The organism is Halobaculum sp. EA56 (assembly GCF_051195075.1).
Lineage (GTDB): Archaea > Halobacteriota > Halobacteria > Halobacteriales > Haloferacaceae > Halobaculum.
Map to the genome: position 1 here is coordinate 1 of NZ_JBNTJX010000013.1, position 57,671 is coordinate 57,671.

The 57,671-nt window shown below is 58.5% G+C and carries 32 protein-coding genes and 1 pseudogene; 18 read left to right on the forward strand and 15 right to left on the reverse strand.

Features of this window, described 5'->3' with window-relative positions; genetic code table 11:
* Positions 1-194 precede the first annotated feature (194 nt).
* The 3 genes from ACQUQ1_RS17020 to ACQUQ1_RS17030 all read right to left on the reverse strand — a co-directional run bounded on the left by ACQUQ1_RS17020 (position 195) and on the right by ACQUQ1_RS17030 (position 3,240).
* Positions 195-1,115, reverse strand: coding sequence for a hypothetical protein (locus ACQUQ1_RS17020; RefSeq protein ID WP_435065499.1), 921 nt, complete (start codon positions 1,113-1,115; stop codon positions 195-197).
* Positions 1,112-1,594 carry a hypothetical protein gene (locus ACQUQ1_RS17025; protein ID WP_435065500.1) on the reverse strand — a complete coding sequence of 161 codons (483 nt, stop codon included), beginning with the start codon at positions 1,592-1,594 and terminating at the stop codon, positions 1,112-1,114. Before ACQUQ1_RS17025 ends, ACQUQ1_RS17020 begins: the two co-directional genes overlap by 4 nt.
* Positions 1,595-1,731: 137 nt before the next feature.
* Positions 1,732-3,240 carry a DUF58 domain-containing protein gene (locus tag ACQUQ1_RS17030; RefSeq protein ID WP_435065501.1) on the reverse strand — a complete coding sequence of 503 codons (1,509 nt, stop codon included), beginning with the start codon at positions 3,238-3,240 and terminating at the stop codon, positions 1,732-1,734.
* A gap of 124 nt (positions 3,241-3,364) precedes the next feature.
* Between ACQUQ1_RS17030 and ACQUQ1_RS17035 the strand changes: the two genes are divergently transcribed.
* From ACQUQ1_RS17035 to ACQUQ1_RS17055, 5 genes are all read left to right on the forward strand, one after another.
* Positions 3,365-4,372, forward strand: a complete 1,008-nt coding sequence (locus tag ACQUQ1_RS17035; protein WP_435065502.1) for a sensor histidine kinase — start codon at positions 3,365-3,367, stop codon at positions 4,370-4,372.
* 162 nt (positions 4,373-4,534) lie between these two features.
* Positions 4,535-6,649, forward strand: coding sequence for a hypothetical protein (locus tag ACQUQ1_RS17040; RefSeq protein WP_435065503.1), 2,115 nt, complete (start codon positions 4,535-4,537; stop codon positions 6,647-6,649).
* A 221-nt stretch (positions 6,650-6,870) separates the two neighbouring features.
* On the forward strand, positions 6,871-7,497 hold the full coding sequence (locus ACQUQ1_RS17045) for a DUF7504 family protein (protein WP_435065504.1): 627 nt from the start codon (positions 6,871-6,873) through the stop codon (positions 7,495-7,497).
* Between the two features lie 144 nt (positions 7,498-7,641).
* Complete coding sequence (locus ACQUQ1_RS17050; protein ID WP_435065505.1) at positions 7,642-8,727, forward strand: DUF1616 domain-containing protein; 1,086 nt, start codon at positions 7,642-7,644, stop codon at positions 8,725-8,727.
* A 212-nt stretch (positions 8,728-8,939) separates the two neighbouring features.
* On the forward strand, positions 8,940-9,464 hold the full coding sequence (locus tag ACQUQ1_RS17055) for a hypothetical protein (RefSeq protein ID WP_435065506.1): 525 nt from the start codon (positions 8,940-8,942) through the stop codon (positions 9,462-9,464).
* Positions 9,465-9,687: 223 nt separating this feature from the next.
* Here the strand turns inward: ACQUQ1_RS17055 and ACQUQ1_RS17060 are convergent, their stop codons facing one another.
* Positions 9,688-10,737, reverse strand: a complete 1,050-nt coding sequence (locus tag ACQUQ1_RS17060) for an RNA-guided endonuclease InsQ/TnpB family protein (protein ID WP_435065507.1) — start codon at positions 10,735-10,737, stop codon at positions 9,688-9,690.
* Between the two features lie 224 nt (positions 10,738-10,961).
* Between ACQUQ1_RS17060 and ACQUQ1_RS17065 the strand changes: the two genes are divergently transcribed.
* Positions 10,962-15,626, forward strand: a complete 4,665-nt coding sequence (locus ACQUQ1_RS17065; RefSeq protein WP_435065508.1) for a dockerin type I domain-containing protein — start codon at positions 10,962-10,964, stop codon at positions 15,624-15,626.
* Between the two features lie 176 nt (positions 15,627-15,802).
* Here the strand turns inward: ACQUQ1_RS17065 and ACQUQ1_RS17070 are convergent, their stop codons facing one another.
* Entirely contained in the window at positions 15,803-22,174 is a 6,372-nt protein-coding gene (locus ACQUQ1_RS17070; protein WP_435065509.1) for a CARDB domain-containing protein, read from the reverse strand.
* A 474-nt stretch (positions 22,175-22,648) separates the two neighbouring features.
* On the opposite strand from ACQUQ1_RS17070, the pseudogene ACQUQ1_RS17075 reads away from it, so the two are divergent.
* Positions 22,649-23,902, forward strand: a pseudogene (locus tag ACQUQ1_RS17075) (RNA-guided endonuclease InsQ/TnpB family protein).
* A gap of 10 nt (positions 23,903-23,912) precedes the next feature.
* On the forward strand, positions 23,913-24,917 hold the full coding sequence (locus ACQUQ1_RS17080) for a sensor histidine kinase (protein ID WP_435065510.1): 1,005 nt from the start codon (positions 23,913-23,915) through the stop codon (positions 24,915-24,917).
* On the opposite strand, the gene ACQUQ1_RS17085 is transcribed toward ACQUQ1_RS17080, so the two are convergent.
* Together ACQUQ1_RS17085 and ACQUQ1_RS17090 are read right to left on the reverse strand one after the other, a co-directional pair.
* Positions 24,881-30,058 carry a right-handed parallel beta-helix repeat-containing protein gene (locus ACQUQ1_RS17085; protein ID WP_435065511.1) on the reverse strand — a complete coding sequence of 1,726 codons (5,178 nt, stop codon included), beginning with the start codon at positions 30,056-30,058 and terminating at the stop codon, positions 24,881-24,883. The two genes, ACQUQ1_RS17080 and ACQUQ1_RS17085, sit on opposite strands and share 37 nt — an antisense overlap.
* A 642-nt stretch (positions 30,059-30,700) precedes the next feature.
* Positions 30,701-31,273, reverse strand: coding sequence for a metal-dependent hydrolase (locus tag ACQUQ1_RS17090; protein WP_435065512.1), 573 nt, complete (start codon positions 31,271-31,273; stop codon positions 30,701-30,703).
* Between the two features lie 778 nt (positions 31,274-32,051).
* Between ACQUQ1_RS17090 and ACQUQ1_RS17095 the strand changes: the two genes are divergently transcribed.
* From ACQUQ1_RS17095 to ACQUQ1_RS17130, 8 genes are all read left to right on the forward strand, one after another.
* Positions 32,052-33,425, forward strand: a complete 1,374-nt coding sequence (locus tag ACQUQ1_RS17095) for a glycosyltransferase family 2 protein (RefSeq protein WP_435065513.1) — start codon at positions 32,052-32,054, stop codon at positions 33,423-33,425.
* 4 nt (positions 33,426-33,429) lie between these two features.
* A complete protein-coding gene (wecB, locus tag ACQUQ1_RS17100; protein ID WP_435065514.1) occupies positions 33,430-34,530 on the forward strand; it encodes a non-hydrolyzing UDP-N-acetylglucosamine 2-epimerase in 1,101 nt (366 codons plus the stop codon).
* Positions 34,527-35,819 (forward strand): nucleotide sugar dehydrogenase, encoded by a 1,293-nt coding sequence (locus tag ACQUQ1_RS17105; protein ID WP_435065515.1) that lies wholly within the window; start codon positions 34,527-34,529, stop codon positions 35,817-35,819. Before wecB ends, ACQUQ1_RS17105 begins: the two co-directional genes overlap by 4 nt.
* A 49-nt stretch (positions 35,820-35,868) precedes the next feature.
* Complete coding sequence (locus tag ACQUQ1_RS17110) at positions 35,869-37,110, forward strand: glycosyltransferase family 4 protein (protein ID WP_435065516.1); 1,242 nt, start codon at positions 35,869-35,871, stop codon at positions 37,108-37,110.
* 2 nt (positions 37,111-37,112) lie between these two features.
* Entirely contained in the window at positions 37,113-39,014 is a 1,902-nt protein-coding gene (locus ACQUQ1_RS17115; protein WP_435065517.1) for a heparinase II/III domain-containing protein, read from the forward strand.
* Positions 39,015-39,041: 27 nt separating this feature from the next.
* Positions 39,042-39,884, forward strand: coding sequence for a polysaccharide deacetylase family protein (locus tag ACQUQ1_RS17120; RefSeq protein ID WP_435065518.1), 843 nt, complete (start codon positions 39,042-39,044; stop codon positions 39,882-39,884).
* Positions 39,877-40,680 carry a methionyl-tRNA formyltransferase gene (locus ACQUQ1_RS17125; RefSeq protein WP_435065519.1) on the forward strand — a complete coding sequence of 268 codons (804 nt, stop codon included), beginning with the start codon at positions 39,877-39,879 and terminating at the stop codon, positions 40,678-40,680. The genes ACQUQ1_RS17120 and ACQUQ1_RS17125 overlap by 8 nt, the downstream gene beginning before the upstream one ends.
* Before the next feature lie 123 nt (positions 40,681-40,803).
* Positions 40,804-42,951, forward strand: a complete 2,148-nt coding sequence (locus ACQUQ1_RS17130; RefSeq protein ID WP_435065520.1) for a bi-domain-containing oxidoreductase — start codon at positions 40,804-40,806, stop codon at positions 42,949-42,951.
* A 13-nt stretch (positions 42,952-42,964) separates the two neighbouring features.
* Here the strand turns inward: ACQUQ1_RS17130 and hisC are convergent, their stop codons facing one another.
* From hisC to ACQUQ1_RS17145, 3 genes are read right to left on the reverse strand one after another with little or no spacing between them, the layout of a single operon-like run.
* Positions 42,965-44,056: a histidinol-phosphate transaminase gene (gene hisC / locus ACQUQ1_RS17135; protein WP_435065521.1), complete on the reverse strand. Its 1,092-nt coding sequence runs from the start codon at positions 44,054-44,056 to the stop codon at positions 42,965-42,967.
* On the reverse strand, positions 44,057-44,956 hold the full coding sequence (locus ACQUQ1_RS17140; RefSeq protein ID WP_435065522.1) for a PHP domain-containing protein: 900 nt from the start codon (positions 44,954-44,956) through the stop codon (positions 44,057-44,059). It lies immediately after the preceding gene.
* Between the two features lies 1 nt (position 44,957).
* A complete protein-coding gene (locus ACQUQ1_RS17145) occupies positions 44,958-46,091 on the reverse strand; it encodes a phenylacetate--CoA ligase family protein (RefSeq protein WP_435065523.1) in 1,134 nt (377 codons plus the stop codon).
* 923 nt (positions 46,092-47,014) lie between these two features.
* On the opposite strand from ACQUQ1_RS17145, the gene ACQUQ1_RS17150 reads away from it, so the two are divergent.
* Positions 47,015-48,157 (forward strand): glycosyltransferase family 4 protein, encoded by a 1,143-nt coding sequence (locus ACQUQ1_RS17150; RefSeq protein ID WP_435065524.1) that lies wholly within the window; start codon positions 47,015-47,017, stop codon positions 48,155-48,157.
* Positions 48,158-48,417: 260 nt separating this feature from the next.
* On the opposite strand, the gene ACQUQ1_RS17155 is transcribed toward ACQUQ1_RS17150, so the two are convergent.
* Together ACQUQ1_RS17155 and ACQUQ1_RS17160 are read right to left on the reverse strand one after the other, a co-directional pair.
* On the reverse strand, positions 48,418-49,041 hold the full coding sequence (locus ACQUQ1_RS17155) for a sulfatase-like hydrolase/transferase (RefSeq protein WP_435065554.1): 624 nt from the start codon (positions 49,039-49,041) through the stop codon (positions 48,418-48,420).
* Between the two features lie 6 nt (positions 49,042-49,047).
* Positions 49,048-49,590, reverse strand: a complete 543-nt coding sequence (locus tag ACQUQ1_RS17160) for a hypothetical protein (RefSeq protein ID WP_435065525.1) — start codon at positions 49,588-49,590, stop codon at positions 49,048-49,050.
* Positions 49,591-51,074: 1,484 nt separating this feature from the next.
* Here ACQUQ1_RS17160 and ACQUQ1_RS17165 point away from each other — a divergent pair.
* On the forward strand, positions 51,075-52,160 hold the full coding sequence (locus tag ACQUQ1_RS17165) for a glycosyltransferase family 4 protein (RefSeq protein ID WP_435065526.1): 1,086 nt from the start codon (positions 51,075-51,077) through the stop codon (positions 52,158-52,160).
* Positions 52,161-53,062: 902 nt separating this feature from the next.
* Here ACQUQ1_RS17165 and ACQUQ1_RS17170 read toward each other — a convergent pair.
* From ACQUQ1_RS17170 to ACQUQ1_RS17180, 3 genes are all read right to left on the reverse strand, one after another.
* Positions 53,063-54,853, reverse strand: a complete 1,791-nt coding sequence (locus ACQUQ1_RS17170) for a hypothetical protein (RefSeq protein WP_435065527.1) — start codon at positions 54,851-54,853, stop codon at positions 53,063-53,065.
* Positions 54,854-55,029: 176 nt separating this feature from the next.
* Positions 55,030-55,941, reverse strand: coding sequence for a hypothetical protein (locus tag ACQUQ1_RS17175; protein WP_435065528.1), 912 nt, complete (start codon positions 55,939-55,941; stop codon positions 55,030-55,032).
* A 52-nt stretch (positions 55,942-55,993) separates the two neighbouring features.
* Positions 55,994-57,535: a flippase gene (locus ACQUQ1_RS17180; protein ID WP_435065529.1), complete on the reverse strand. Its 1,542-nt coding sequence runs from the start codon at positions 57,533-57,535 to the stop codon at positions 55,994-55,996.
* Positions 57,536-57,671 lie beyond the last annotated feature (136 nt).

Consider the following 57,671-nt stretch of genomic DNA (forward strand, 5'->3'; position numbering starts at 1 on the left):
AAACCCGTGGTTAGCGTCTCTGTTGTCGGATTCATCCCCGCGCTAAAGCACGGAGCTTTCTCCTCGATTCTCCGTAAACGGTGAGACAGGGCAACCCCACGGTCTGTGAGGTGCACGAGGAGAGCACGCCCCCGCTGGAGTCCTAACGCATTACACGACTGAACGACTGGTTCGTTCTCTGAGGTGAGGAGACATCACCCGTGACCGGGAAGCGGTTCCACATCCGAGGACCCATCCGATCCCGTCGTCTCGGGGTCCCACCGACAGGTCACGGCGTAGTGGTCGTCGATCGGGGTCGTCTCTGCAGTGACGGCCGTTTCGAGGCCGGCGGCCAGGCCGACCGCGAGCGTCGAGGGAACCGGTTCGTCGAAGTTCGTACCGTCGCCGAAGGCGTCCCCGAACACCTCGACCGTCGCCCGTCCGTCGGACGGGCGCACGTCCGTCTCGACCGCGTCGACGAGTTCGAACGTCTCGACGAACGCCTCGCCGAGCGTCTCGACGAGCGTCGTCGGGTTGTCCAGCGCCGGTTCCGTCGCGCTCCGGACCACTTCTCGGTACAGGGATGCGCCGGTCGGCGTCAGCGCCAGCCCCCGTGCGTCCTCGTCGGCCGGGACGACCAGCGTCGACGTGAGATCGTCGCCGGTCGGCAGGTCGTAGTCCCGTCGTTCGGGGACGAACAGCCGAGCGGGCTCGGGACCGTCGACCGGAACGTACACACGGTCGTCCTGCAAGCCGAGTTCGGCCGCGAGTGCGGCTTCGTTGCCGGAGAGGGCCGAGAACACGCGCTCGCCGACGTCGGCCGAGACGAGGCGCTCGGGTGTCAGATAGCGCGTGAGCACGGCGCCGAAGATCCCGATCGCGCCGACGACGATCAGGACGTTCCTGACCGCGGGAAGCGCCGCCCCTGCCGCGACGGCAAGCACGCCGATCGCCCCGAGCGCGAGCGCCGCGCGCCGGTACTCGTTCCGGCGTCGTCTGGCGTACTCATCACGGAGCCGGCGGTTCTCCTCTTCGAGGCGCTCGATCCGTGTCCGCAGTTCGGCTTCCGATTCCTCGCTCGAGACCGTTCGACCCTGGCCGTTCTGTCGGCGGCTCTCCGCGATGTCGCTGCTCATCGACCCCCTCCGGGCGACTCCTCGGCGACGAGACGGAGCACGACGAGCTCGACTCGATGGACCCCGTACACGCCGAGCGCACCGACCGTGATCACCGCGAGCGCGATTACCCACAGGTCGTCCGTTCCCGTCGCGACGAGCGTGACGACGCCCCCGGCCCCGATCGCGGTGAGCCACGCGATCACGGCGTCCCGGCCGTGGGCTCGTCCGGCCAGCGGCGCGGCCAGCAGCGGAGCGAGCCCGACTTCCAGCCAGACGAGATCGAGCGCCGAAAGCTCAGAAACGACAGCCGCCGCCAGCACGTGCGTCACGAGGATACCGACCGCGGGGCCGAACACGACCGCCGTGACGACGGCGAAGAGGCCGACAACCGCCGCCAGCGGTGTCGCGAGGCGGCCGAACGCGAGTGGGACCGTCACGGCGGCGGCTACCGTCGGAAGGGTGGTTCGGGTAGCGATCCCCCTCAGGACAGCGTGCATACCGTGTGATCGCGTTCCGTCGTGTTTAGAGTGTCTCTTCACGAACCGGTCGAGCAACCGACCCGATCGGCAGCCATCGACATCGTCGCCGGGGGCGCCCGGTCCGCTCGGAACACCTGTGAGGCTGAGGTCGGGTCCTACCGCCGGCGAGCCGAGAGGAGACGGTCCAATCGATCGCCGGGGCCGACCTCGAAGGCGGTCGTCCGAGGCAGACCGTCGAGAGCACGCCTGAAGCTCTCGAAGCCGACGTACCGTTCGTATCGCCGTTCGAAATCCGATGTGTCGCCCGTGTCGAACAGCACGCGGGGAGCGAGGAAGACGAACGCGTATCCGCCGTCGCGGGTCGCGAGCCGGACTGTTTCCCGGAGCTGTTCGCGCTCGCCGTCGTCGGTCACGATGACGGTCAGCGTCGTTCCCCCGGCGGTCGCGCGAAGCCGCTGGACGGCGCCGAACAGAGGATCGCCCTTCAGCCGCTGGACGTACGTGACGCGGGCGTCGAAGAACGGCCGCAGTCGCGTCGCGAACGGTGAGTCGGCGCCCTCCAGCCGGTCCCGTTTGACGGCCGCCACCGCCGGCCTGACCAGTGCCCGGTGACCCGGGTTGCTCTCGGCGTCGCCGTTCGACGGGGCACCGGCTACCGCCGGAGGCGTGAGCGCCTCCCTGCCGCTCTCTATCGTTTTCCGGGCTCCTCGTGACCGGTCAGTCGGCGTGAGATCGCGGAGATGTGTTCGGATCCGGTCGTATCCCGTGGCGGTACTGGCGGCCGAAAACCGCCCGGTGACCCCCTCGTCACCGACCGTCCAACAGCCCAGCGGGTCCGAGAGGGCCTCGGCCCCGTCGGCGAATCCGAGGGCGATCTCCCGGAGATACGCGAACAGCGTTGCCCCAGCCGGCCCACGATCCGTTCGGGATCGATGATCGACCACCAGCATCGTTCGGCGGTCAGTTTCGGCCTCGAACTCCCGCACGTACAGTTCCTTGTGTCGGGCGGTTGCCTTCCAGTCGATCCGATCCGCGGCATCGCCGGGTCGATACTGTCGCAACTCCTCCGGGGTGAGCCCCCCTTGCCCTCGACTCGTCGGGTGTTCCCCGTACGAGAGCGCGAGGGGCTCTCCGCCCTGGCCGACGTGGAGGTCGGACGGCGTCCGCGGTTCGGCCCGAATCGTCGGCGTGGTGCCTCGGGGGAGCGTCTCCGTGAACAGGCCGTCCGCCGGGTCCACCTCGACGTCCGGCGAGGGAAACGCGAACTCGCCGGCCGTGGGAAACGAGACACTGAACGTCGTCGCAGCCTCCTGTTCTCCCTCGGCGACGCGGACGGTCCGGTCGGAGAGGTCTGCCCCGGTCGCCCCCGTCGGGAGTCGGACCGTCACCATACACGGTGCGGGTGCCGGGGCCGAAAGCCGAACGGAGACGGTGAGACGGGAATCCTCGTCAACGGTCACCACACGCCGCGCCGTCGTCACATCGACGGTGAGCGTCTCGTCGACGGCGCGAAATATCCGAAGCGCGGCCGCCTGCCGGCCGACGAACCAGGCGGTCAACGATATGCCGGCGGCGAGAAGCACAGGCCGCTCGGCGAGTACGCCGAGCGTCACGACGGCACCGCCCATCGCGAGGACGCCCCATGCACGCCGCCGGAAGTCCATATCTCACGCGAGCGTCGGTTGACATATGAGTGTTCCCTTCACCGATGATTGCGGTCAGTTCTCTCGCGTCACGGTGAGAATACAACGACAGCATATATTTTACATGAATTATATATGGTGGTTGATGGGTGAATCCCTCGACTCACGGTTCTTCGAAGAGATGGTGGAAGCGGTCGGCGTCGGAATCGCGATATACGGTGATGACGGTCGATTCATCTACGTGAACGACGCGTACGCCAACCTGTTCGATGTCACGGTGGAAACGCTGACGGGTGTGTCCGTGTGGGACGTGGCAACCGAGTTCGAGGCCGAGCGGTTCGACGAGTACTGGGCGTCGTTCGCCGAATCGGAAACGAGAACGGCCGAGACGACACAGGAGTTCAATGGCGTCCGTGTCCCAGTAGCGACAGTCACGACGCGGCGACGGATCGACGGAACTCCCTACCACTTCGGGACGATCACCGACATTTCCGAGCGCAAACAGCGTGAACGCGACCTGCAGCGACAGAACGAACGGCTCGACTCGTTCGCCGGCGTCGTGTCACACGACCTCCGGAATCCACTTAACGTGGCTCAGGGATATCTCGATATCATCAAGGAGGACGTCGACGGCGACGAGGTCGCGCTCATCGAGAGCGCCCTCGATCGGATGGAGATCCTCATCACGGACCTGTTGACGCTCGCGAGAGGTGGCGATGATATCGATGACCTTGCGCCTGTCGACCTCGGAGCGGCCGCGACCGACGCATGGGATAGCGTAGAGACGGGGTCGGCCACGCTGGACTCGGAGGAATCGACCGACGCGACCGTGACGGCCGACCGGCGTCGACTGCAACAACTCCTCGAGAACCTCTTTCGAAACGCTATCGAACACGGCGGTGAGGACGTGACCGTGACGGTCGGAGTATGCGCCGACCGGTCGGGGTTCTTCGTCGCCGACACCGGCCCCGGGATCGATCCGGATATGACCGAGGAGCTGTTCGAACCCGGGCGGACGACAAAGTCGGACGGGACCGGATTCGGCCTCGCTATCGCCTCCGAGATCGCACAGGCACACGGCTGGGAGATCTCCGCCACCGAAAGCGAATCGGGAGGCGCTCGTTTCGAGTTCAGCGGAGTTTCGTTTTCGTAGTCGGTGGTAGATACATTACCATGTTCCGAGATGTTTTGGTATTTCTTGCCGTAGACGGCGAGACGTCCACGAATGGAAGCTTGTGGTTTGGCGGCCTACACCGCTCGATATAAATGCAGCGGGCGGTTGCTAACGGCCGTGCGCTGGTCCCCGACCTGTCGCGTGGTCTTGGCGTGCCTGCTCGTCATCGGGGCCGCCAGCGGCGTCGGACTCGCGGACGGTCGCGACCGTTCGCTCGGCTCCGAGATTGAGGGGGAGACAGTTCTAGAGCAGGATAGCGCGCAGGCACAGCAGAACAATTCGACGACGCAACACGAGGACCCGGAAACGGTCGACGAGGCGGGGGACACACAGCGGGTCCGGTCGTATCTGATCGCCTCGATGGCCCGCCAGTTGCAAGGGAGCACGGTCAACCTGAGCCAGGGCGAGTACGAACGGGCCCGAACGCTGGTGGGCGAGCAGTACCGCGAGGATCTCGGGAAGTACGTCGATGTCGCGGGCGACACGGAGGAAAGCGCGACGACACGGACGCTCAGCCGGACGCAAGAGCGGCAACGTCGGTACATCAACCGGACGCAGTCGTATCGCGAAACTAAAGCGGAGTATCAGGAGGCCGTCGAGGAGGGCAACGAGACGCGTGCACGCGAACTCGCACGGGAACTAGCCCGGACAGCCCAGCGCGTCAACGAGTCCGGCTCCGAACTCGTCGCCTCGTACAACGCGCTCGAAAACCGAACCGGGGTGGATCTGTCGGAGGAGGAAGCGATCATCGAAGCGACTACGCGCAACATCACCGCGGATGCGGCCACGATCACGCGGATGCGATTCACGCGGACACGGCTGTCGCTGTCGATCTCAAACCGCTCGGTGTCGTTTCTGGACCCCGCGATCCTGTCGGGGCAGATCGTGACCGAGAACGGAACGCCGTTGGCGAACCGGCAACTGACGGTGTCGATCGACGGGACGACGACGAGGGTCGACACGAACGCCTCGGGCGTGTTCACGACGCAGTATCGGCCGACACGGACTCCGATCGACCGCGACCGGCTCGCCGTCAGCTATGAGCCGGCGAACGGTACGGTGTACCTCGGAAGCAACGCGTCGGTTCCGGTCGACATTCAACAGGTGACCGCCCGGACGACGCTCTCCGGGCCGGATACGGTCGCCTACGGCGATACCGTGACCGTCAGCGGCCGTATCGCGGCCGAAGGCGTCCCGGTCGCGGGCGTCCCGGTTCGGGTCGTCCTCGGTGATGTCGTGCTCGGGACCGTTCGGACGAACGCGTCGGGCGGTTACACTGTGGTGACAAGCCTCCCTGCGAGCGTTCTCCCGGGATCACGCTCGCTCACCGCGGCTCTCGCGCTGTCCGAGCGAGCGGTGACGAGTCCGCCGGTCTCCGGGTCGACAACAGTCGTGTCCACGCCGACGCGCCTGCGGGTGAACACGTCGTCGACAGGGTCCGGAGCGGGACGGGTCTCCGGTCGCCTCGAAACGGTCGAGGGCGTTGCCGTCCCCGAGCAGTCGGTCGAGCTTCGGGTGAACGGGAGTATCGTCGCGACCGTCGAGACCGATGAGGCCGGACGATTCGCCGCGACGCTCGACCGTGCGTCGGTCCCCGCCGCCTCGACGGTGACTGTCGCCGCCGTGTTCGACGGCACAGGGACCAATCTAGAGTCGGCGACGGCGGAGTCGACGCTCTCGTTTGCAGCCGGGACCGGTTCGGACGGACCGGGGTCGAACGGTAACGCGGAAGCATCCGAAGGGAGCATAGGTGGAACCGGCCCAACCGGTGTCGTCGGACTCCCGGGAATGGTCCTCGGCGTTTCACCGGCGGTGCTCCTGGTCGGTCTCGGGTTGCTCACCGTCGCGAGTCTCGGCGCCGCCGTCGTCCTCCTTCGAAACGGGGGCGCGTCGACCGACTCCACAGCCGCATCGACCGAGGAGCCCGTCTCCGAGGCCTCGTCCGACGACGACCCGACGGCGGAGGAGTCACCGTTGGCCGACGCCGAGCGCCATCTCGAGAACGACCCATCGGTCGCCGTCGAACTTGCGTTCGCGACTATCAGAGACGAGCTCGAGGATCGGTTCGAGGTCCCCGCCGCCGCCACCCATCGGGAGTTCGCCCGCGGGTGCCGCTCGGGTGGACTCCCCGAGTCCGCGGCGGATACACTCGACGACCTCACCGACGTCTACGAGCGAGCGGCGTTCAGTCCGGTCGATATCGCCTCGGAAGACGCACGGGCTGCACTCGAGAACGCACGGTCGCTCTTGAAGTGATCTGGTTGTGAAATATAATATATTAAATACTTTCAGTAGGCGGTTTCTAACCGCAGTCGAGAATCCCCAGCCTCAGGGTGGAGAGAGTGTCAATCTCAACAGAAGTCTCGCTCGCACCGTTGTCAACTGGAGGTTAACAACACGCCTTTTCCCGATGAGTTGTATCTTCGATAATCATTCAATCCGGAAATCATTTGTGTGCTGATGTGAATGATGGCATGATGGAACTCCCCCCTCCAGGCGAGCTTTCGAGTCCCATCGCCGAGGTCCGCAACAGGGCGACAGCGGTCCTAGTGTGTGCGCCGGTGCTCGATCGCGGCGAGCGGTGTGTGTGTCGATCGCTCCTCGTCGACGAGGGCGAGGAAGCGTGGTACGCACGGCTCTCGTTTCGTCGGTCGGTGAGCGATCAGCTCTCGGAATTCCGTCGGTACGGCCACGTCCTTCCGGAGGGGGCGATCTTCGTGCAGGTCCGTGGCGGGATCGAGCGGGTCCGCGACCCGGCCGACCGCGTCCCCGACGACCTGTCCGTCGTCGTGCGGACCGTCACCGACCCCGGCAGTATCTCTCGGCTCGGCGTCGCGTTGACCGACCTGGAGCGGACCCATACGAACGAGGGAGACCGGCTGCACGTGTGTGTCGACTCGCTCACCGCGTTGCTCCAGTACGCGGAGCTCGAACAAGTGGTCCAGTTCGTTCAGGTCGCGAACGAGTTCACGCGGGCGACCGGCGGGGACATACACTACCACCTCGACCCGAACGCACACGACACGGAAACCGTCGCGACGATCCGGCATCTCGTCGATACGGTCGTTCACGTCGACGAGTCGGGACACGTCGACATCCAGTAAGTGCGGGTCGTCTCCAGCATCGCACTGTATACATAACCCCAGTCAGGCCGCTCCCGGTGGATGGTGATCCGTCGGAGGAATTCTCGGTCGCTTCCGGCCCGACGAGACCGACCCGCTTTTTGGCGGCGATGCCGGTGGTAGAGTATGGGTACCGACTTCGGGTGGTGGCGCCTGCTCCCGCGCCCGCTGCGTCGCCTGCCCGTGGACCTCGCCGCGATCGTCTTTGCGGTCGCGTTAACGATCGTTAGCGTGTTTACACCGGTCGTTAACGAGACGCCCCTCCGCGTGATCGTCGGACTCCCGTTCGTGTTGTTCGTCCCCGGCTACGCGTTGATCGCCGCGCTGTTTCCCGAAGCCGGCGAGCGACCGGCTGACGCGGAGGCCGACGGACCCGACGTCGATACCGACGAAGCGGTCGCTGACGGCGACCGCTCCGGGATCGACGGGATCGAACGGGTCGCGCTGTCGTTCGGTACCAGCATCGCGGTCGTTCCGCTCATTGGGCTGGTGTTGAATTTCACACCGTTCGGGATCCGGCTAACACCGATCGTCGTCTGCGTCAGCGGGTTTACGATCGCGTTAACCGCGGTCGCGGCACAACGCCGGTGGGCACTCCCGACTGAGGAACGGTTCCGGGTTCCGTACCGCCAGTGGCTCGCGGACGCCCGCACGGAACTGTTCGAGCCTGACACGCGCACCGATGCGGCATTGAACGTGCTACTCGCGATCAGCGTGATCATCGCGGTGTCAAGCGTGGGATACGCAGTCGCCGTCCCCAAGCAGGGGGAGTCGTTCACGGAGTTCTACATCCTGACCGAGGGTGAGGACGGCGAGCTGGTCGCAGACGACTACCCGACCGAGTTCACGCGGGGTGAGCCTCGGTCTCTTGTGCTCGGCATCTCGAATCACGAACACAAGCCGGTAAACTACACGGCGGTGGTCGCGATCCAGCGGGTGGAGATACGAAACAACTCGACGACGGTCCTCGAGTCCACCAGACTTCGGGAGTGGTCGGTCCGACTCGCGGACAACGAGACGTGGCACCGCCCCCACACGGTGGCGCCGCGGATGACCGGAACGGACCTCCGGCTCACATACTTCCTGTACAAGGGAGACCCGCCCGCGACACCGACCACAGAAAACGCCTATCGCGAGCTTCACCTCTGGGTCAACGTCACCGCTCCCGACCAGCGGATGGCGTCCCCGACAGACCTCGGCGCGCACTCGTGAGTCGTTGGTCAGGTAGCCTGATCAGGTGTCGAGGTGTCGGTACGCCGGCGGCTCGCTCCGCCAGCCCGTGATCGACCGATCCTGATCGACTAGTTTCAACTCTGCGTATGATGCTAACAAAACAACATATAAATTAGGGGCATGTCATGTGGTTTCATACCATGTGAGAGCAGGGATGGGCGACGATCGTTGCGGTACTCGTCGTCGTCTCAGTGATACCGGGCGGCGCGGTCGGGGGTGCAGAGACATCGACAACGGACGCTGCATCGAGTGTCACCGGCGAGGTGACGTACGCGGACGGATCGGCCGCGAGCGGATGGAAGGTGCTCGCGGGCACCGACGGCGACTTCGTCACGACGAGGACGAACGCCAGCGGTGCGTTCGCGCTGAACACGAGCGAGGACGCTGTCTACGACGTCTGGTACCACAATACAACGCGTCGAAGCGTACGGCGGAATAACTTCCCGCGTGACGGCCGGCCGGACGTGTTCGCGCTCGGCGAGGTGAACACGAGCGCCGGCGAGGACGTGGGAGCGATACAGGTGCCGAACGCGTCCCTATTACACGTTCAGGTACTGGACGAGAGCGGCACACCGGTATCGAACGCCCATGTGCGGTTCTATCACGTTCGGAACGGGGCCCGGGCGCCCATCGAGGCGAGCACTGACGGCGACGGATACGCCGTCCTCGACGCGAACGATGTCCGCGGCATCGAGTTGACATCCTCCCCGCGCTAAAGCGCGAGGATTCCCCGAAGGGGATATTCAGGTTGCGCGTTTCCTCGGGCCTCAAGGACGCTTTCGCGTGGGCCGTCAACGGTCGCCGTCCAGTTGTGACCAAGGACGTGCGTTCCAGCGCGTGTAGCCCTGTCAATGGGGCCTTCCTCCCCGCATACAGCGGGCGTCAACGACGACTGGCTATTCAACCAGCGAGGTAGCACGGTTCGCGTCAGCCGAACTGCTACGCCGTGCATGGTTCACCCTCTCGTTGTGCGATATTTTCCGAAGCGTTCAGGTCGGCGTGGCGTCCACGGTCACACTCCGGACACGAGAAGTGGTCGCCATCACGGATCCCGATCGAACCACACGCCGAACACTCCTGACTCGTACGGTACGCATCGACCGTCTCGACGCGAATACCAGCGCGCTCGGCTTTGTACGTGATGAACTGTTGGAGTTGGTGGAAATGCCACGAGTGAACGCCTGACCACGAACTGTTCTCGCGGATGCCTTCGAGGTCTTCCATCCGAATGACAGGGTTCTCGAATTGTTCCGCGAACGTGATGAGACGACGGGAGAGTTTGTGATTCAGGTCTTTGATTCGCCGTCGTTCTTTGTCACCCACGCGGTTACGTGCGCGAAGCGCACCCGCTTCCGATAGCGAATCGCGTAGGGAACGATATTTGCGCCGAACGTACTTCGCCTCACCACCAGACACCAGCATCGACTCACCCTCACCGTAGGCCGTCGCAGCGAGGATATGTCGTTCACCAATATCGACGCCGATGGGCGTTTCACCCGACGTGTCGGTGTCGTATTCGACGTTGAACGTACAGTACCAGTCGTCTCCGCGACGGTAGACCTGTAGGCGAGTCTTGTCGGCGTCACCTTCGACCAATTGGTCTACGGGGTCGGCAATGTCGTCGTACACTTCGATAGGAGTGTACCACCATTGGGAGACGCACGGAAAGCCAACGACGACCGTGCCATTCTCGGTCGTGTCGAGTTCCCAATTCTGGTTGTTGACGGCGAACGGTTGACTCTCTCGGTAGCGAACCTCTCCGTCCGTGCTGTGGTCGGATTTGGCCTCTCGAATGGCTTGGTTCTGGATAGCAGAGTAGAGGTCGTTGTCAATGCTGGCTGTGGTCACGGATTTGTCGAAGTCGCCGTTTTCCCATCCGTCGATACAGAATTGCTTGGTGTCACGGTAGAGGCGAGAGGCGCGTTGCCACTCTTTGCGCCGTGAGAGGGATGGGGTGTGGAACTTCGCGGTGACAGTCACCGTGACCATTACATTTGTAATTTAGCGCATCTATTTAAATATCTATTGGAATATCAGGCAGTGCTATCGTCGGTGGAATGTGTCGTCGTTTGTCGGATTCATCCCCGCCCTGAAGGGCGGGGCTTTCTCCTCACACTTCCGTAACCGGCGAGGTTCGGGTCGAGGTTCGCGGACCCGACGGCTACGGGAAGAACTTCTCGACGATCACCGTCTCTGCCGACCGGAACTACACGGTGACTGTCGAAGAGACGGCCGACGTGACCGGCCGGGTCGTCGACGCCACCGGCGACGGACTGTCCAACGACGGCGTCGCGCTCCAGCGCGAGGCCGGCGGTGATCGGAACGTCACCGACTCGCACGGAAACTTCACGCTCACGGTCGCGAACGATGCGACCTACCAGTGGGTGTATTTCCAGGGTGAAGACCGCGATACGGCTCCGGCAGATGGAGTTCCCGACTTCTATCCGATCGGGTCGGTTTCGGTATCCGGCGACACGTCGCTCGGGACAGAACAGCTTCCGCGAGGGCACAACCTCACGATCCGGACGGTCAGACCCGACGGGACAGCAGTCGCGAACGCGACGGTACACGTCTATCAGGAGCGTAACGGAGCCGACTTCGGGACCGACCGCATCACCGACGGCTCCGGCGAGACGACGCTCGAAGTGAACGGCGATCTCCATATCGCGGTCGAGCCGCCGGCCGGGGCCGATCTCGCGCGGAACGATACCGACGTGACCGTGACGGCCGATGAGACCGTGGAGGTCGTTCTCAACCCGGCTGTCACTGTCAACGGCACCGTCACTGACTCGACAGGTGCTGGAGCCGAGAACGTGCGCGTGTTTTACGACACCGAGGGGAGCCACAACACGGCGCTCACTGATTCGGCCGGCGCCTACGGGACGGCCGTCGCGGCCAACCGGACATACCGCGTCGATCTCACCCAGGAGGACCTGCCCGACAGGCCGGACTTCCCCGACGACGGCGTGCCGGGCGTGTACGCGTACGGCGAGCGGGCGGTCGGCGGGTCGAACGTCACACACGATTACACACTCCCCTACGGTCACGACGTGAACGTGACCGTCATCGGTCCCGACGGGTCGCCCGTCTCGGGTGCCGACGTCCACGTCGCGCACATCGCCGGCGACACGGGTGCCGGCATCGGGGGCGAGACGGACGCGAACGGCATGTTCGTTCCCTCCGGTGCCGACGACGTCGGAATCGAGGCGAACGGGACCGTCCGCGTCCACGTCGAAGCACCCGACGGGACACGCTTGGGTGAACGCTTCCGTGAGATCGACGTCTCATCGAGCCGGAACGTGACCGTCCAACTCGAACGGGTGGTCTCGGTCTCGGGTCGCGTAGAGACCGCTGACGGCGCCGCAGCGGCCGATTGGGAGGTCGGAGCCGACCCGGACGAGGAAGGTCTCACTGGATTCGGCGAGCGGACCGCGAGCGACGGTTCCTTCACCGGTCAGGTGAGTCAGAACGGCACCTACGAGCTGTTCTTCAGACAGCGCAACTACGACGACGGGGCCGTCCAATACCCGAAGGACGGCGTTCCGGACGTCCATCCGCTGACGGCGTTCCGGACCGACACAGCCAACGAGAGTCTGGGGACGTTCACGCTCCCGCGCGGACATCTACTGAACGTCACCGTCGTGAACGAAAGCGGTGCTCCCGTCGACGGTGTCGACGTATACGTCGAGACGGTCGGCCCCGAGGCGGAGGCGTATGCCCACGGGGTCACGACCGCGAACGGGAGTCTCCTGCTCGATGGCGCCGCGGCGACCGGCGTCGAGGTCAACGGCACCGTCCGTATCGACGTCGAGCCCTCCGGGGGTCCGTACGCGGAGTCGGAGGTCCGCCTCGATGTCGAATCCAACCGGTCGGTCACCGTGACGCTAGAGCGGTCCGCAAACCTCTCCGCTCGGATCGTCGGTCCGAACGGGACCGCTGTCGCCGAAGAGCGGGTTTTCGCGTACCCGACGACCGAAACACGACTCGGGGACAGCGACTGGACGGACGCCGACGGGAACGTCACGCTCGCTGTCGCAGAGAGCGGCACCTACGAGGTCGGGTTCCAGCAGGTGGCCGGCGTCGACGCCTTCGAACCGACGTTCGAGCAGGACGGCATCCCCGACCTGTACGCCCTGGGAGTCGTGAACGGAACCGACGGCGACTTCGGGACGGTCCAGCTTCCCGACCCGCATACCCTGACCGTCATCGTCGAGAACGAGTCCGGTCACCGGCTCGCTGATCAGCGTGTGGACCTCGGACACGTCCGGAACGACGCGTCCGTGTTCGGGCGGACTCGAACGGGCGCGAACGGGACCGTCACGGCCGAGTTGGCGGGGGAGGTCACGATATACGTCCCCGGAACGGATCGATATACGGAGAACTTCACCCGGATCGAACTCACCGAAGACCGCACCGTCCGTATCGTACTCACCGAGGGGGTTCCGGTGACTGGACGGGTACGGTACGCGGACGGGACGAACGCCTCTGACGTGACCGTGGACGCGTTCGGCGAGGACGGCGCTTCGGGACAGACTACCGCGAACGGCACCTACTCGTTCCTGGTAGGGCCGAACGACGGGTACGACCTCGCGTACAAGCAGACGGACTTCGACGACGCGACGCCGGCGTTCCCGAAGGACGGCCGAGCCGACCTGTACGCGTTCCAGCGTATCCAAGTCGGCGAGACCGGAGTCGACACCGGGACCCAGACAGTGCCGCCCGGACACCTCGTGAACGTCACCGTTGTGAACGCGAGCGGCGTTCCCGTTACCGACGTCGAGGTCGATGTCGTCCCGGTCAACGGCGACGTCACCGGCCACCATCCGGGATACACGAACGGCGACGGCGAGGTCGTCCTCCAGGGTGCAAGATCGCCCGGCATCGAGGCAAACGGGACGCTGCGGATCCACGTGCCCTCGGTCGGCCCGTACATAGAGACGGTCGAGGAGTTCGACGTCGACTCCCGACGGAACGTCACCGTCGTGCTGGAGCGACCGGCCACAGTGACCGGTCGGGTCGTCTACCCCGACAACTCGACGAACGCGGACGACGCGGTCGTCACGTTCGGCAGCGAAACCGGCGACGCATACCTCGAAGTCGTCGGAACTGACGCCGACGGAAGCTTCGCGATCGAGACGCCGCGTGCCTCGGACGTCGACCTGCAGTTCTACCAAGGGGAGTACTGGGTCAACTTGAACGAGAGTAAGCCCGTCGCCCCACGCGACGGCGTCATCGACATGTACGCACTGACGCAGGTGAACACGACCGACGGTGACGTCAATGTCGGTAACCGGACGCTCCCCGAAGGCCATGTGGTGAACGTGACGGTCGTCGACGAGAGCGGCGCTCCCGTCCCGAACGCGACGGTCAGTGTGAGTCACTATCAGGGTGCGATCACGCCCGCTCCGGAGGAAGGTGGCGCCGACGCCGGTCTCAGCGCGCTCCCCACGAACGCCGACGGAATGCTCCAGTTCAGTGCGTGGAACCCTGATCGTCCCAGTCCGCCGCCCGGCATCGAACTGAGCGGGAACGTCAGTATCGAGGTCACGCCCCCCGAGAACGCCACCCGATTCGAGGACCGCACCTACACCCGGAACCTCACGGTCACCGGCGAGCACAACCTCACCGTCACGCTTGAGGAACAGACGACCGTGAGCGGACGTGTCGTCTATCCGGACAACTCGACGAACGCGAACGACGCCGTTGTCACGTTCGCCGGCGGTCTCGAAACCGACGCGACGGACAGCGACGGTCGGTTCGAGTTGATGACGCCGAATTCCGATCGCGTGGATGTGACGTTCTATCAGGGCGAGTTCTGGGTTCCCGAAAGTAACTCCTCGGAGATCGCCCCGCGTGACGGCGTCGTCGACCTCTACTCTATCGCCCGAGTGAACACCACCGACGGCGATGTCCACCTGGGGAACGTCTCGCTCCCCGACGGACACGTCGTGAACGTCACCGTCGTTGACGAGAGCGGGAATCCGGTCCAGAATGCGACCATCGACGTGTCACATATCTCGCCTGACGGTGCCAACGGCGGGATCGGTGAAATACCGAGCGACGCTGAGGGACAACTCCACTTCGGTGATCAAGAGGGTGAGAACTTCACTACACCGCCCGGGATCGAGTTGAGCGGGAACGTGAGTGTCGAGGTCGCGCCCCCCGCGAACGCAACCCGGTTCGAGAACCGGACATACACCCGGAACCTCACCGTCACCGGCGAGCGCAACCTCACGGTCGTGTTGAATGAGACCACGCTCGAACCGACGCTGCGCGCAGGCTCGGCTACGGTTCCGCCGAACGGGACCACGTCCGTTGACCTGACACTCTCGTCGGCACCCGACGGGCTCGCCGGCTACAACGTCACAGTCACGGTCGCGAACTCCAGCGTTGCGACGGTCACGAACGCCAGTGCGGCGGCCGGCTTCGACCTGGAGAACGTCTCGGTCGGACCCGACGGAACCACGGTGACGATCAAGGCGGCCGATACGGATCGCGTGGTCGAACCCGGCGCGGAGAATGCTACCATCGCGACGGTGGAACTCCGCGGGGACGCACGCGGCGAGACGGCCGTCTCGGTCCAGGTGAACCAGATGGACGCTGACGACGGGAGCGTCATCACGCCGACGGTTCGCGCCGGGACAGTAACGGTCGGCGCTCCGCCGGCTGTCGTCGACGATGCCCGCCCGACTGATCCCGACGGCGACGGACGGTTCGAGGACCTCAACGGCAACGGCCGCGTCGACTTCAACGACGTGGTCGTGATGTTCCAGCGGTTCGACGACCCCGACGTCTCGGAATACCCGGCCGCCTACGACTTCAACGGGAACGGCCGCGTCGACTTCGACGACGTGGTCACGCTGTTCGAACAACTCTGAGCCGCTCCGGGAGCGCTCTTCCCGGCGGCCTCGCTCCGGTGCAATCCGTTGCCCCGGACAAGCAATTTTTTATCGCCCCGGTTGCGGTTCCCGCGGTGTCGGTCGTACGCGCTCGATCTGCCGGCAAAGGCGACCTGTCCCCCGGAGGCTGACTGCCCGGTCGTTCGACAGACAGTTCACACGTCGCGGAACAGCGTAACCACGTCGTCGTAGTCGAGTCGCCCGTTCCCGTTGAAATCGAACGCCGCGGGATGCTCGGTCACAGCCGGGTCGTTCAGGTTCTCCAGCAGCTCAACCACGTCGTCGAACTCCACCCGGCCGTTCCCGTTGACGTCTTCGAGCCGGCCGTCCAGGTCGGGATCGGTCGGCGCGGCGGTGTCGGAGTCGATCGCGGAGACGTTCGGCGCCCGGCCGATCGGTCGCTCGATCCGGGTGAGCAGGCCGTCGTCGTCGACGAGCACGACGGCCACACGGGTCCGACCCTGCTCCGGCAGCGAGACGCGAACGGACGACTGGTTCCGCGCGGTCACACTCCCGTTCACCGTCCACCGGATCGCCGTCACCGTCCCGTCGAGGTCGTCGACGCGGGTCAGCTCGACCGTGACGTTCCCCGACGATCCCCCGTCGGTCGAGACCGCAACCGAGCCGCGCGGCGCCAGCAGCGTCCCGCCGGAGACGACCCGGTCGCTGACGACGTTGTTGCCGGCGACCGCGTCGTGCGGCGCGGAGACGGAGACCTCGACCGTGTCGTTCGCCACGACGGCGGAGTCGTTCCCGAGCGGGAGCAGGACGCGGGCCCGCCCCCGGCGATCGGTCGCATCGGCACCGGGAACAGTCACCCCGCGACTCGCGACAACCTCGGTGCTGCCGTTCCGTTCGGCGACGACGGTGACAGTCGCCTCGGCCGGAAGGAGTCCCCGGTTCGAGACGAGGACCGACGCGGTGAGCGCGCCCGTCTCGGGATCCCGCGCGTAGTTGACCCGCCCCGGCGAGATACCGACCTCCGGGATCGGGAACGTCGCCGTCAGTACGTTGTTTCGCGTGGAGCGCTCGGAAACCGCCGCGTCGGGGTCGACAGCGACACGAACGGGCTGGTCCGGCGAGAGGGCGTCCCGCGGGAGGACGACGGTCACGTTTCGTCTCGCGCCGGGCGCGAGCGGGCCGACACTCGAGCGCTCGCTTGCGTTTGGTCCCGACGCGATCTGAAGGGTCGTCGCCGGGGCGGTGACTGCCGTCGGATTCGCCACCGTGACCGTGACTTCGACCTTTCCGTTGGCGGTCGACGCCGAGACCGACCGTACCGCGAGGTCGGGCAGCGCGAGCCGGACCGCGTCGCTGTTGTTCCGCTCGTCGTGTTCGCTCACCCGGTTGTCCGGGTCGGCGACGACCGCGACCGTCCCGTCCGGTCCGAGGGTGGTCGTGACTGAGGCCCTCCGCGTCTCGCCGGGCTCCAGCGTCGCGATCGTCCGCGTCGCCACGGTCTCGCTTCCGTTCCGCACCGCGACCGTGACGTCCCGGGCGGCGGCACCCCCGAGATTGCGTACCGTATAGTTCAGCGTGACCGCCTCCCCCACGGAGACGTTCGCGTCCGCGACGGTCGCATTGACCGCGATGTCGGGCTGGAACCGCTGCTCGAAGACATAAATATCGTGACGCTGATCACTTCGCAGGTCCTTGCCGGCGAACGCCGACAGGAACCCGCCGTCGACCGGTACGGAGTCGCCCTGCCAGAACGTGAGGTTGCTCGCAGTGCCGTTGGCGTACGTGCGAACGGGGAGCCACTCGCCGTCGACTCGGGCGGTGTAGAACACCCTGGCCGGCCCAGCCGTCCCCGCGTGCGCACGGACGTGCGCCAGGACGCTCCCGTCAGCGCGTCCGGTCAGATGGACCGCTTGTGGGACGCCCACGTCGGCGGGGAGCGGGAGCGACGACACGGACCCGTTCGAGGCGGTGTAGAGGTGTCCACCGTCCGCGCCGAGGTCGATCCAGCCCGTGGTCTCGCCGGCGACGGCGAGGCCGCCGAACCGGCGCACTTCGTGCGTGGCGACCGTCTCCGTCGCGCCCGTCCCGGGGTTGATCGAACGGATGACGACGGAGCCGTTGTGCGAGGCGTTCCCCATCGCGAGGTACGCGAGCCTGATAACGCCGGCCGGAGTCGAGGTGACTGTGACCGCTCGGGCGTCCGCGATCGTCCGGACCGGGCCGACGGTCCCATCGGAGTCGTACCGAACGTACTTGACGCGCTGGTCCGTTCGCGTGGAGAGGTTCGCGTCCGCGTCGCTGACCCAGGCGACGACCCACTCGCCGTCGGCCGCGGCGACCGTCGGACGGTAGTCGAAGGCGTCGTCGTCGGTCAACTGGGTCGGGGCGCTCCAGTTCCCGCCCGCGTTCGTCGCGACGCGGATCTCGCCGTGCCGATAGAGGTCGGCCGGCGAGGAGACGTTGTCGCGGGAGAACCGCCGGTCGAAGGTCAGAAACGCCGCGAGCGAGTCGTTGCCGGCGGTCGTCGCGACCGCGGGCGAGACGTCGCTGACGCGGTCGTCCGTCAGTGCGACCGGCTCGGAGAACGACGTGGCCGGCGCGTCGCTCGACCCGTTCGCCCGGCTGAGGAACACGTCTCGGCCGTTCAGCGCAGACTTCTCGCGGGACTGCCGACTCCAGAGCACGGTCACGCCGCCGTCGCTACGGGTCACCGTCGGGGACTCGTCCGTGACCGTATCGTTCGTGACGGCGCCGACGGAGGCGACACTCGGGGCGGCAGCCTCGGAGGACGCCGTCCGGAACGGTCCGTCAGTCTCAGTCTCGCCCGGCTTCGGCGGTCGGTCTCCGGTGACGGAGCGGGCAGTCCACCCGGACCGCTCGGCTGTCGACCCCCACCCGATATCGTCGACGCCCCGCCCCTCGTCGGGGAGGCGAGGCGTGGAGAACTTGAACGAGAACTTCCGGTCTCCAGGGGGGATCGACACCTCGAGTTTGATCATGTAGGCGATCGCCTTCGCGTAGATCTCCGCACTGATCCGACCGTCGATGGTGTCGAACCCCGGCAGCGGGGTGGTCGCACGGACCGACTCCGACATGCCGAGGACGAGCCGCACCGACTTCCAGCGCTTGCCGATCTCTTGTTTGGCGCCCACCTCCGCGGTCAGCTTGCCCTTCCTGAACTCGAAGGCGACACGTTCGTCGGGACCGATCTCGTCGCGTTCGTCGAACACCGCGGAGGTGTTGACGCCCGCCGAGAAGATCGGATAGATGCTCACGACGCCCGGCGGGACGGGTCCGACCGGCGGGCTCGGGATCCCGGTCGGCGGCGGCGGGTACTTCGCCTTCGCGCTCGCAGAGGCGTTGAGATACGCCCGCTCGATGTCCCCCGCAGCGAGATCGACCACCGCGGTGCCGCTGACTTTCCCGTTCGCCTTGAGGGCGACGAGTTTGTACGTGATCTTCCCGCCGAGGGTGGCGGTTCCCTGGGCGGTGGCGAAGTCGACCGTGACAATCATGACGACTTTGACCGTGCTCGATTGGGCCTTGCCGGCGATCGGGATCGAGGCGCCGCTGGAGGTCCTATCAGGGATGGGGAGCGTCGAGGAGCGCCCGCCGCCCGGGATGACCCGTTTGTAGACGAACTTGCCCTCGCTGGTGGCGACGTTCTGCAGCTGGAACGCCTCGAACCACTCGGGCGTCTCCAGCACACGCACGCGCCGCGATCGCGTCGCGTTCGGTCCGCGCTCGTTGACGGCGCGGACCCGGAGCGTCCGGTCGCGGTTCAACTGCGTCGGGTCTACCGGGAACGTCCAGCCGTCGCTGCCGTCCGTGTCGGTATGCGTAATGTTGCCAAGCGTGAATTCGACTCGGCTCGCGTTCTCGGGTTGCGTGAGCAACACCGTGTACCGGAGGGGAAACTCCGTCCCCTCGACGAGCGTGAGCGCCTGCACCTCGGTTCCGCGGACCACAGGTGTGATCGATGTGATCCGGAAGGACTGCGACGCCGACTGGATCGTGACGGCCTTGCTCGCCGTATAGGTCTCCCCTGCCTCCGTCGTCACGCTGTAGGTGACGGTGAAGGTCCCGCCCGAATCGTACCGGTGGGTGACCCGACGTCCGGTCGCGGTCTCGCCGTCGCCGAAGCGCCACGAGCGGTTCGCCACGGTGACACCGGCGGGGATCGCCGCGACGCCCTGAAGCAGGAGCGCCTCCTCGGCCTCGATGTCGCTCGCCCGCGCGTTCGTGACGATCCGCGGGTCGATATCGGCCCGCGGACTGTCGTCCGACCCCTCACCTCCGCCCGCGTCGGATTCGCCGGGCGGCGAGTCGAGCGCCGGCGTGCAGGTGACGTTCCCGACGCACTGGCTCTCGGTCGGTCCCGACGACTGGCCCCACCAGTTGTCCGTCGCGTCCCCTATCGAACTGGCGTCCTCGGCGTCGATCCCGTGTTCGGCGTTGTCGGTGATCGTGGCCCGATGAACGCTCCAGTTCGCCGTCGTTCCGATATCGGCGACGTCGATCCCGACAGTGTATCCGGTGATCGAGCCACCCGTGATCGCCCACGAGCCGCCGGAGTCCTGTGCGAGGACGCCCCACTCGGCGCTCCCGCTCCCGCGGAGGTGTACATCGGTTAGTCGCCACGCGCCGGTGGTCCCCATCGCGTAGACGGCGTACTGCCCGCTGTTTCGAACCGTGACGTTTCTGACGTGCCACGCGCCGCTCGTCCGCCTCGCGTCGATCCCGGCTGTGAACCCGGTGATCGTGAAACCCGCGATCGTTGGCTCGACCGCCGAACCAGCCGGGAGGAGTATGCCGACGGTGAAGTAGTCGTCAAGCGACGCGCCGTCGAGCGTGGCGCCGTTGGGCGCGATGACCGACACGTTTCGGTCGACACGCACCGACTCCGGGTACGTTCCGTTTCGGACGACGACCCGGTCGCCGTCGCTGGCGTTATCGATAGCCGTCTGGATCGTGGCGTACTCGTCGTCGCCGTCGGCCTGGCCGTCAACGATCAGGGTCGTGGTTTCCTCGGGCGGACTCGTCAACGGGTTCGCGCAGGTGACGTTCCCGGAACACTGACCGTCCGTCGCGCCGGAAGACTGTCCCCACCAGTTCAGCGTAGCGTTGCCGCGGGTCGCCGCGCCGTCCGCGAGAACGCCCGTTCCCCCGGAATAGGACCCACCGTTGCCCGTGATCGTGTTGTAGTGGACCTGCCAGCGGCCGGTCGTGTCCCGCGCGAGCACCCCAAGGTAGTTGTCGACGATCGTGTTGTGGAGGACGCGCCAGTTGCCCGCCGATTCGTCCGCGCCGACCGCCCACCATTCCAGGTTCCGGAACGTCGAATCGCGAACGGTCCACGTCCCCTCGGACCTGACGGCGTCGACCCCGGTCCCGCTCCGGTTGACGGTCACGTCGACCGCGCTCCAGTTTCCTTTCGACTCGCGCGCAGCGATCGCGATGTTCGTGTTCCGAACGGTCAGGTTTCGGACGGTCCAAGCGCCCACGGTCCGCTGGGCGGCGATCCCCTCGCTGTACCCGACAATCGTGAACCCAGCGATGGTCGGTTCCGCAGAGTAGCCGATCGTGAAGGCATCGGTCGACCCGTTGAGCGTGGCGCCGTTCGGCGCGACGATCGTTACGTCCTTCGAGACGCTGACCGCCGCCTGATACGTCCCGTTGCGAACGACGACCGTCTCGCCGTCGCTGGCGTTGTCGACAGCCGCCTGAATCGTGGCGTACTCGTCGTCACCGTCGGCCTCGCCGTCGACGACGGTTTCTGAGGAGTCGGTCACACTCGGGGGATTCTTCAACCAGTTCGAGCAGTTCACGTTCCCGCCACACTGCCGGTCCGTCGGTCCGCTGGCGTTCCCCCACCAGTTTCGCGTCGCGTTCACCGTCAACCGTGCATCCGCGGCGTCGATTCCGCTCCCGACCGGTTCCGCGTCCCTGTTTCTGTCGATAACGTTTCGATTGACCGACCAGTCGCCACTCGCGCTTCTGGCGATGATCCCCTTCGAGTTGTTCCGGATGACACTGTCGCGGATAGTCCAGTCGCCGTTCGAGTAGCCACCGTGGATACCCCGGCGGGAGTTGTTCGCGATCCTCGACCCGGTGATGACCCACGTACCGCTGGTATCTCGTGCGTAGATCGCGTCGCCGCTTCGTCGGATCGTGACGTTTCGAACTGTAACGTCCGCCTCCTGGGCCCACGCACCGATCCCGCTCGATACATTTCGGATCCGGAGATCCCGAAGCACGATATCACCAGTCTCCGAGTTCACGCTGACGGCAGCGTTCGCCCCCGAAACGGAGAACCCAGCGACCGTGACCGATCCCAGACTCGAGATCGTGAGTGCGTCCCGCTCGCTCGACACGTCGAGCGTCGCACCGTTCGGTGCGACGAGCGAGATGTTCGACCTGAGGTCGATGCCTCCCGGGTACGTACCCGGACGGACCTCGACCGTCTCGCCGTCGCTGGCGTTGTCGACGGCCGCCTGGATCGTAGCATACTGGTCGTCGCCGTCGGCCTCGCCGTCGACCACCAGCGTCGTCGCGGTTGCGTTCACGGCCGCCGTCGCGACAGACTGTCCGGATCCGGCCGACTCCTCCACTGACACGGCTTCACTCGACGCTGTCCCGCCCGCATCCGTCCGTGTGGTGTCGATATCCGTCGGCCCCCAAGCCGCCGGAGTGGCGACACCGCCGATCGGAGCCAGAACCAGGAGAACGACGGTCACGACGACCGGAACCGGAGAGTTCCGAATCATTTCCGTTCGGAAACGTGATTGTCAGCAGCCATGTTCACCTCAATTAGTTCCCGGATCAAATATGTTAGGGTGTAACACGGTTGTGAACGTGGCTGAACGAACCTCCCAGACAATTCTCGACAGAACAGCGAGACGCCACCATTTTCAACTGAAGCGGTAGCGCAGAGTCCCCTTCCTCAAGGAGCGACCGGAGGGAGTGAGTAGGGAAGGGAGGAGCGCGTTCGCATAGGGACAACACTACCCTATAAATAATCACACGCCTACATTGAAACTGTGGCAGACGACTACGTGCGTCGGACGGCAATCACTCGTCTTGAAGTTACGGACGAGCAACGCAACCTCCTCGAAGATACTATCTCCGAGTGGAAGCGTGGTTGCCAACTCGCCACGGATATGGCGTGGGGGAAGTGTAACGCCAAGAGCGACGTACAACCCCTCGCCTACGACACCGTGCGCGAGGAAACCGACCTCGGGAGTCAGCACGCGATTCTCGCCACCCACCAAGCCGCATAAGCCATCACCGGCTGTCTCGAACGCCGCTCGAACGGCAAGCAGGTCAGCAAACCAACCTTCACCGCTCCGACGGTACTGTACGACACTCGAACCATGACGCTGTTCGATGACGATACGGTGTCGCTCTCCACGACGGAGAGTCGCGTCCGGTGTCCGCTTGCCCTCCCCGACGCCGACGATGGCTACCAACGGCAGTACCTCGACTCGGACACGTGGAGCGTCACGGAAAGCACACTCACCGCCCGTGACGGCGACTACTTCTTGCACATTGGCTTCCGCCGACCCAAGACCGACACCGAGCGAAACACCGCCGAGGACGGAACGGTCCTCGGGGTCGACCTCGGTATCGAACACCTCGCCGTCACCAGCACCGCCTCCTTCTTCAGCGGGCGGGAGCTAACCCACGACCTCCGCGAGTTCGAGAACGTCCGTACAGGGCTCCAACAGACCGGCACGCGAAGTGCCCACCGGACGCTCGAACAATCAAGTGGTCGGGAACTTCGTTACGTCCGTGACGTACTCCACCGGGCGTCGAACGCCATCGTAGACGAAGCACTCCGGTACGAGTGCGACGTGATTGCGTTTGAGGACCTAACCCACATCCGCGACCGAACCGGGGCGTCGTGGGGGCATAAGTGGGCGTTCCGAACCCTGTACGAGCAGGTAGAATACAAAGCCGAAGCGGTCGGCGTCTCAGTGAAGCAAGTCGGGTCGGCGTACACGTCACAGCGGTGTGCCGAGTGTGGCTTCACGGCAGACGAGAACCGACCGACTCGCACCGATTTCCGGTGTCAGAAGTGCGAGTCGGAAGCGAACGCGGACTACAACGCGGCGAAGAACATCGGGATGCGGTACGTCCGTCGGGGCCAACAGTCGTCTCGGCGGACGGGCAACAGTCAGCTTGCCCTCAAGTCTGGAACGGTGACGCCGAGTGGCGGATTCACCGCCTACCCGGATGGGTTCGAGGCCGAGTTCATGGACAAGCCCCACCCTCAAAGCGCCGAAGGCGCTTAGGGTGGGGTAGTTGACGGCTGGCAACAGGCAGTTGGGGACGCTCGAAACCGAACTGAAAACGGCGACCGGCGAACGAATCCCCTGCGAGATCCGAGGCAAACTGTTCGACGAGCGAGAGAGATCTGAACGGAAGGGCACCGCCGGCATCATCAGAGACGTCACAGACCACAGAGCGCGTGAGCAACGACTCCAGCACCAGAACGAGCGTCTGGACGAGTTTGCCAGGGTCGTCTCCCACGACCTGCGCAACCCGCTGAACGTCGCGGAGGGCCGGGTGGAACTGGCCCGGGATGAGTGTGACAGCGAGCATCTCGATGCCGCATCGAACGCAATCGACCGGTGTATCACGCTGATCGACGACCTACTCACGGTCGCCCGGGAGGGGAGTCGTGTAGATGACGTCGATGCCGTCGATCTCGCGAACTCGACGCGGGAGTGCTGGCGAAACATCGAGACAGCCGACGCAACGCTCGTCGTCGAGAGCGAACAGGCGATCCACGCGGACCAACGCCGGCTCCGGCAGTTGCTCGAAAATCTGTTGCGCAATGCCGTCGAACACGGCGGTACGGACGTGACTGTGACCGTCGGTGACTTGTCTGAGGGGCTGTACGTTGCCGATGACGGGCCCGGGATCCCGGCGGAGGAGCGTGAGGAGGTGTTCGAGACCGGATACTCGACCACGGACGATGGGACCGGATTCGGCCTCCACATCGTCCACGAGATCGCCGACGCACACGGGTGGGATATCTCCGTGACCGAGAGCGAGGCCGGTGGCACGCGATTCGAATTCACCGGTGTCACTGTCCATCTGCTGACAGCTAGATCTGCCACCTGGACGCCGTGGTCGACACGTACCGAGTCGTTCTTGCCCTACTCCCACGCCTACCGTCGGGGGGCGGCGTTCGTGATATTGCCCGTCGTGTACCACGGAGAGAGATACACCGGGGAGTCCCCCCGATACAGGAGGAGGACCGACGCTCAGAGTTCGCCGAACAGCGTGACGATGTCGTTGTAGTCGATCCGGCCGTTATCGTTGAAGTCGTAGGCGTCGACGTTGTCCGTCACCGCGGGGTTCGCGAGGTTCCTGAACAGCACGACGACGTCGTCGAAGTCGACGCGGCCGTTGCCGTTGAGGTCCTCGAATCGCCCGTCGCCGTCCGGGTCCGTCGGTGCGGGGTTGGTCCCGACCGCCGGGAGTTCCCGGACCGTGACCGCGCCGGTCTCGACGGTGGTCGGGACGCTGGTACCCTCGTCGTCGTCGATCTGGTTCACCGTCACCGAGACGGTCGTCGTTCCCGGTGCCGTCCCCCGGAGCGTTACCGTCGCGAGCGTGACGTCGGTCGCGCCCGACTGAACCCGTTCGTCGAGGTCGGCAGCCGTCAGCGTGGCCTCGGTGCCGTCGGCCGCGACGGCGGTGTCGTTGAGGGCGAAGTCCCCGTCGACGGAGGCGTTCACGATCGTCGCCACGGACCCGTTGGCCACCGTCACGGTGATGTTGTACCCGCTGAGTCCCGCCGAGGCGTTCGAGAGCACGACCGGGACCGTCACGGCCCCGTCGACAGCGGCGCTTCCGGACGCGACGCGCACCGTGGCCGCCGTCGACGCGGACGAGAGCGTGGTCAGTTCCGCGTCGACGTAGTACGGTCGCACGGTGACGTTGGCGGCGTCGCCGACGACTTCGTCGCCGGAGCCGCCGAATGCCCCGCTCGGGCCGTCCGAGGCGCCCCACCAGTTCCGGGTGGCGTTGCCGGCCGAGGCGACGTTCCGGGCGTCGAGCCCCGCGGCGCCGTTGTTTGCGATGACGCTCTCGCTCACGGTCCAGTTGCCGGAGACGGGGTCGACACCCTCGTCGCCCAGCGAGAGGCTGATCCCGTCGCCGGTGTTGTTCCGGATCCGGCTGTCCGTAACGGTCCAGTTGCCGCTGGTCGCGGCCGCGCTGATCCCGACATCGTTGTTCGCGAGCGTCACGTCACGGACGACCCAGTCGGAGGTGGTGAACCCGGCATCGATCCCCTCGCCGGAGGCGCTCCGGACGGTGACGTTCCGGACCGTCCACGGCCCGTTCGCGTTGACGGTCCGGATGCCGTCGCGTCCGGTGTCGGCGACGACGGAGTCCTCGATGACCCACGTGCCGGTCGCGCCGTCGGCGTTGATCCCCTCGTAGGTGGTGTTGTGGACCTCGCTGTCGGCGATGCGCCAGTCGCCGACGGCGTCGCCGACGGCGATCCCTTCGGCGCCGGAGTCGGTGACCGTGACGTTCCGGAGCACCCAGTCGCCGCTCGCCACGTCGCCGTAGTCGCCGACGAGGTCGCCGTCGCCGGAGCCGCCGGCGAACACGCCGGTGTCGAACCCGTCGATCGTGAACCCACGGATCTCGGGCGAGACCGGCCCGGCGACGCTGTCAGGCGCGATCTGGATGCCGGCCGTCCCGAAGGTGTCGGATTCGGGTCCGTCGATCGTCGCCCCGTCTGGTGCGACGAGCGTGATGTTCTTGTCGACAACCACCTGCTCGGTGTACGTGCCCGGCTCCACCCGAACCGTATCGCCCGCGCTGGCGTTGTCGACGGCGTTCTGGATGCTCGTGTAGTTCGCGGTGCCGTCGTCGTCGACGACCAGCGGCTCCGATTCTCCGGTGAACGTGACCGTCCGCGTGGAGAAGTGCGGGACGTTGAACGCGATCCACGGGCTGTTGCCCGGGCCCGCCGATTCGTTGACGACGAACCGCTGGCGCTCCCCGTCGAGATACATCACAAGGTCCGTCACGTTCTGTGAGGCCGTGACCGCCTGTTCCTGGATGTAGAAGGTCACGTTCTCGGCGCTGTCGGGCGCCGTGATCGCCAGCGAGTAGTTCGTCGCCGACGCCCGCAGCAACTCTACCGAGACGTTCCCCGCGTACGGCTCCTCGGCGCGGATCACGCCGGCTGGCAGCCCGGCCGTCTGGCTGTCGTTCAGCGCAGTTGTCTCGGCGAACGGCGCGATCAGGGCGTCCGAGGGAGCACCGCCCCCGCCTCCGCCATCGCCGCCATCGACGGATTCGGCGAGCACGGCGACGGTCGTCTCGTTCGTGACCGTCGCGTTGAGCGTGCGGCCGTCTCGGGTCACGTCACCGGGATACGGCTCCCACGAGTCGGGTTCGAGGGAGTACAGTCGGAGCGACTCGTTCGCGATGGTCGTGTTCTCGGAGAGATCACCGACGGTGAGCGCGAGCGTCCCCGGACCAGTCGTGTTGTTCGTTTCGACGATCGGTGTGAACGGCCCGGGCAACGGCGGGTCAGCTACCCCCTCGGGATTCCACACCCGGAATGCCACGGACTGAGTCGTTCCCGTAAGAACTCGTGTCGGGGGAATGTCACTGTCCGTCCGCTGCACATCCGTTTCATTGAAAACCACGATCGGCTCGCTAAATACGAGGACGCTGTCAAGCGAGACACGACCGTCGTTTTCCGTGTACACCGTCCACTCGCCGACGTTCGTGATTTCCGAGGTCCGAACGACCGTATCGTTCGCCGGTGTCGTATCTCCACGCGAGTCGAGCGATAGACCGACCTCGACATCGCGGATGACCGTGTCCTCGATGGTCGTCCCGCTTGGGGCGTTCCCGTACGCATACGGCGAGAGGCTGATGCCCGTCGTCACTCGCACGATCTTCGAGTCGACGACGCGCAGGGACTCCGTGTCGCCGTATCCCTTCACGCCCGTGTCGACGAGCGCGACCGTCGCTGCACGGACGGTCACGTCCGAACTCGAGAGGATGGAGAATCCGTTACTCGTTTCCCTGACCGCGACGTCCGTGAGTTCCACGTCCGAGGACCCCTGGACATAGACGCCGTTGTCCTCGGTCCCGAACGTGGTGACCCCCTCGACGGTGACGTTCGACGCGCGGACGACCCTGATCCCGTAGTCGGTGTTCGTCGCCCGGACGTTCCGGACCGTCACGTTCGAGACGTCGACGTTGTACCCGCCGATGAACACGGCCTTGTCCGTGTTGTCGACGGAGACGCCGTCGATGGTGTGCCCCTGGCCGTCGAACACGACGTCGCTGGCGGCGACCTGAATACACTGGTCCGAGAAGTCCGTCGTGATGTTCGACCCGAGGTAGTAGGTCCCCGACTCATTGATCACCTGACACTGCGAGATCGTGTTCCCTGGCTGCGACGGTGTCTCGGTCCCTTCCGGCGTGAGCGTCGGGTAGCCGCCCGGGCGGGCCTGCCAGACGTCGCCGAACGCGAGCCCGCTCATGTTACTCCGAGCGGCCCCGCCGGTCATTTCCGCGGTCGTGAGTCCGGTCCCGCCGGCGGAATCGGCCGCGCCGCTGGCGTCGGTGTCCCAGTAGGAGTCGGTCACCAGGCCACCCCTGTTCGCGCCGAGCAGGCCGCCGACCGAGTAGTTCCCCCTGACGGTTGCCGCCGCGTACGAGTTCGAAACGTTGCTGTCGTCGACGAAGCCGACGAGGCCGCCGAGGTTTCCGTCACCCTCGACGGTACCGAGCGCGTAGGTGCGCTCGATGCGGCTGCTCAGCCCGGCGTTTCCGACGAGTCCGCCGAGGTACTGTTCACCCGACACCTCGCTCGTCGCGAACGAGGTCCGAACGGTGCTCTCTCGAAGGCTTCCGACGACACCGCCGACGTCGTAGCTCCCGGAGACCGAGCCCTCCGCGGTCGAGTTGGTGACGACGCTTCCCTCCTCGAGATAGCCGACGAGTCCGCCGGTCGAGAGGCCACCCGAGACGGTACCGGTACTCGTGTCGTTCGTGAACGTCGTTGCTCGACTGTAGCCGGCGATCGCTCCCGTGTTGCTCCCGCCGCGGATACTGACGTTCACGAGCCGGAGATCGGTGACGGTCGCGCCGTCGGTGAAGCCGAAGAGCCCGACGTTGTCCGTCGACGAACGGTTCACCGTCAACCCGTGAACGGCGTGTCCGTTCCCGAGCAGCTGCCCGGTGAACGGAGTGCTCGCGTTTCCGACGGGCGCGAACCCGGCCCCATTGTTCCACGATGCGGTCGCCGAGGCGTCGATGTCGGCCGTGAGTTCGTAGGTGGCTCCGGGGGCGTCAGCCATCGCCTGCAGTTCGGAGGCGTTCGAAAGCTCGTACGGGTCATCGGCGGTTCCCGAGCCCGGGAGGTCCGCCGGGTCGACGTCGACCCGTGCCGAGCCGTCCTCGCCATCGGACGGCGTGTCGTCCGCCCAGAACGCGAGCAGCGGATAGTCGCCCGGACGTGTCCGCCAACTGTCCTGGAAGTCCAATCCGGACATCGTCTCGGTCGCGGATTCGCCGGTCATCTCCACGGTCGTGAGTCCGACCGCGGAGCCCGCGGAGGTCGGCTGCCCGGTCGCGTTCACGTCCCAGTAGGCGTCGCCGATCGTCGCTTTGTTGTTCTGGGACGCAACCACGCCGCCGGCGGTTTCGGGCGACTGCACGCGACCGACGGCGACGGCGCCGTCGATCAGCCCGCTCGACCAGAGATTGGTGGCCGCGATCCCCGCCGCGTAATCGGAGGCGGTGACGGTCGCCTCGCTGTACACGTGCCGGATCGTTCCCTGATTCTGGCCGACGACCCCGCCGACGAACCGGTCGCCGCTGACGGTACCTGTGACCGTCACGTTCGCCACTGTCCCCCCGAACGCGCTCCCGCTAACTGCGCCGACGTTGTTCCTGCCGGTGACGGTCACGTCCGCTAGGTGGAGGTTCTTCACCACCGACTGGTTGGTGACTGCGAACAGCCCGACGCCCGTGACCGACGTTCGGTTGATATACAGATTCGAGATCGTGTGGTTCGCCCCGTCCAGCGTGCCGGTGAACTCATCCGAGGGGTTCACCGACGCGTCGTACCGGCCGATCGGGTCGAACCCTTTCCCGCCGTTCCAGGTCGCAGTTTCCGAGGCGTCGATATCGCTTCCCAGTCGGTACGTCGCATCGCGGTCGTCCGCGATCGCTTGAAGCTCCGAGGCGTTCGTGATGATGTACGGATCCTCGGGCGTCCCGGACCCGGGGAGCTGACTCGGGGCGATATCGACGTATGCCGCGTTCGCTGTCGAGCCCTCATCGCCGGTCGGTTCGACCGAACGGTCGACTCCGGTGTCCGTCGCGACCGACTCCGTCTGTCTCTCGACTCCGATCGTCCCGGCCGTTGCAACCGTCGTTATCGGTGCTGCCACCACCAGTATCGTTATGACTAGTACACCGACCGCCGAACGTGTGGCCATTAGGCAGACACGGCTTATGTATCCTGAAAGTATTTTTGGAACACACAGTCACGAGCTGCAACACGATCAGGAGACCGTGGACAGACGGGTTCCGACGGCGAGGTCTGGCCCCTGATCGCCCGTGAGTTCCTGCGGACCTCGCCGAGGTCGCCGTTAGGACGCGTTATTATTCTGTTAACGTGTTCACCGTGAACGTGTTATTCCAGCCGGTGAGCACTAACGATCTTGTGAACGTTCGCGCGAGTCCGGCCGCGCCCGCCTGTCCAGCGGTGGCATCGATTTCTTCGGTATCGAACAGCCTCGTCGTGGTTCGGCTTCGGGTCGCCCGTTACTGGCGCTCCCCTTTCGTGGAAACACTATTGATGATCCGGACGAGTTGCCGAACTGATGTGACTGGGGATCCTCCCACCGAATACTGCCCCCGCTGTGACGCGGAGCAGCCCGTGGTTCGGACGGTCCCGTGGCAGTCCGACTTCTGCAAGTCGTGCGGCAGCCGGATCGAGGATACCCAGAGTACTTGACTAGGACAAGCCCGTTATTGCGGTCGTGCCGTATTCGTCATCAGATATTTCGCCCGATCTGTCAGTGTGGTCATCACGTCCGTTTCATCGCACGCCCGATCCAGTGATGCGCGCGGCGTGCGCCCGGCGCACCCGTGTACAACCAGAGTATGATGGCGAGCGCGAACAGCGCGAACTGGGCGCTCACGTACGGGCCGATACGGAAGTTCATGAAGTGCGCCAGGAACGAACTGTCGTTCGGATACGGAGGGGAGTCGAGGATGGGCCATAGTAGGTACGTCGTCCATCGAAGTTGACTCGCATCCCCACGTAGGAGGCCGACGATGACCCGCGGTCCGAGATCGGAGACCGCGTGTGACACCCATCCGATGCCGAACGCGGCGACGAGGGCACGCCGGTCGTAGCGAGCCGCTACTCGGTCGAGTATGGCGAGGACGAGGACGATGGTAATGAGCGAGTGCGCAAGCGAGCGCCCCGAGGGGAGCACGGCGACCGACCACGCGAGCGGCTTGTCGACGAGATCGGGGAATTGACTTCCGGTCGCAAGGGCGACGAGCGCCATCGGGGACTGCCGGACTCGGTTCGTGTACCGCGTCACGAGAAGGAAACACAGGTACGCGACGGCGAGGTGTCCCCACGGCCACATACCTCGTCGTTCGCCCGGGGACGGATGGGTGTTCGGATCGACCAGTGATTTATTATTTCAGTGTGATCTTATGAGGGTAATGGGACGATACCCTCGTCCGGCACGGAGCTCGCGAGTGAAGTGTATCGACTGCCACGCGCCGGCGACGGAGACGATCGACGACGAGTACGTCTGTGTGGAGTGTGGGGCGTCCGTCATCGGGGAGTGATGGAAAAATCGGAAGGTCGGTTCGGTATTGTGTATGGTATCCCAGTTTCGGACCACAGGCCAGTCATCGAGACCGGCTACTCACGAGATAAAGGCCCTGTCAGACCCGGAAAGACGAGATCTCTTTCTCATCTTTTGAGCGAATTGCCACAAGTAACGAATTCGACTTCCGCCGACTACTATTCTGTAGGTCGATGACCGCCACGTTACTGGTGCTCGCCTGATAGAACTACTGACTGCGGAACGTGTACGCTTCACTATTCAACCGCCACACCAAGCGAGATATCGAAATAGATACTTGTAGAATATATTTGAATACAAGAACACATTTTAGTAGGTAGTCACTAACGGAGTTCGTAATGAGGAGTTACCCACAGCATGCGTGGGATTTTTTATTGACCGACGCAGCCACCGGCTCCACCGGAACGGACGTCGATCGACTTGTTCGTACCAGCTGTAACGCACCTGTGACCCGGACGATTGAGAGCAACGACTTCTTTCCCGAGGGGTATTGGTCCCAGGGTCAGGTTCGGTCGTCACCAGATATCACCGACTTGGGTGCCGACTAAACGTGGATCACGACGGATCAAAGAAAGTTGACACAATGGTTCAAAACACCGAACACGAACGGCAGACCGATGGGGGCAAGCTCCAGACGAAGTCCTCCACTGGGGAGGTTGATCTGGACGACGACCAGCCAGCGTTCGGTTTCATCGCGCGGACTGACCTCGGCGTCATCGAAAACCTACGTCGCACGTCGGATTACGGCGCCGATACGTTCCTCGTCACCTCGCCCGACGCAGATCCGGTGATCCGACGGACTGCCCAAGCACTCGGAGCGACGGTCTTCGAACCGCCCGTCGACAATCCGACGCGCGAAGAGCTTCGAGACCACCTCGCAACGTACGCCGACGCGAATAATGCCCCGGGTATCATCGTCCCGACCGATAGCACCACCCCCATTGCGGTCGAACGCAGCGTTGAAGCCTTCGATGGCGAGTCCTTCCTCGTCGACGCGGTTACTGAAAAGAATACGCTCGAACCGACGGTACTCGTCGCGATTCCTGCATATAACGAAGCCAAAACGATTGCGGACGTCGTTCGAGGCGCCCGTCGACATGCAGATCACGTGATCGTGGTTGATGACGCGAGTACCGACGAGACCGCAGCCGAGGCACACGCTGCCGGTGCGACGGTCATCGAACACGACGAGAACAAGGGTTATGGCGGGGCTCTGAACACCGCTTTCCGGGAAGCAGCAGAACGGAATGCTGATCACCTAGTTATCTTGGACGGCGACGGCCAACACGACCCCGACGATATTCCGCAGGCTGTCAATATTCAAAAGGAGAACAGTGCCGATATCGTCATTGGGAGCCGATTCGCCGACGGGTCTAACACAGACCTTCCGATTTATCGGCGATTCGGTATCGAGGTCGTCAACACGCTCACCAACCTCACCATGGGTGTTATCCGCCCGAAATCCTGGGTCCGCGATACCCAAAGCGGTTTCCGGACCTATAACCGCCGCGCCATCGAAAGCCTCAGCGAAGACCAAACTATCGGGAATGGCATGAGTGCGAGCACGGATATCCTCCACCACGCACACCACCAGGACTACAACCTCGAGGAGTTCGGTACTACGATTGATTACGAGGTAGAGAACGCGAGCAGCCAGAATCCAGTCTCCCACGGTATTACACTGGTGATGAATCTACTGCAGACCATCGAGCATGAGCGACCCGTCACCTCGCTCGGTGTCCCCGGATTCATCAGTTCGTTTATCGGACTTGGCTTCGGTTACTGGACGTTCCACAACTATATCCAGACAGGAATATTCCCCATGGGACTGGCAGTCTCTTCAACGTTCTTCACGCTCGCCGGCATTTTCGCATGCTTTACCGCGATCATCCTGCATTCACTCAACACACATCTTAATGAGTAGTACAATGGTGGACCCCGAAACCACGTTCGTCCTTGGTACGCGCCCTGAAATTATCAAACTAGCACCGGTGATCCGGTGTTGTGACCGCCGGGATATCCCGTATTCGATTCTACATACCGGGCAACATTATTCGGATGAGCTCGATGCAGTGTTCTTCGACCAACTTGAGCTTCCAACGCCGGATTATAATCTCGAGGTGGGATCGGGCCGTCACGGCCAGCAAACTGCAGCAATGTTAGCTGGGATTGAAGAGGTAATTTTGGAGGATGAGCCCGCTGTCGTACTCGTTCAGGGGGATACTAACAGCGTCTTGGCCGGCGCGCTCGCGCTATGTAAACTCGACATTCCTGTGGGTCATATTGAAGCCGGGCTGCGAAGCTTCGACCGCGATATGCCCGAAGAGACCAATCGTGTAGTGGCGGACCATGTCGGCGACTACTTGTTCGCACCGACCGAGCACTCTCAAGAGTATCTCCGGGATGAAGGAATCGACGACGATCGGATCTACGTGACTGGGAATACGATCGTCGATGCAGTCAAGCAGCATCGAGACCTTGCCCGCGAGAAGAGTACCATTCTTGAGGACTTGGCGTTACAGACCACTCCGTATGGCCTGTTGACTGCCCATCGCGCTGAGAATGTTGATGATTCTGAACGATTCGAGAACCTTCTTAAGGGGGTCCGTCGGGTCGCTGCAACCCACAATTTGGAGGTGATCTATCCGATCCATCCGCGGGCCCAAGACCGGCTCGATGAATTCGATCTCGTAGTCCCTGATGAGATTCGTATCGTCGATCCACAGGATTATCTTGACTTTCTCCAGTTAGAAGCAAACGCCGAATTGATATTGACTGATTCTGGTGGCGTGCAAGAAGAAGCGTGTATTCTTGGAGTGCCCTGTGTCACACTTCGAGATAACACAGAACGGCCGGAAACGCTGGAAGTGGGCGCGAATCGACTTGCGGGTACCGAGTCTGATATGATCGCAGCTAGTTCCGAACAGATGCTGACGACACAGCACGAGTGGGCAAATCCGTTCGGAAACGGTAGTGCAGCAGAACAAATCCTTGAAATACTCGGTAAGGAAACACAAGCACACATATGAGCTCAGTATGTGTTCATGGTTTGGGCTACGTTGGTCTGCCAACCGCGGCAATGTTGGCAAACTACGGGCACTCCGTGGTTGGTTATGACGTTGATGAGGACCTCGTCGAAGATCTGCAGGAAGGACGCATCACGGTAGACGAACCTGGATTGCGTGCATTTGTCACTGAAGCATTAAATTCAGAGAATCTCCGGGTGACCGATGAAGTACGGCCGTCAAAATACCACATCATCGCGGTCCCGACGCCGTTCGATCACGAGACAAAAACAGCTGATCTGAGCTATATTGAGGCAGCTGGTGAAACTATCCAACAGCACTTACGTCCTGGCGACTCGGTCCTTTTGGAGTCGACAGTCCCACCGGGCACAACAGTACAGACACTTCAGCCTGTGCTTGAACAGTCCGGTCTTGAAGCTGGAGAGGACTTCGCACTGATTCACTGTCCGGAAACGGTACTTCCCGGAAATATTATCACTGAACTCCGTGAGAACGATCGAATTATTGGCGGCGTTAATGGCGTCTCAACGGAGGCTGCGGTCAGGCTGTACGACTCTTTTGTTGAGGGTGATATCCACACGACGACTGATGCAACGACGGCCGAATTCGTCAAACTCATTCAAAATACATATCGGGACACAAATATCGCGTTAGCAAACGAACTCGCCCGCGTCGCCCACGACTATGACATCGACTCACGTGAAGCAATTCAACTGGCCAATGAGCACCCTAGAGTAGAACTTCACCAGCCCGGGCCCGGTGTCGGTGGCCACTGTTTGCCTATCGATCCGTGGTTTCTTGGCCAGAACTCCGATGAGCTCGACCTCATTTCAACAGCTCGAAGTGTGAACGATAGTATGACTGACTACGTGATTGAGCTCGTCGAATCAAACCTTGATGGGCTCGCCGGTAAACAAGTCGCCATACTGGGTGTCGCATATAAGGGCAATGTGGACGACGTCCGCAATAGTCCTGGGTTGGCTATTGCCCGACAGTTACAGGACACAGCAGCCGAGGTCCCAAGGTCGGTGTCGCCGGATGGTGGCGATCCGACCGTCACGGTGAGGCTAAACGACCCCCACGTTGAGGATCAGACGCTTGATCTCCAGTCTCTCGATAATGCGACCCAAGCTGTCGATGCGGTTGTAATAACCACCGATCACGACGCATACACGGAAATAGACGCTGAGCGCCTCGCAGAGCGGATGGCAGGCGACCTCGTTGTGGATACGAAGGCGATCGTCGATCGGCATGCGTGGAAACAGGCCGGACTCGATGTGATTCAAATATGAATGACGACGACTTGCAACAGGAACGACGCTCAAGAGCGGGAACTACTATATGAGTCACAAAAACTCTCTGCTAGTCATCTCGCAGGCGTTTCCGCCTGAAAAGGGTGGCAACGCTTCACGGATACACGACTTGACCCGGTTCATGACTGACGAGTGGGACGTGACGGTCGTTGCGCCCGCGAAGTGCTATCCACATGGGGAGTATGACTTCACGTGGCAGCCCCATCACCGCGAGGACATTGACGGGGTTGAGGTACATCGTCTGTGGGCGTGGCAACCAACCGATCCGGATCCTTCAGTCATGAGTCGGATTGCGTACTATGTGACATTCGCGATCCACGCGTTCCTGTGGTCGGTGTTCCATATTAACGACCAAGATGCAATCATGACTACCTCTCCGCCCCTGTTCACAGGATTCGTGGCGCTACCGTTCGCGACGCTACTGGATATCCCGTGGGTTGTCGATATCAGAGACGTGTGGATCGACCTCTCAGTGAACCTTGGCTTCATCTCGGAAGGCGGACTCGCTGAACGGCTCAGTAAAGCGTATCGCTCGTACGAACTCCAAATCGCATCACTCATAACCGTCACTACGGAGGAGACCGCCGACATACTTCGACAAGAGTATGGTACTGAAACGCCGTATACCGTGGTTCCCAATGGTGTCGATGTCGAGTCATTCGAACCACGAGATGAGACGGCGATCACGGACCCAGTAATGATCTACACTGGGACGATCGGCCACTGTCAGGCACTGGAAAGTTGCGTTGAAGCAATCTGCCACATTGGGGATTCATCGCTTACGTTTCGAATCGTTGGTGATGGTGACTTAAGAGAAAAATTGGAGGTGCGGGCCGCGGAACTCGAGGTTGAAGACCGTGTTGAATTCACAGGCTTCGTCTCACGAGAGCAAGTCCCGGAGATGCTATCACAAGCGACGATTGGTATTGCCCCGATTAAAACGGACGAATCACTGCGATACGCCGTCCCAACTAAACTCTATGAGTATATGGCCTGTGCATTACCGGTAATAGCAGTCGGAGAGGGCGCAATCGAACAGCTCGTTAACGAGTCAAACGCAGGTGTCGTCGCAGAAGATGACCCTGAAGCCATCGCGGCACACATCGACGCGCTGTTGAGCGACCAGGAGAGGCGACGAGAACTTGGTACAAATGGGCGAAGCCATGTGGTCGATCATTACGACAGACAAGCCATCGCGTTAGAGTTTAGCGACCGGCTCTCCACACTTATTACTGAGGGGCCCAGTCGGACGGAACGGCCACCGGCATAACGATGTTCGACCGGTGGACGAATCCCAAGGAACTCTCGCTGTTCTATCATACCGGCATAAACCTCCACCCCCGGCAAATAACCGGGATGGTGGATCGAAAACTCCGACATGCCATCGTACCGAACCTACCTGTCGATATCGATGACTGGTACGAGAGGAAAATCCCACGAAATACTCAGCCCGATTCAGTCGTGGTAACACAAAACTTGGAGGTCCTGCGAGCGAGCCTGTGTAGTGATCTTCGGACAACATACCAACAGAAGCTGTCCGAACTAAGTAACGGTACGCTGTCCATGCTTGGCCAGTCATTTGAGATTGGCAAGACCGCATCGTTTGATTGGGATCACGATACAATCGCATCGTTCCCACCGTTGTGGCGACTGCACCTCCATGCGCTTGAGCCTGTCAACTGGCTCGTGTGTGGGTACACAGTTGAGGATTGTCCGGAGGAGATACTTCACGCCATCCGCCAGCTCTTGCAGAGTTGGGATGATAATATCGCGATCGGTGGGGCGCAGTATCTCCGACGGGATTGGACTCCACACGCTGTCTCGCTTAGAGTGCTCCGCCTCTGTCGACTGTATGCGTGGCTACAAGATTCTCTGACCACGTTCGCTGATCAGGTCCCACAGATTGCGTTCAAGAACGCTCTCTTCCTTGAAAACCACGTTGAGTACGATGTCGGCGGTAATCATTTAATCGAAAACGGTGCCGCCCTCCTGATGGCTGGGTCGCTCTTCAGAGAGTACGGCCGCAGGTGGCGTAAAAAAGGAATTTCGATTCTTGAGAAGTGTGCTGTAGATCAGTTTTTGGCTGACGGTGGTCACTTCGAGCGAAGCCCGATGTACCACATACTTGTTCTACAGCGGTATCTGACCGCGGTTGACCTGCTGTCAGCTACAGGTGACGATCCGCCTGAATCAATCAAGCAAACTGCTGTTAATGCGACCCGATTCTTGCGGTCGCTCACACCTCCCGATGAGCGGATTCCGCTGCTAAACGATGCTGTATTCGACGAATTCCTCCCGCTTACAGACTGTCTTAGATACGCTGAGAAGGTTGGTGTTGCCACAGAGTCCACCGGCCGACGTCAGCAGTCCTTAGACACCAGTGGTTATCATTGGCTGGGGAACGGCGAGAATCGAGTGCTCGTCGATGGCGGTCCGGTTGGGCCGTCACATCTCCCAGGCCATTCCCACAACGATATGCTTAGCATCATGCTGTGGATTAACGGGGCACGAATTTTGACTGACACCGGTGCCTACGATTACGTCCCTGACACGACTCGGACATACGTCCGGGGTGTCCAAGCACACAATACCGTCCAAGTTGGCGAGTACGAACCCATCCCCATCGGGGGGCAGTATCTAATGGGTCGTCGTTGTACCCCACAGTCACGTATTTCTCGTGACGACGGCCACGACCACTTTGCGGGCTGGTACGAACGCCGGAAATATTTGCGGTCAGCGTACCGACATCAACGTGATATCCTGAGTGGACACGGGTGGTGGATCGTCGTCGACGAGTTTGATGGGGCGCCCACTGAGACTCTCACATCGTACCTCCATTTCCATCCCGAGATAGACCTGCACTCGGACGGCAGCGAATACAGGTTCCAACGAACCGACGCCGCGGCAAGTGGAGTGATTCGTCCGCTGGGGACGGAGACAGTTACGAGAACGACCTCCCCCTACTTCCCACGGTTCGGCGACCGAGTCGAGCGACCCGTGCTCCGCTGTCGATACGACCAGACAGCGGAGTGTACTGGCTTTATTATAACTGCGGGGAGGGATCCTGACATTGCTGTTAAATCTCGGACTGACGGCTTCGTTGTCTCCATGGAAGATCAACACTACAACTTCGATCGACTAGTATCGAAGAACGGTCAACAACCAAGTACTTAAACAACTCGTTCAGGAAATACCCCTCAAATGGAGTCAACCGATACTAACTCACTTCCTTGGCCCGACGAGCGGGCAATATATCTGACTTTAGATCTGGAATGTGACTATGGCACAGCGCTTACGTCTAATACGTATGAAGCAGCTCGGGAGACGGGACAGCTCGTCGACGTGCTTGAACGCTATTCGGCCCCTCTGACTTGTTTCGTTCAAACAGAAGTGTTAGAGGAAGCGCCGACAGCCATTCAAACACTTGCGGAGGCTGATGTCCCAGTAAGTTTTCACGCCCACTCACATACCCATCCAACCCGGGCTGAGGCGGATGTGGAATATGAGGTGCGTGAAAGTGTTGCGCGTATCCAGTCAGAGTTCGAGACAAAACACATCGGATATCGGTTCCCTGATGGCGATGCGTACGCGTCTGACTACGACGTGTTGGCTCGACACGGTGTCTCATTTAGTTCGACACTATTCCCCTCGTGGCGCCCCGGGCGGTTCAATAATGCACGCCGGGGCCGAGAGCCGTTCCGCCATCGTGATTCCGGTGTCGTCGAACTCCCATTTACTGTGCACTCCGATCTGATTCGGGTTCCCGTCTCGATCTCGTATCTGAAATTTCTCGGTCGAGGCTACGACTGGCTCGTCAGACAGTACCCACCTTCGCCCATCATCTTCGATATGCACATGCATGATTTAGTGGTACCCGATGCGTTCTCGGCACTCCCCAGCCGGTACAAAGTAGTATATTCACGCCACAAACACGATGGATTCCCCATGCTTGACCGACTGCTCGACAGTCTCCAGACGAACGGCTATCGATTCGGCGAACTGACGGAGCTCTACGAACGAGTCACGGACGAATACGATGAGTGACCAAACGGACGAACCCCTTGATGTCCTTCTCGTGACCGTTCGAGAGCAGTACTACATCCCGAAGTTCCTACACGGGATACTCGATGCTGACCACATTCGCATCGTCAGTCTCACAACGGTACCGCCGACGTTAGGCACGAAGAGTATGCCAGTATTTCTCTGGGACTTCTTCACCCGATTCGGTCCATCGGTGTTCGCCCAACACGTCTGGTTTTATGGAAAATACCGGCTTTTAGATACGGTAAACAGGATAACTGGACGCGGAAGTCCGTACTCACCTCGGACGCTTGCCCAGCGTCACGACCTCGAGTACCGTCACACGGAAGATGTGAATACCGACGAGTACGTGGCATACGCTGAGTCCTTATCGCCGGATGTGCTTGTCTCAGTCGCAGCGACTCAGAAGTTCGACAGTCAACTACTAGATATCCCATCCAAATGTGCGATCAATATCCACTCATCACTACTCCCCGAATACAAGGGCGTCTCACCGAGTTTCTGGACGCTCCTGCACAATGAAGCCCAGACTGGCATTACGGTCCATTATATGACTGAAGAACTAGATGGCGGAGCGATTCTTCGCCAGGAGCCACTCGATATTCATAATGATGACACCCTCCATACACTAAATCGGCGGGTTGCTGAGAATGGTTCCAAACTCCTTGTCGCTGCTCTTGAAGATATTCATGCCGGAGCTGTGAACTCAACTCCCATGTCGGACGATGGATCGTACTACTCGATGCCCGAGCGTGATGATGTCAGGCAGTTTGTTGAGCAAGGCAACCGGTTCTTCTGACAGCGAAAAACAGCAGATCGCACCTTCTCGGAATCGGATACGAAAACGTCAGTCGTAACACTCATCCTACCAGCCATCGGTTCGTTATCCACGACGTACCCCCACCATCAGACACTCTTTACTATGAAACAAGTTATTCAGGATTTCAAGACCGGTGATGTGCGGATCGCAGATGTTCCCCGCCCGCAGGTAGATGCTGGGAGCGTCTTGGTACAGAATCACTATTCGTGTGTGAGTGCCGGCACCGAGAAGTCGATGATTGAACTTGGGCAGAAAAGCTACCTCGGCAAGGCAAAAGAACGGCCTGATCTCGCAAAAAAGGTTCTCAATAAGGCACGGAACGACGGGCTGGTTTCGACCTACAAGGCGGTGATGGCCCGACTCGAAGAGGCGCAACCGCTTGGATACTCGTGTAGTGGCGAAGTTATCGCGGTCGGCAGTGATGTCGAGGAGTTTTCTGAGGGCGATTTTGTGGCGTGTGCAGGCGCTGGGTATGCCAACCACGGCGAAGTAGTTTCAGTTCCCGAGAATCTGTGTGCACCGGTACCGGAGGGCGTCAATCTTGCGGATGCGGCGTTCGTCACCATTGGGGCAATCGCAATGCAGGGTATCCGCCGGGCGGATCTGACGCCTGGCGAGCGGGTCGCTGTTCTCGGGCTCGGGTTGGTCGGCCAGACCGCAACACAAATCCTCAACGCATATGGCTTTCCGGTGCTCGGCATCGACATCGACCCGGCGCAAGTCGAATGCGGTCTTGATGTGGGTGCAACTGAGGGCGCCGTCATCGGCGAGGATGACGTCGTCGCCGCCGCTGAGTCGTTCTCAGATGGCTACGGTGTCGATGCGACGCTTATTGCGGCCTCGACAAGTAGCGATGAACCTGTCGAGATGGCCGGTGACATCACCCGAGAGCAAGGGCGAGTCTCTGTGGTCGGGAAGGTTGGGATGGATGTCCCTCGCGAGGTGTACTACGACAAGGAACTCGACTTTCGGATCTCGAGGTCGTACGGGCCAGGCCGGTATGACCGCAATTATGAAAAAAAGGGGCTTGACTACCCGATCGGGTACGTCCGATGGACAGAAAACCGCAATATGCGGGAGTGTCTCCGCCTGCTCGCTGATGACCGAGTAGATTTCGAGCCGCTCCGGACTCATCAATTCTCCATTGATAACGCCACCGACGCCTACGAGCTGATCTTAGAAAATCCAGATGACGAAGCGTTCACAGGCATCCTGCTGGAGTACGACCCCGACCGAGAGCACCCGACGAAACGGCCTCACGCCGACCGGTCGTCTCAGGTGACACCGGGCCGGACTTCACCGCTGTCGGTCGGGCTGGTCGGAGCCGGCAGTTTTGCCCGAGGGACACTGCTACCGATCCTCACTGATCACGACGATCTTGAGTTGCACGCGGTCTGTTCGGGGACCGGCGTCTCCGCGTCTTCAGTTGCCGACGAGTACGACTGTGTGTACTCCACGTCAGATTATACTGAGATAACGGGCGATGCGGACGTAGACATGGTTGTCGTCGCAACGCGCCACGATCTCCACGCAGAGGTGGCAAAGGCGGCGCTGAATACCGGCAAAGACGTCCACGTCGAGAAGCCGTTGGCGATCGACGAGGAAGGACTAAGGGCAGTCGTTGCGGCGGCCCGCGAGTCGGACGGCCGGTTGATGGTCGGATTTAATCGCCGGTTCTCCCCGGCAGCCCGCGAGGTGAAGGCGACGATATCGGACGGCCCCGGCCCAGTGATGCTGACCTACCGTGTCAACGCCGACAAGATACCGGACGACCATTGGATTAACGACCCAGAGGAGGGCGGCGGTCGGATTGTCGGAGAAGTTTGTCATTTCGTCGACTTCGCGCGGTTTGTCGCGGATTCGTCCATCGAGCGGGTGTCGGCGAGTACCGCGGATGAGGGGGCAGGTCTCCCGCAGAACGTACAGATTACTCTCACATTTGAGGACGGCAGTACTGCAGGCATCACCTACACCACATTTGGTGACAACTCGCTCGCCAAAGAATACGTTGAAGCATTTGGTAACGGGCAGACAGCGACAGTAGATAACTTCACAGGTGGGAGGATCAGCCTTGGACAGGACAAGGGCCACGAGGCGGAGTTCGACGCGTTCGTTGATGCTATCCTTGCTGGCGAGCCGTCGCCGCTGCCGCTGGAGCAGGCAATGGAGGTGACCGAGGCGACATTCGGTGTTCACGAGGCAATTCGATCGGGAGATGGCGTCGAAGTGGACTCAGACGGATACCTGTAGTAGCGGGCAAAAATCAGTCTGCGCGGCTCTTTTCGGTGACTCTCTCAAAGGCATTAAGAAACGTTTGCATCTGTTCTCGGTCACCGATGCTCACCCTGATATAACCATCGAGCTGTGGCAGATAGTCCCGATTTCGGACGTAAACTCCCTCTCGTTTCAGGCCTTCTATCGTGCCCTTCGGATTATCGATCTCGATCAGCACGAAGTTCGCCGGTGTCGAGACCACGCTGTGGCCTCGGGCACGGAGGTTTTCAACCAGCCATTCGCGGGTCTCAACAACTGTCCGGACACAGTCACGCATGTACTTGATGTCGTCTAGTGCTGCCGAGGCGGCAATTTGGCCGAACAAATTCACGCTCTTTCCGTTTCGTACCTTCTCGAGTTCCCGGATGATCTCCTTGTTTGCGACCGTATAACCGATTCGGCAGCTCGCAAGGCCGAACGCCTTCGAAAAAGTCCGACATACAATCAGATTGTCGTACTCGGATACTGAATTCGAGACAGTAGTGTCGGCGTATTCATAATACGCCTCGTCAACGATGAAAAGTGTATCTGGAGCTGCTAACAGTAGTTCCTCGATCTCTTCCTGAGTGTAATAAACCCCTGTCGGATTATTGGGGTTGGGAATATAGGTGACCTTCGGTTGCGTTTCTTCAAGAACTGTCAGGAACCGGTCGACACCTTTCTTAAACGGCGATTCGCAAGTGAAAGTGACCCGGTTGGCACCGTTCGTCTCGACGAACGTGTAAGGCTGTGTGTAGACGGGTTCCCTGGCGAGGAACACATCATCCTGGCCGAGGTACGTATCCAGGATAGCCCGGAGTGCGTCGTCGGATCCGTTGAACACTTGGAGGTTTTCGACACCACATCCTACATACTCAGCGAGCTTCTCACGAAGTTCTCTGGCGGTGACGTCCGGATAGTACTCGAAATGGCCATTTTTAACGAATTCCTCCAGTCGTTCTCGTACTTGGGGAGAAGGTGGGAACGTTGATTCGTTCCAGTCCAATTTTAATTTGTTCCCCTTGTCGTCGTTTGACAGCTTTGCACTCTCGGAGACAGTGTATGGAGCCATCTCCGATATGTCATCGGTTGGTTCAGGCATCTATTTCGTATTTGTAGCTTCTAATCGTAAACTTGTTTCATCTTGCGACCGCGAGAGCACGACACTGGACACCCAGGCGTCGCTGTCCGACTCGTTGGCTGATGCCATCTCGAAGGTCGCGCGTGCACGTTGTAACACTTTCTTGACGGTATGGTTCGGTTCGTTACCGGGAACGAAGTCCATCACATCTGCGGTCAGCGAAATGAGTTGGGTTCTGATCGGCGAATCCTTTGAGCGTGTGGACCGGCCGAGTAGCCGCTCTGGAAGGTTATTGATACTGACTGTGGTGGGGTCGTCTACGGGAACAGTGATCTTGCTTCCTTCCTTAATGGTCTGAGGTGAGTGGATGCAATTTGTTAGCTTTCCGACGTCGGTGCTGGTGTGTGCATCGGTACCGGCGACGATGTTGTGGTTACTCTCCTGCGCGAACTCGAGAGTTTTCGAAATAGCGGAGCGGCTATCCTTCCAGTTGAGGACCTCTAGTAGATCGGCACGTTCGAGAACGGACTCAGCTGCCGACTGTTGGATTGTCCCGTTTTTCGCGTGGTCGAGGAGGCCGGTTCCGACACGGAACGGATGTGGGACGACCACGACCCCCCCTTGATCGTGTATCGATTCGACAACTGATATGACTTCGTCGTTCGGGGGAAGCTGGTCCACATGGAGACCAATGAGATGAACGCCGTGTTTCCCTACAGGTACGGTTCGTTCAACACCCGGAATGACGGTGATGTCACGACTATCAGCCAGTTTACGGGCTTCCTTTGCGCCCGTGACCGTATCGTGGTCCGTTATTGCGATCGCTTCGAGATCGCGTTGCTCAGCAGCATCAAGCACATCTTCAACGGTTGCCCAGCTGTCATGTGAATGTGCGGTGTGGACATGGAGGTCCGCGAGCATATTAATTAATCCTCGATTCGACACAACGGATCTTTCCGCTATCGGGGTCGCGTTCGATGATATCCGTATACTGAATTTGGATGTCGATGTTGTCACCCAATCGCTGGTTTAGCCCGGATCGAAGCTCCGCTTCGTTCGACTTATCAAACGAGTCCGACACGACCAGTCGTACTTCCACGTGGTCGACCGCAGTCTGGAGGAGCTTGAACATCTCAACACCTTCGATATCGTACATCAGAGTGTAGAAGTTGACAGCGGGCAGTAGTCGCCCATCGGGAGTCCGAAGGATATCGTCCGTTCGTCCCTCGAACCGTTCGACGGTTAGCGGTAATCCGCGACCACAGTCGCAGGTGGTCGATCCTTTGTTGATGGTCGCCTTGTCACCCATCTCGTACCTGATAAGCGGCATTGCATAGTTCCAGAGGCTTGTACCAACGATCTGTCCGGTCCCATTGTTACGGTCTACTATTTCGACGACTCCGTACTCCAAGTTCTCATGGTATTTGTATGACTCACTACACTGGTGGAATAGACCGACTTTCTCAGCCATTCCGTAGTGGTCCTTGGCTGGGACGCCAAGTATAGACTCCACACGGTCACGCCACTCCGGAAGGAAATTCTCTGAGCCGGTATGGACGACATCGATGTGGTCAAGGCTCAGGTCGCTATCCTTGAGAAGTGTAGCAAATATGTAGACAGAAGATGGGTATCCTACTAGAGTCGAAGCACCGAACGAGTTGATCAACTCTACATACTCGTTTAATCGATCTGGAGAGAGGTGGAAGGGAGAGAGGAACAGAATCCCGAGATGGGGTTCGTACTTGTATATCGGCTCGTGTTCTTCGGGTGAGTAGGAACGAAGCCACACTGTCTTTTCGTGGTATAGATCCGTCCCGTGCGCGCTAAACGCCCGATTGATAAACGCTCGCTCTATCTGTTCAATATCGGTGGATTGCTTGAAACTAAATGGTTCACCGGTGGAGCCACTCGTGTGGTGGACTATCGCGTCATCAACGTTTTGTGCCTGAAGCCGCTGGTAATTTTGTCGGATATCGTCTTTTGTCAACCTTGGTAATTTTGAGAGATCATCTACCGTCTGAATATCAGATGGTGAAAGGCCTTGCTTGTCGAACACATCGCGATAATACGGAACATTCTGGTATGCGTGTTTGATGAGCTCTCTCAAACGCATTTCCTGATAATTACGTAACTTTTCTTCAGACCACCACTGTGAGTCGTTCAGAAAGGTCCGAGTATCATTGTACTTTTGCCCGATCACATACCGTTTCGGTACGTAACTCGCTACTCGTTTCATAGCCTTTCGCAGTGGTGTCGGGAAGTTATCCAAAAAATCCTGAATATCTTTTCGCCGGAAGTGATTTGATATCGAAATATCTGGGGTCATTACTACTCTAAACTTTTCGTAGGGTCTTTAATTTGCTGTTGGGACAACCAACCGCGTCGGCCCAATATCCTCTATCTTGGTCGTTCAGAGGTAGGCGAGGTTTTGTCGGTCTTCGACGTCACCTTCGACAACCGTCTTGAGATCATGTTCAGTAACGTTCTCAAACTGTTTCAACCGTTCGACCACAATGGTTTGAAGCTACGCCGGTGCGCCGAAATGGTCGACAGATGTCGCCATCTCTCCCGTCACCGGATTACCTACTCCTCCTCACTGACATTGGCTTCATACAGTGTCGACATCGAACGTGCGCCTACGATGAGTTTGGCACCGTCTTCGTGTTCGCCGACGATTTATGAACGGGGTTCGCTAGAACTTGCACCTCTACCTCATATTCTGCGAACAACTAGACACCAAGTACATCGTGAATCTCCATATAATACAAGTCGATACACTCGATTACTCCGCTAAGGAGGTCGAATTCGGTCACAGAACACCCGGATCAACGGCCACCTCTCTCCTAAATTAAAAGGGTCCTATCCAAGAGCGTAGAGATTTTTGTAGCTGATCCTAATACCAATACTAGAAATTAATTGATATCATATGTCGACGTAGATTCACAGAGTATTTATGTATTCGATGACGAATCTAACTTAATGCGGGTTTTGAACAGCTTCACTGATCCACGGATGGGGGGACCTCAGCAACGGGGCCTGTCGGTCGCCAAAGAGCTTCGGGACCGGGGCATTGAGACAGTATTTGTCGTCCCTGACGGTACCGATGAATTTGTTGACGCCGCAACCGAGGCTGGATTCAAGGTTCGAAAAGTTTCTCCCCACCAAGTGACCAAACCACGTAATATATACGGGAATCTACGGTTTTTGAAGGCAGTGTTACCGATGATTTGTCGAACTCGCCGAATTATTTCTGAGGAAGAGGTTGACGTCGTGCACGTGAACACGCCGGTCAACGTGCATACAGCACTCGCTGCAGCTCGCAGTGACGCAAGCGTAGTTTGGCACTTCAACGACACAGCGTTGCCGACGCCGGTGAAAGAAGTTACGGCGGCAGCTGGTCGATTGTTGGCTGATAAGCTTGTCGTCGCCGCTGATGCGGTTGGCGAGTATTACTTCCCTGATTCCCAAAGCACTCGGACCTTGTACGCACCGGTCGACTTAGATAGATTTGATCCAGAGAGAGTCTCAATTGATGAACCAGCGATTCGAGAAAGCTTAGGGATCCCAGATAAAGTTCCAGTCGTCGGAACTATCGGCAATGTGAACCCAATAAAGGGCCACAAGTATCTGCTCCAAGCGATAGCACAAATCGCTCCTGAGAGGCCGGTCGCTGTGCCAATCGTTGGAGCAAAACTCGATACCAGAACGGCGTACTTCGACCAATTGCTGGAGCTGCGGTCGGAGTTGGGTCTCAATGATCAGGTCCAGTTCGTTGGCTTCCGGTCGGACGTTCCAGCGTTGTTGAAACTCTTCGATCTATTCGTGCTATCCTCAACAGCTGAGGCCTGTCCGATAGTAGTCTTGGAAGCGATGGCCATGGAGACACCGATCGTTGCGACAGATGTTGGGGGCGTCCCCGAACAATTGCCGTCCGATAATTACGGCTGGGTCATACCGTCAGAGCACCCTGATGCGATGGCGGACGCAATTGAAGCCGCGCTGGCTGATCCAGATGAGCGACGGCGACGAGCTGCTAATGCGAGAAATCACGTCGAGGAAGAGTTCTCCTTGGCGGCCTGCGTACGACGACACGAAGAGATTTACAGGTCTGTACAAGGTTGAGGGTGAGACTCGAGAACCAAAATTTGGGATCGGACGCACTTAGAAAGGAATCGCAGCTGCCAGCTATGAACTGCAACCAGCCCCAGGAGCTTAGATAATCTTACTGAATTTCAACAATCTATCTCATGGTGTATTAAATATTTTCTTATAGAATAATTCATATACTGGATATAGAATTGACAGATTTTGGGCATTATACATCTCCGCGAAAATGGCATCTGGGCCACGTTACAAAGTATACCGTCAGAACTTATTAATCACTATAGATAGCCAAGATCTTCCAGCTGTTCTTTTTGATCTCTATCTAATGTCTTTTTAAATTCAACAGGATTGTCCGTCGTCTCTTTTAATTTATTAATTATAGATTTCGCCTCTGGAATATCGAATTCAGGTGTGGCAAATTTCCTCCAACCAGGCTGGAACATTCGAAAACTCTGTTTATATGACTTTGTACGGCGAATGTGTTTTCCTTTTGGTGATTTTAATAGAATTGCCAACCATATCAACAATCCCTCAATACGTGTTGTCTCTGTTTTCGAATGACCACCTTGAGACCCCCAGACACTATGAACAACACGATCTAACTTATTGAACCACGGTGTCTGGTAGAACCATGTCAGGTAGTAATTATATGCATACTCTCGCTCGGCTTCTGAGAAAGCTGACATTCCATCCAGAGAATCAATTTGAGAGTATCCAAGGGTATCAATGATAGTTGGAAAAATATCAACATTGCTAAGTAGTTTATCTGAAACACCTGGTTCTATCTCATGATGGATTAATGTTGTAGGCACATATACTAATTCGGGGCAAGCGATATGATTGTGTCCAATCATCCCATACTCGCCTAAAAGTTCTCCGTGATCTGAAGTATATATAATCAGAGTCTCTTATAGAATCCCTCGTTCCTCTAATTCCTCTTGTACAGATTTGATATAATCCACCTCTTTTTCGAGGGCGGACCTGTAATCTGAGCGCATCAATTTGGCATCACCCGCAGCTTTATCGAAATATTCCCCAGCCCCGATGTCAGCTTTGAATTCCTTATAGTTATAATTGTTATATGGTGAGTGTCCGCCACCAGTCCTGACCGTCCATATGAATGGTGGATGCATATCTCCCAAATCCTGTGTTCTTACGTCATTCAGCAGCCATTGGATCTGTTTGTTCATACCGCTATCTGGACTACCGACGGTATGGTTATCCAAGTCAGAGATTTTGTTTATAGAGTCATCAATCGTTGTGTGAAACGTGCCAGAATTATGATTTGGAACGTGCTGTCCAGTGAATATACTGGCAAAGGAAGGCGCTGTATGGAGGGATGCAGAGACAGACTTGTGAGTTTGGCCGAGTTCTGAGAGGAGATCACAGCTGTAATCATATCGTACTGCATCTCCGACTATTAAAACCACATTCTCAACATCTATTGCCATAGGATTAACAGTTATTGTCAGTAGTAAAGGTTTACGGTAGCAAGAACTAGTTCATCAAGATACTCTTGTCGTCTTGTTCTGGGTTACCAGCGCTATGTCTGCCCCACTGGCGTTTACCATTCCGTTGTAGAGATTCCCACAGGTCGTCTTCGTCATCAGGCTAATGGCGTGTAGATGGATTACTTCGAACATTCGTCGAGTTATCAATTAGCCTGTTGAGGCCGTGACATGCAAATGGATTGCTCACAACTCATCCGTGTCATAACGATCCCCATGTCCCGAACGATAATACTACCATTGGTGTAGTTGTTCCCTGTCGTCAGGTCCGAGATAATGCTCCGTCTTCGATCACGATATCACGAATGACGTTGTGGTTCAAGGTAATCGTGTTGAATCTCTCGTTCTGGAGACAAAGAACGGGTGCCTCGATCGTTGCGAGTACCCCGCGTTGCTGAACGCACTAGACAAGGAGAATTTCGGCCTTTCACCTCACGAAAGATACGTTCGACGCTGTACTGATTCCCATAGTGAGTTATCTAAAATTAGAGAACGAAGCTCTCCAATGCGGCTCTAAGATAGTGCGCTTCACCAACGGTGAAAGTCACTTTCTCGACCTACTGTTTCTAGTGGATCTCGCGGAGAACCAATACGGTGAGTTACGTTCTTTTGGTCTGAAACAGCTTGGTATGGGGGAATTCGTTGATTTCGGACCCACTGGCAGCGTACAACCAGAATCGTTTGTCATTGATCCGAATTAAACTCTCGTCAACATACCTGATTCGGTGCCCCGTCGCTGGTCGGCTATAGACCGGCCTTCTGAATCCAGTTATGAATCGCATTGCGACTCTTCTGGACTCCCACCTTTCAAGATACTGTTTGGTATTTGAAATTGATAAGCTCGCAAAGTGAAGCTGATTACCAACTTCATCTGGTCGGGTGTCCGCTATCACTTCACAAACTCCGAGTCAATTCACTTGATACATTCAATAGAATAGTTGAATTTGAATATAAACTAGCAAAACCAACGGCCACTTCGATCCTACCTACACATAGTTTAATTATTGATTCTATTTTTGCCATGACCAAATTCTCAATGAACAACTGTGGTCCGAATCTTTGTCATACAACCGCCTTTCTTGTCAAAGTATCCAGTAACTTTCTAAAACGACGCCGTTTTCCACCGACCGTGCGAGCACCTTGTCATAGAATCTACTGATTGCAAAAGCCTGAAATACCTATCATACCAATTTTAGTCTGGTCGTTTAAGATCAACTCCTTCATACATCATATGGTCAAAGAATTTATCATAAATGTTGCATCGACCTCTCCCGAGCGAGGGATCATATATGATTTGTATTATAAGCGAACTCGGATCAGAATTCATTGTGAGATACCAAGTTGGTATCGGGAGCAACCAATTGTTGGAGGACACCCAGGATGAATGATCGAAATATGGAGGCTGGTCGCTGATGAAAATATTAGTTGTGGCGGGTCTCCGATCCAGCAAGATCGTTACGCCGTTGGAACGGAGTGGAGCTGATGTCGTTACTATTGATGTCAAGGACGATTTAGGATTGGTGAAAAAGTACGCGTCCCTTGTGGTTTCAGTTCGTTCGAAAATAATAAACGAAGATCCGGACGTGATACTAACAAAGGGCACCAGCCTGGGATTCGTTTCGCTCTTAGTGGCGGCCCCTTACCGTATCCCAGTTGTTCCGAGGGTCGCTGGTGATCTCATCAGACAACACAAGAATGACTTTTGGGAAAACCTTCGAGCCGGCCAGTTTTTTTCCGCTGCGATGGCTCTACTAATTGTACTACTGCATTGGTTAGTGGTATGGTTTTCCCCTGGTGTAATTGTCGTTTCAGAACACGTTGCAGAGACACTTCGGAGTTCTCCGGGATTGAGTGGGGTGCAGTACGCGGTGGTCCCTGTGCCGAAAGACGTGACTCCCTTCCTGGCCGACTATGCCACCACTCCGCCAGCAGCGTTCTCTACCGACTGGACAATACTGACTGTCACAAATCTAGAATTTAAAGGTAAATTTGATGGACTTAAATTGGCACTTCCTGCCATCTACAGTATTCTCGATAAAAAAGACAACTGCGAATACGTTGTGGCTGGATCTGGCCGGTATAAGAACCGGGTGGAGTCTTATGCCGATAAAATGGCCCCCAACGACGATGTCCGAGATCGCATCAAATTTCTCGGCTATGTTGAGGATGTAGACCGACTGTATCTTCACGCCGATCTGTTTTTGTATATCTCTTTGGAGGATGGGTACCCGAATGTCATTCTTGAAGCGATGGCAGCCGGTTTACCAATCGTTGGAAATCCAAGTGTCGGCATTGACGAACAAATCACTAATGGGGAGACAGGCATCCTCGTTGACTCCCAGCGAGAGGAAGATCTCCAGGCTGCTATAGAGGGTTTATTTGAGGACCCACTTCGTTATGAACGATTAGGCGAGCGGGCCCGCGAGACCGTCCATGAACGGAACTCTCATGAATCGATTGGAGAGAAACTCATTAATGGTTTGTCAGATATTCTGACGTCGGTGCACCAGTAATGACCTTACTACCAGACAGTTGGAATGAGACTGGTGATCCACCACATTTTCAAGATGTCTACGAAAAGCAGAGTGGTGCTGAGTCTAGTCGGGGCAATGTGGAATGAGTGGTGGTAACTTTGACTGTAACACTTCGTATAATCAGGAACCGTGTTTCGTTAAGATGAGAAATCGAAAGACGTTCTGTTGAAGATATCGTCTTTGTAGAACGTGTCAAAAAGTATTACTATCTGATCTTCGCCCTGACCCTATTCGACGGTTAGTGCCGCCTCTTATTTCCAATTATGGGAGTAGTATCAGGACATTACGGTGGATTCTTCTATTCATTGTAAAGAAGGTACTATCACAGTTGTAATTTGATACTACGATTTAAAGCCTGAATCCTTGATGAGCGTGGTAAGATGATCGATGAAAAGTGATTGTGTGTGTGTGTGTGTGTCTTAAAAAGCTAATCAAAACCCTCTCTTCGAACGCTTCACAGTCGACATGAAATGTCTATATGTAAACACAGCTGCCTGGTCGCAACATATCAAAGGCCGTAATAAGTTTCTCATCAGGATGGTATGAGTGCTCAATGTATTCCCGCATCACAATTGCAGTATCGAACGCAATGACACTACGTTTTGATTGTGCTAAGAATATTCGAAGCTCGAAGTTGAGATACTCGATCTGATAACCGGTCGTGGTTTGGAGACGGGATAACTGTTGGCTTGAGTGTTATTCAACTCCTCAGTAATTTCCGATCACTCCAAATAAATCACTACACGAAAATTCTAACAGAACCCTAGAAATAATTATTTTTGGTAAGATAAATTATATAATATATACCGTACAGAATTTTTATGAGTGAAAACTCTAATTAATGGAATGTAGAGAGTCTTCCATAAGACCGCTCTCTCGCGTTAATTAGGTTCTTCTAACAGTTTGCCTGATACTTTCCGGGTTGTAATAGAGGGGCTCCCGACATAGTACGTTGACGCTCCACCATTCGTATATATTTTAGAGGCTTTCGTATCTGTATTCAGATATTGCACATCTTGTTTCGTATAAGATGTTAGCGAAGGTTGCTGTTCTTCATAGTATGCATTCTTATATTTTATATCATGTGTTTTCAAGTATATATAATATTTCTCGGCAAAAATATCCGTGACCGGTTCTCCACTCCCCATATATCCCAGATGGTTTGGTAATTGAAAATTTGGATCCGCTTTTCGAAACTGGCGGTATCTCTCCTCATTCGGAGAAGGTCCACTGATATATATAATCATTTTATACCCCATTGCGTGTGAGATCACGGGCTCTGGGCTTGTCATTGAAACTATCCATTCAGCACTATCATATTCTGATTCGGTCATATGATTCCCATCTTGATATATTGAGAATGGACCTACAACTGCAGCAATTAACACAAGACCAATTACCGTGTACGTCATGACAGTCTGAAGTGGTATTCTATCTATTTGATTGATTATATATCCAGTACCGACAATTGCTACAAAAATAGCCCAACGCCCTACACGAATTGGATTTGTTACGAGAGATGCTGATAAGAATAAAATTATTACAGCAGCAGTGGCCAAGAATAGTAGCAGTAGTTTTTTACTTTTGAGATTACGGGACCGATAATAATGTAGAATCAGAGTTCCGAAAACAATCACACCGATCAAAACATAAGAAAGATAAGCTCCGTACAGACGAATCAACTCAACTAGGAAATGGATAGCAGAGAGGGAAGTGGATCTTGCGGCCTCCGACTGTTGACCCACAACGGAAGTTCTACTAATTAGAGGAATAGCCGTTTTTGCAATAATATTTTCAACCCTTGAAAAATTAAAATACCAAATAAACGATAGAACAAGCCCCGCCAACGAAATCATAGCTGAGACATTAGTAATATCTCTAAATATAGTGTTCTCATAAACTTTGGAGAATATCCCATATCCGAAGGTTAGGATTGCAGTTATGGGATGAAAAAATACGATACTTGTAGCTAGAGGGATTAGTGCCCAATTAGCTCTCCTATCAACTGTATCTAATAGATGAGCTAACAGAGGGAAAAGGAAGAAGGAGTATATTGCAGGATGGAGTCCGGAGTGAAATATTCCGAACATCAGCGGAAAGGCTAGCACGCTGACGGTATGACTTTTATTTTCAGAAATGTATTGACGGCTATATATTCCTGTCCCGAGACTAAACAACAAGAAAAACACAATTTGGGTTAGGGACACCGCGAAAGGTTCTGAAACACCAAAAATTCGAAGTACGCTAAGGAAGACGTGCAGTATTGGGTACCAGTTGTTCCCAGAGAGAGATCCGGTTTGAATAATTCCTTTTACTAATCCCAAGTGAAATAAAATATCAAGTGAACCTCTACCGTACAAGTGGTATCCTCGATATATTGGGAGGAAAAACAGTATTACGTAGAATGAAAGAAGAAGAACAAAACCCTTGATAACGTAATCCCTTGCTCCGCCTCTGTCCAGCGGATGCTTTATTTTTGAACCACTCAGATTTACAAAAACCATCCCGAAACTACACAAAATCCCTATCGCATAAATAATCCACATCCAACTGGGATATGAAGTATATATTGATGGTTCGTATCCGGACGCAGGAGGTATAAAAATAAGAATAACTGATACAATTATAAGACATATACTGGCCAACCCACTAGTCACCGTCTCCAGCCTCATTGGCATCGATTATTGTTAGTTGACATTTTTAATTTCTGTTTTTATTATTGTCAATATATCCAAAGTTAGCAAAGTCCTTCGAAAAGTTGGAGCATACTCGAAAAAGTCCGTGTTGATGTACGGACAGCAACTCCCCAGCGACGGAGTGGTCATCGACAATCTGGTTCATAAGAATATTATAGATACCCAAGGGTCTTTAATTTCTCCTCAACACCGGTTTCGCTCGGTGAGTCGTATTCGATAGGTGTATATGTCTTCTCGTCACTCGCCTCAAGATCCACCCAGGGAACTCTTTTGAGTTCACGCAGGGGGACGTATGAAGGGTGGCCGTATAAATTAAATCTGCCGAATAGATTCGCATGGTCTGAGGTCAGTACGACTGAGTCCGCGGAGATGTTACTCAATAATATTTCCAGATCGTCCATGACGTACCTCAGGTTCTCTACGTACGCCTCAGTAGCTGTCTCCTTCTTGACTTTACCAGTACGTAAGTCGTCCCAAATGGACTCCCATCCGGTTGTGTCCGGGTTTATTTGCGAACCTAATTCGGGGACTGGAACTGATGGGAAGTGAGGCTGCATGTAGTGAAGGATCATCCGCTCTGGTTCTTTTTTTCGATAATGCTTTACAGCTTGATTGGTCACTGATCGGGGGCGGACCGTGCCAAGTTCTTCGTCCCAACGATACCGCCAAACCTCGTCTAGGAGCAAGAAATCGTCGGCTCGGAGGATCTCCTTTGAGTGTGGATTCCCGGTTATATATACAGTCTTCTGAATCTCCTTGCGATGGGACTCGTCGAACGTCTTTTGCATCCACTCTGCAGAAGCAGATCCAACCGAGTACGTTGAGTCAATTCTGTCGAGGAAATCATACTCTGGTGCGACTTGATTGAGGGTGTCGACTCTACAGGCGTCAAGCACGATCAGGACGTCCCAGTCACTCTCGTAGATGTTCGTGCCATAGTTGTAGTGCCGCCCGATATTCGTCCATGCACCCTGGTAAGTGCGGTAGAGAACCTCTCTTAGTCCGGATATACCATCTGACGAGATTCTCTTGCAGGACATCTTCAGGAATCGTCCTACGTCCATTGTGTATTGATCGCTAAGCTTCTATCAAAGCTCATTCGATTCAAACACATATTTACGGATCGTACCGCTTGGCGTGGGCTTGAAGAAAGGCGTCGATTCGTGTAACTGGAACACCATAATCTTCAGATAATTGGAATAGCAACCTTCGTTCTTGGTCACCGATGAAGTACCGCAGGAGTATAACGAAGTAGATGGAGGCAAACAGAGACACTGTGAGCAACATTGCCGCGAGGTTCGAGGGCGCAGCGAGGATGGCCACTAAATAGGCGACACCAAATGTCATTACAGGTACGGCAACCGTGAGAAGGTCGTTACTAGTCGCCGGAGGGACGCCGAACTGGTTGAGATAGTAAAACACCATCACATTCATAGCGACATAACTAACCAACGTGGCAGTGGCTGCCCCAACCATTTCGTACGGCGGAATTAAGAAGATATTAAGTAACACGTTCGCGATGCCGGCTCCAACCGTAGCCTTCATTAACTGTTTCGATTTTCCCAATGCCTTCAACAGATTCCCTGATGGCCCAAGGACAACGTGTGTAAAGAAGGCGAGGGAGAGAATCTGCAACGGGAACGCCCCTCCAAGATACGAGGGGCCGAAAGTGATCGAAATGATTGTTTCGGGGAAAAAAAAGAAGAGTAGCACGATTGGGACAGTCGAAAATACGCCCCACTTGGCGATAATTGAGTAAAGTGCCCTAATCTCGATCATGTTATCGTCTGACTCTAACTCCGAAATTACCGGCATTGTGATGTACCCGAAGGCTGCAATAACGGCCAACAAAAGTTGGGCGAGCGATAGGCTTACGTCGTATGCCCCGACAACTGACGCAGAGTCGACGAAGTAGCCAATTAGAAGCAAATCGGCGCGCGATATGACGCGTTGAGTAGCTGTCGATAACACCAGCGGCGCGGAGAACTTCGAGACGGTCACTATCTGACATTGCGAGAATATCATTTTCCTTGACAGGAGTGGGATTGACCGGTTAAGAAAGTAGAATGCTACTACAGCTCCTATTCCGTAAGCTATCACGTACGCACCTGCGAACTCTGCAAGTCCCCCACCGAGCACGGCCACCCCGCTGATCAGCAAAAGGCGCATCACTGGTAGGGTGACGTTCTTGATGGCGACTGTCCCGACCGATTGCTTCATCCCTTGAATTCCACCGATAGAAAGGCGAATGAAAACGAACAGGGGGATTGCTACCGCGAGAACGCGAAACGTGATCGCGTAGCTGACAGTGTCGAATATAAATAACGACAACTCATTTGAGAATAGGTAGATCGTCAGACCAATCAGGGCCGCGATGGGGATAACCAACGTCATTATCGAGATGACGAGCCCGCGTTTCTCCTGTTGGCTTTCGTACCTAGGAAGGTAGCGCCCTATTCCAGAATCATATCCAAAAGTCACAATCACAGCTAAAAATACTACTATAGTATGAACATAAATTACAATACCGTATAATTCTGGGGTCGCAACTCTCGCGAACAACACTTTCGCGGCAAACCCGATTCCGAGTTCTAGAATAACCCCGGCAAAGATGACAGAGGCCCCTGAAAAAACACGTGATAAATTGTTGTCGTCCATAAGTATATCTGGACACCGACTGAGCGATATTCAGTGCAGCGTACACTTAAGTCCACGACAAGTGCGGTCAGTAGGCTTAATTAGACAGAACAAAATTTTCTCAAAATAATAAAATAAATTAAATTATAATTTATTG

Excerpts from the sequence above, each read along its gene's own strand:
- ACQUQ1_RS17020 (WP_435065499.1), bottom strand. The coding sequence starts at position 1,115 with ATGAGCAGCGACATCGCGGAGAGCCGCCGACAGAACGGCCAGGGTCGA.
- ACQUQ1_RS17025 (WP_435065500.1), bottom strand. The coding sequence starts at position 1,594 with ATGCACGCTGTCCTGAGGGGGATCGCTACCCGAACCACCCTTCCGACG.
- ACQUQ1_RS17030 (WP_435065501.1), bottom strand. The coding sequence starts at position 3,240 with ATGGACTTCCGGCGGCGTGCATGGGGCGTCCTCGCGATGGGCGGTGCC.
- ACQUQ1_RS17035 (WP_435065502.1), top strand. The coding sequence starts at position 3,365 with ATGGGTGAATCCCTCGACTCACGGTTCTTCGAAGAGATGGTGGAAGCG.
- ACQUQ1_RS17045 (WP_435065504.1), top strand. The coding sequence starts at position 6,871 with ATGGAACTCCCCCCTCCAGGCGAGCTTTCGAGTCCCATCGCCGAGGTC.
- ACQUQ1_RS17050 (WP_435065505.1), top strand. The coding sequence starts at position 7,642 with ATGGGTACCGACTTCGGGTGGTGGCGCCTGCTCCCGCGCCCGCTGCGT.
- ACQUQ1_RS17060 (WP_435065507.1), bottom strand. The coding sequence starts at position 10,737 with ATGGTCACGGTGACTGTCACCGCGAAGTTCCACACCCCATCCCTCTCA.
- ACQUQ1_RS17090 (WP_435065512.1), bottom strand. The coding sequence starts at position 31,273 with ATGTGGCCGTGGGGACACCTCGCCGTCGCGTACCTGTGTTTCCTTCTC.
- wecB (WP_435065514.1), top strand. The coding sequence starts at position 33,430 with ATGGTGGACCCCGAAACCACGTTCGTCCTTGGTACGCGCCCTGAAATT.
- ACQUQ1_RS17105 (WP_435065515.1), top strand. The coding sequence starts at position 34,527 with ATGAGCTCAGTATGTGTTCATGGTTTGGGCTACGTTGGTCTGCCAACC.
- ACQUQ1_RS17110 (WP_435065516.1), top strand. The coding sequence starts at position 35,869 with ATGAGTCACAAAAACTCTCTGCTAGTCATCTCGCAGGCGTTTCCGCCT.
- ACQUQ1_RS17115 (WP_435065517.1), top strand. The coding sequence starts at position 37,113 with ATGTTCGACCGGTGGACGAATCCCAAGGAACTCTCGCTGTTCTATCAT.
- ACQUQ1_RS17120 (WP_435065518.1), top strand. The coding sequence starts at position 39,042 with ATGGAGTCAACCGATACTAACTCACTTCCTTGGCCCGACGAGCGGGCA.
- ACQUQ1_RS17125 (WP_435065519.1), top strand. The coding sequence starts at position 39,877 with ATGAGTGACCAAACGGACGAACCCCTTGATGTCCTTCTCGTGACCGTT.
- ACQUQ1_RS17130 (WP_435065520.1), top strand. The coding sequence starts at position 40,804 with ATGAAACAAGTTATTCAGGATTTCAAGACCGGTGATGTGCGGATCGCA.
- hisC (WP_435065521.1), bottom strand. The coding sequence starts at position 44,056 with ATGCCTGAACCAACCGATGACATATCGGAGATGGCTCCATACACTGTC.
- ACQUQ1_RS17140 (WP_435065522.1), bottom strand. The coding sequence starts at position 44,956 with ATGCTCGCGGACCTCCATGTCCACACCGCACATTCACATGACAGCTGG.
- ACQUQ1_RS17150 (WP_435065524.1), top strand. The coding sequence starts at position 47,015 with ATGCGGGTTTTGAACAGCTTCACTGATCCACGGATGGGGGGACCTCAG.
- ACQUQ1_RS17160 (WP_435065525.1), bottom strand. The coding sequence starts at position 49,590 with ATGGCAATAGATGTTGAGAATGTGGTTTTAATAGTCGGAGATGCAGTA.
- ACQUQ1_RS17170 (WP_435065527.1), bottom strand. The coding sequence starts at position 54,853 with ATGAGGCTGGAGACGGTGACTAGTGGGTTGGCCAGTATATGTCTTATA.
- ACQUQ1_RS17175 (WP_435065528.1), bottom strand. The coding sequence starts at position 55,941 with ATGGACGTAGGACGATTCCTGAAGATGTCCTGCAAGAGAATCTCGTCA.
- ACQUQ1_RS17180 (WP_435065529.1), bottom strand. The coding sequence starts at position 57,535 with ATGGACGACAACAATTTATCACGTGTTTTTTCAGGGGCCTCTGTCATC.